Genomic DNA, 53,417 nt, shown 5'->3' with positions numbered 1-53,417 from the left:
GCTGGCCATTAAATTTGAGGGAAGGCTGAAGCTGGACATCACTACGGAAAATTAATTAATTAGTTCCCTTCCCTTGGGGTACCCCAAGGGAAGGGAAGGACAGAGTTTAGCTAACACTCCCTCGCGTACTCTCTTTTCTCTTATTCTCTTTTCTCTTATTCTCTTTTCTCTTATTCTCTTTTCTCTACTTCTCAGTCTCCGCCAGCTCCAGATTCTTTCGTTCTTCCTCCACAATTCTATTATAGATTTCACCGCGTTTTTTAACTCGATTCGTTTTTTGCCAGTCCATAAAGGCTACTACTACAAAGAGCATAAAGTACATAATCTGGGACTTCTGCCGGATGATAATGCCCAGATTGGACATCACGAAGGTCATGGAGACAGAGATAGAAAGAAATACCACTGCGGACATCTTCACCATGGCCGGTGCTACCTTGATATAGGTGATAAAATCCTTACGAATAACCTTGCTAAACATATAGATGTAGAGCGCATTCTCAAAGGAAATCGCTATACCCAATAAATTCGGAGAATCAATAAAAAGGGGTCTAAACCAAAAAGTAAATAACTTCATAGGCATACTATAGGAACCCATATCAACTCCCGAACCAGAAGATTGCAATCTCCCCCGATTTAATGCGGATTCTTCCTCAAAGCTATCCATCAGGTTATTTGGATCATAGCCTAAATAAGTAATCAAATCTTCATATACATAGATGCTCATGGCTATGGCAAAAAACACAACTAGGTATTTTTGAAAAATCGGTACTTTTTCTCTCCCTAATACAAATCCCACTCCCATGCCTATCAAAATGGCGAAGAGAATATGGGGTCTAACCATATAAGTTAAAAAACTACCGATTGCGATATGGAGAATTCGCTTGGCAGGCCAGGATAGACCATAAACCAAAAAGCCTATCCCTGCAAAAATCACAGCCCCTTTACCCAAAGAAGCTGTCCAGAAGTGCATATTTGGGAGAAACATAAACACGGTAATGGCATCCCATCCTTCGAACTTTGGGTTGAACCGAAGGTTTTCTTTAAAAAAGAGATAAAAATAGACAAAGCCCCAGAAACCCACCCAGCAGCTCAGGAACATCATCATATCATAATTAAAACCAAACCAGTTTACAAATGGAAAAGACAACCATTTAATAAAGTTGGTGCCCGCTTCAAATGCATTAAACCACTCTACATATCGTTTAGTTTCAAGAAAATATACCCAAGAATCAGAGCGATTAAACAGTCCATAGATCCAATACACCAGTCCAAAGAACATATGATACCAGAACATTTGGTTAAGCATACCAGCCTTCACCCATTTATGCTCTCGCTGTAGATTGCTGAGTATGGGTTGGCTGATGCCGAAGAGGATGAGTATGAGGATTACAGCGCTGAGCAATTTATATTAGAGATTGGAGATTGGAGATAAAGAGATTGGGAGATAAAGAGATTGGGAGATTGGGAGATAAAGAGGTTGGAGATTGGAGATTGGAGATAAAGAGATTGGAGATTGGAGATTGGAGATTGGGAGATTGGGAGATTGGAGATTGGAGATTGGAGATTAGAGATTTCACACCTTTCGGGAGTTTTTAACATGCTCTCTTTTCAGGTAGAAAATGAAGCCATTCAACACTTTTAGGGACTCTATTATCATTACTCTGATTTTCAAATAAACATCATCGGAAATGTATTCTTCATCTCTGGCCTCAATTAAATGATCTAAAACCTCAGAAATTGATCCTCTGGAATTATAGTAGAATTTATTACTATCCAAATAATGGAATCTACCCCACCCTTCAGCAATATTTGCAGTTGCCGATCTGGCAACTCTTACAAGCTGGGATCTCAACTCATATTTTTCACTTGAAGGAAAGGTACATACAACTTCCTTTTTAATACTCTTTTTTAACTCATAGGCTAATTGCCAACATTTAAGATTTTCAAAAGTCTCGGATCGTTCCATGGTTGCAGCTAATAAAAGTGAACTTAATATCCTAAAATAATAAATCTGAATTAAATAGAGTTTGGTTTTTTAGAAAATGGGGGATTGAGAGATTGGGGGATTGGTGATTGGAGATTAGGAGATTAGGAGATTGGGTGATTGGAGATTGGGTGATTAGGAGATTGGGTGATTAGGAGATTGGGTGATTGGGTGATTAGGAGATTGGAGATTGGAGATTGGAGATTGGGTGATTGGGAGATTAGGAGATTGGAGATTATTCTCTTATTCTCACAATCTCTCCTCTCTCACTCTCTAAATCTCTCCTCTCTCACTCTCTCAAAACCATCTCATAGACTTCTTCCAATTCCTTCACCATCCTTTTCATACTAAACTGCTTTACTACTCTTTCTCTGGCGGCGGCGGCCATCTGGGAATGGAGGGTTGGGTCGCCAAGCAACTGAACACAGTAAGCAGGCAATTCCTCGTATTCATCAATTTCGGATAAAAAGCCCTGTACGCCGTGTTGTACTACCTCTCCTATGCCTCCTGCACGGGTAGCTACTACAGGCACTTCGCAGGCCATGGCTTCCAACATGGCGATGGGTAAACCCTCAAACTCAGAGGTGCTCAAGTAAATATCCATGATAGATAGGTAAGGAACCACCTGCTTCTGAACTCCTACCAAATGAAAATGGGCAGCCTTGCCTGATTCCTCAATTTGCTTCTCCAGACGAGATCGCCATTCCCCATCACCTACTAATAGAAAATGGGTTTCGGGACATTTTTGTAGGATTTTCAATGCCAGATCTATCCAAATCCATAATCGCTTCTGGTCACGGAATACGGCGACGATGCCTATTATTTTTGAAGATGGGGGGAGGTTGAGATTGGAGTTTGGGAGATTGGGAGATTGAGTGATTGGGAGATTGGAGATTGGAGATTGGAGATTGGAGATTGGAGATTGGAGATTCTCTTCTCTCCCACTCTCTTCTCTCTCACTCTCTATTCCAATTGTTGAGATTGCTTCGCTCCTTTCATCCGCTCGCAATGACGTTAAACGACGAAAAACATCTGTATTCACTCCATTCTGAATGACCTTAATCTTCATTCTTCCGCCACGCTGATAGGGATCTATCATGGAATTAAGCTGCATAGAGAGTGCAACTTCATTTGAGACGGCAATGGCTACATCCTGCTTTTTAAAAGTCATTCTATTTCCCCAATAGGACACCTTATTGTACCGTTCCCAGGTATTATGCTCAGTATAGACGATGGGGATATTCAGTTCATTTCCCACAAACCTAGACATAATCCCCGCCCAGGGTAGATGTGCATGGATAATATCTATTCCCAATTTCTTAGCAAATGCCCGAACTTTATTCACATGAAAAAACAGCCCTAAGTTACTCGAAGGAATAAAATGCACCTGAATTCCAGCTGCTTCCAGCTCATCTACTATGTTGCTTTTTTGATGGTAAAAATACAGGCAATGAAACTCAAAGCGCGCCTTATCATGAACCAGGGCAGTTTCAGGTATCAACTTCTCTGCCCCTCCACGACCGAGGGATTTGATTAAGTGGAGGATTCTGATTTTGGTGGGCAAGGGGGGGGTAGAGATTAGAGATTAGAGATTGGGAGATTGGGAGATTGGAGATTAGAGATTGGAGATTGGGAGATTGGGAGATTGGGAGATTGGAGATTGGAGATTGGAGATTGGAGATTGGAAATTGGAGATTGGAAATTGGAGATTGGAAATTGGAGATTGGAGATTGGAGATTGGAGGTTGGAGATTAGAGATTGGAGATTGGAGATTGGAACCGTCATTGCTATACGCTGATTAGGTCTCAGCTATCAATTATTTTTTGTTTGAGCGTTCGCAATGATGCTACAATAAAACTCGTCGAATTCCTTCGCAATTTGATCAATTTGATAGTCTTTTAAAACCAGTTCCCTGGCAGTAATAGTTATTTTTTCTAAGGCATCCTCCGGGAGATTCAATACTTCTTCTATTGCTTTTTGAAATGCCTCTTGATCTGCTGTTTCAACACAAAAACCAGTTTTATCGGAAATTACTACTTCTGGAATACCTCCTACTCCGTAAGCTATCACCGGCACCTTGCAGTACATCGCCTCCAAAATTACGCCTGGAAGTCCCTCGATTTTTGAGGGCATGACTAATGCTTTGGCTTTGGTAAGAATGGGGAAGATATTTGGTTTGTTAGCAATTAAATTCACTAAATCTTTTAAACCATTTTCCTCTATTTCCTGCTCTAAAGCAGCCCGTAATGATCCAGATCCTATAAAAACCAAATGTAGCTCAGGGTATTTCTTAAGTAGTTGTATATAAATCTGAAGCATTCCCCGCGGGTCTTTTTCCTCTACCAAGCCTCCGATCTGTAGTAAAAATTCTTTAGGAAGTGAGACTTCCAAATTCTCTTTTAAATCTCCGTCAATCGTATTGGTATCTATTCCTATTGGGATGGTAACAGACTTTCTTTCTGGAAAAATAAAGGTGTAATGAAAATCTATCCTCGAAGCTTTCGAGACAGATACAACCCCAGATACCTGATTGATAAGAAATTGATTGAATCTTTGATGAAACCTATTGCGAATAAAATCCCCCATCTGATTGGCGTTTCTATAGATTATGGGGGATTTCCATCCAAATAGCCTTTTGGAAAAGACTGAAAACTTCAATGTATCGGCGGCATTTGCCTGAATGATATCAGGATTAAACTCTTGTACAATTTTGGCAAAGAAACTCCAACCTTTTAAATCAAAAAACCGATTGGATATCGGTCTATTCATTTTTGTAAATTCTCCTGAAAAAGGTAATTCAGCTTCTCCTGCAAATATACTTACCAGCAACACGTCATTTCCATAGAGCCTAAGTTGCTCACTCAGTTGGGCAGCGAAAATTTCTGCTCCCCGTCTCTGAGGTTTTTGAATAAGTTGAATGATTTTCATTTTGAGTTTGAACTTATTAATTAAATTTCCATACCTGAAGGTATTCTGTCATTTTGGAAGCCAATTCCCAATCCTTTTAATAACTTTTAATAATACAGTTTCATACTTCTTCGCCCCTAGTTTGTGTCTTCCCGTGGTTTGTGTCTTCCCGTTATCTGTGTTTTCCCGTGGTTTGTGTCCTCACAGACCACTTAAAACCTTTCCTCAACCGTGGCCTGTGTCCTCACAGACCACTCAAAATCTATCTCGATAATCTGTCAAAAACTCAAACTCATCCACACCAATTTCATAAAACGCAGCAGACGACCATTTATAGTCCTCAGGACGATTGGCCAAGTTCCAATGACTTTGCAATGGATTAAGATGGAGGTAGTCAATTTTTTGTTCTGCTTTCTTTTTTGTGTCCATCAAAACTGCCAAAGGATCACGCTGCCAAATCCTTAATTTCCTATCAGGTTCATCCACCAAAAAGTTTGAAAGCAGGATTGGATCTTTCGATTTCAAATCCTTTGCTATACTATGGCTGGTGAATTTATTGAAACTGGCATGAGGCATTTCCTTACCATTGGGTTCCTTCATTTCCCAAATGACGTGAAGGTGGTTTGGCATAATGACAAAGGCGTAAATCTTAACCATCTCCCTTGAGACCAACTCTCCGAAAGAGTCGAGGATGATTTGTTTGTAAAGATCATTAGTGAAAAGTTTCTTCCAACCTTTGATTGTATCGGTCCAAAAATAGACCTGATCGTATTCCATGTTGGAATTGCGAGTGTTTGTATCGTTTAGATGCATATGAAAAAATTGGTTAAAATGATTGTTAAATGGTCTGTGAGTAAAGACCATGGGGACGGTTAAAAGTATTAAATGGTCTGTGAGGACACAGACCATGGTGGACGTTTAGTTATTAGAAGAGTCTGCGAAGATCGGGACTAAGGTAAAGAACGTTAGAATTTAATGGTCTGTGAATACATAGACGTAGGTTGATATAAATGGTCTGTGGGGACACAGACCTTGGGTGATGGACACAGACTGGGTGAAATTAGTTTTTGAATGGTCTGTGGGGATACAGACCATGGAGATAGGTAAACTTCTGATTCAATCCTACCAATGACGTTAATCATGCCGTCCCAAAGCTTTCTGATACAATTGAAAGTAACTTTCAGCGTTCATTTCTGGATCGTTCTTTTCCTTTAGTCCTACCAGGGCTTTCTGTCCCTTCTGAGAAATTAAGGATGGGTTAGTTAGGATTTCCCTAACTGTCTTTTCCAATTCTTTTTCTATAATTTTTGAAAGCACTTCTCTCTCTTCTTTATTTCTATACAAACCCTCTCCAAATTCATCTTTTGGAACTTCAATTACCCAGCCTCTTTCAATGGAATTGATCTCTGATAGGGCTCGTATATTAGTGCTGATTACAGGACAGGCCATTGATTGGTACTCCAATACTGAATAGCCATAGGTGTCTGCATATGTTGGTAGCAAGCCTACATGGGTAGATTTCAATAGGGCAAGGACTTCTGTGTTTGGAATATTTTGATAATGAGAAATTTGATCTGGATATGTTGAAATTAATTTCGTTACCCAATCCTTATCAGTTTGAGAAGCCTGAGAAGCATAATCACCGAACTTGAGATTACTTATGATTCTTACCTCAACATTAGCTCCCTCTTCAAACAATCGTTCAAATACGCGTACTATCTCTGCTCCTCCCTTTCTGAAAAAATCATTCCCTATCACGGTAAAAACCAATTTCCCTTCCAAATTCAATGCTTTTTCATCCCAGTAATCAATAGCAGGATTCTGAGAAGGGTGGATAACTGTAAGCTTTGAAGAAATTTTTTCTAAGTGTTCAGGATAATCTATGGATACTTTTCTTAGCATGATCTCCCTGGCACAGTTACTCATGGCCACAATCCCTTTGCATGACTCTGAAGCAATCGCATTCAGCCCAAACTTATCCATGCCCCAGCGAGGTAATGAAGTTTCAAAAGTGGTAATCCAAGGAGTTTTTGAAAGAGATAAGGCATTGAAAAAATGGAATATATCTACTTTCCGCTGTAAGGGTGCAAAGTGAATATTCTTCATTACTGGGTGTGCCAGCAGTTTTTTTAAAATATGAGAACGCATCATCACTCTATAGGGAGAGATCAAGTCTAAAGCCTTAAAGTAGGATACTTTCTTAGGTACAAGACCATAAAAGTTCTTTCGATGATTGTAACTTAATCCGATGGTCCCTACCCTAATTTTTTTCATCCAATTTCAATACGATTTGATCAATAATGTGATTTGCACTTTTCGCCCAAGTAAAGTTGTTGATGACAAATTCCTGCCCCTGACTTGCTATTTTACTTGCCCAATCGGGATTCTCCAAAAAACCCAATATAGAATCAAATATGCTATCCACGGTGGGTAGGGTTTTTACCAAATGAACTTCATCCTGAAACTGCTCTTGGATAAATGGTATATTAGGGCCAATAGTTGGTAATCCCGCTGCCATATAATCAAAAATCTTCAATGGACAGCAATAGGAATTGGAGTGATGATGTACCGCGATATCCATTGCAAATAGATATTCCTCTATAATAGCATAATCCACCCAACCTGTAATTATTACGCTAGAAGTAATACCTAACACCTTATTTTGCTTTTCTATAGATTCCCTATCTGGTCCATCTCCGACAATAAGTAAAACCAAATTTGGAAATTTAGTTGTTAATCTAGCAAATGTCTCAATCAGTAAATACATCTTCTTATGCATATCCAAGGTGCCCATATAGCCAATGACAATTGATTCGTCAGCTATACCTACCTTTTTACGATAATTGAACTCATTCCTTCGAGTATTGAATTTATCAGGATTTGTTCCATTATGAATCACCAAATCTCTTTTGGAATCAAATTTTTCAGCCATTATGCTATTCCTAAGTTCTTTGGTCACAAAACAATTCAAATCACAAATCCTGTAGGTTTCGCGTTCTAGTTTTTTAAAAAATGACTTTAAAGGAATCGTGGAATAGCTTTCATCAAAAGAAGAGGAATTAATCTCCGCAACCAATAACAAATCCGGAAACAGTCTTCTTAATTTCTTTAGCTGTAAGAAATTATGATCAGGCCTCATGATCAATACATCTGGCTTTTCTAACTCAATGAAGGAAATCAAATTATTCAAGAAATGTCTATTTCTTCTCAAGAACCGAGGAATCAAAAAGACCCGGAATGATTTAATCCATGTCAGCTTTTTGACTTTTGCTGATGAACTTTTGTAGGGCTGATTTGGGAAAAGGTGTATTTTATCTACGCCTGGGTGAGCGGAAGCATAAGTAAGAAACTGATTAGCGTGAACACTTCCTCCATGTTCAGAGTACCTAACTAAAGAATAATATATGATATTTAATTTATTCACTAAAAATTAAATTACTTATGTTGTAATATTTTTCTAAATATGGTTGCCACTCTTGACTTTGCGAAGGATAAGTAAGAAGAATAACCTTTTCACATCTAATATTTTCATAGATAACATTATTTTTAGACCCCTGATGATTTGTTAGAAATTCAGTCCTAAGTGAAATCCGATCTGAACAATCTTTTACTAAAAAAAATTGATTTAAAAAAAAACATAAGATTAATATATTAACTACAACTAAAACTATTTTTGATAATAATAGATTAACTATTTTAGAAAATAAAACACCAATAAAAGCCCCCAATGGAAAAGATAGTAAAGGGAACATAAACAGAGTTCTTGGATAAGCTATGCCTGGGAATTTAGCAAACAATAAAATGGAAGAAAAGGCTAAAAATGTGAATAGAAAAATTAACCTATATAGTTTTTTTATCGAACATGTGACAAATTTTCCCAAATATAAAAATATTAAGAACGAAATAAAAATAGGATATTTTGCATATGCAAACATCATGACATATAATCTTGGTAAAAACTTAATTGATTCATATAAAGATTGCGCGTCTGCTTGATTTTGTATCCTTATAAAATTTCCTGGAGCTACTGTAACGATAAGTTGTCCAAGCGCTAATCCTAAAAAAAACAAATAGTCCCTAGATAGTACATTTTTATCCTCATGTAACTTATAAAAGGTTGAAATAATTAAAAAGATACCTATCGGTATAATTACATTTTGAGAATTTATAGATAATAATATAATTATCAAAAGAAGTAACCATTTATTCTTAATATAATCATACAAATATAATTCTACAATAAACAACCCTTGTAAAAGAAAAAGAACATATATCCCTCCAGTTTGCCAAAATACAATGTGCTTTAAAAATGGAAATAATGAAAATAAAAAACAAAAACATATCGTAATTAAAAATTTTATATTCAAGTCAAAAATTAGAGAAAAAAATCTATACGAAAAAAAATAAAAGAAAATCAAATAAAAAACAAAAGAGATACTTGGAACACTATACTTATGGAATACTGCTTGTATATAGCCTGGAAAGGATAGCTGTCTCCCATCCCAATTATTATAAAAATCTAGAATAAATGAAATAATTCCCGTTTTTCGGATATTTGTAATAAATAGAAAATCATCATTGATTAGCCATCCTAATGACGCAATCCAAAATGTAACAGCAATACCTAAAAGGCTTAAAATAAATATAATATAATCAAATTTAACTTTACTCATTTTCAAGTATTGAACTTAGTACACTATCTAAAACAATTCTATTTTTACTTCTGATTAAATCAACTTCTTTCTTAAATAAACAATATTCCTTTTCAATCTCATGAATCCCCATTTTATTGATAAATGTCTTTGCGTCATCTTTATCCTTGATGTGGTCACGATAACCAGCTCCAAAATCAGTTCTGTAAAAAGTGAATCCTGTAATATAAAGTTCCGAAAAATCTGCCATCAAAAGGCTCATCAATGCCATATAGCCTATCGTAGGCCTTGACTTGCCCAATGGTTTACAAATAGTCTTATGCAATCTAGAATCCAACGTAAACACATCTTGACGTAAATTATATTTTCTATAAAAAACCAAAGAAGTTTGGTAGCCTAACTTAGAATTTCTCGGATTAATCAGGTATTTTAACCCCTGTTTCTTATACATTTCAAGATCTAAGACTCCTCCTCCTGATTCATCATTCTCAAAGAAACTATGATATAAAATATCAGTTCTGCTGCCAATATCCTTCATATGCTTTCCAGAAGCAACTATGTAAGGCGCTCTATTGACCCGAACCACAAAGTCAAATCCATCTATATATTCTCCTTTATCAGTGTTGTAAGCAGAGTCAGCCGGTCCCACCAGAGCAATTCTCTTTCCTTTTAATATGGAAAAATCAAATGCCCGAAAATGCCTTACCAAAAGGTTTAACCCCTTGATATAGCTAATTGCCTTTCTCAAGAACTATGGATTAAATTGAAAAATGAATCCACATACAAATAGTCATTTGACCTAAGATTCTCATTATTATATCCAGCAAATGCAATCTCATTGGCAAATGCAGCGTCTCTGTCATTGTACGCGTCTCCTATCATCAACACGTCCATCTTGGAGTATTGCTCCGATGCTAACAGGTTTTTTATCAATTCACCTTTCGGAGTTGGTGAACCATGGATAGAAATAAAGTATTTGGAAAGACCTAACTGCTGACAAAGGAACCTAAGCTCCTCACCATCTGACCCTGATACGACATGCATCATTTGATCTTGGTAATTTGCTTCGATATATGCCAATGAGTCTTTAATCAGTAATTCTTTGGAGAGTAAAAGTTCACGCATAATTAAGCTAAATTTTTGGCTCAATGCTACAATGTGTTCATCCGTAATAGATTCTTTGCGGATTTCTTCAAAGAAGTACCTGAACTTTATATACCTAGACCAGCCACCATTCTTTCTGTGGAAATGGATTAGCAATTCTACTTCATCTTCCGGATATTTTTCAAGCACTTTTCTAAAACCATGTTCGCGCACAGGCATGGAGTCCATTATCACTCCATCAAAATCCCAAAGAAGAACTTTATAATTTTCTAAGCTTTTCATAAATCGCTTCTGCCATAGTGAAATCATCCTCCCAGTCTATGTCCCAGGATTTGATTTTATCCATTTTATACAAGGCAGGATTAGTGCCCAGCCTGTTATTCTGCTTTATATAGGTCTCTCTTGGTGCCAGAAACACGGCGTGATTCACTTCATACAATGTGGGCAAATCCTGAGTGCGAGGCCATTTAAATTCTTTGGAATCAGAATTAAACACCCTCCCTTCTGAATTCAACAGAAAGTTTTGAAAAGCAGATACTGATAATAGGGAGTCATACCCATTTTCTAGGTCATTCCAATACTGCTCCACCACCAGATCATAATCATCACCTTGTACAAAGGGAGTAGTGACGTGACCCCAAAGTATGTGCTTACTTTGAATAATGCTTGGTACATATCGGATCAAGTCAGATAAAGCGGTAGTATCCAAACATAGATGATCAGGCCTTGGCTCCACACGAAGCTTTTGCTGAGGATCCTCTATTTCTCGAGCTATTCGGATAGCTTCCTCATCATTGGTAGAAAGAACTATTTCATCCAATCGCATACTTTGAAGTAACTGTCTGATTTTAAGCTCCAAAAGCCCGCCAGGAAAATCTGCAAATTGACGAGTACTCTTATTGATTACACGTTGACTTCCCTTGCGGACAGGAAGGAAGAAGCTTACTTTTTCATTATCCATTAATTATACTTGGGTTATTTAAGATTAAGATATTACTTCCAGTCAGGGAAACACTACATACTGCCCCATTCTCCCGCTACGCTCATGGGATAATGCGAGAAATTGGGATTTAGAAAACTTAGAGCCATACTGGAAACCGTAGCGAAATGAAACTAGCATTTTCAACAAGGTTTTAGTCAATAAAAACACATAGCCGATCCATTCTCTTCTTGAACTAAGGATAAAAAGTAGGTTACGAAGACTGTAATATTGCCTATTCAATTGATCTGTCCGACCGTAAGATTTACCTTTCCAGCGGTAATCTGGATTTGTATTTCCACGTTGATTTCTGGCTTGTAAGATCCCTGCTCCATCTATCAGTACAGAAAAACCAGCATCTTTGGCTCTCAGACAAAAGTCCAATTCTTCAAAACCAAAAAACAATTCCGGATTTGGAAGTACTCCCGCCTTTACAAGCCTAGCAGAAACAATCATTTGCTTCCCACCTGTTACATAATCCGCTTCAGTAATAGGTTTGAGCTCATTATTAGAAAACACACGAGTTCGGGCACGAGATGGAATAAACCTCCCACCTACTTTTCCTATAATTCCTGCAGTAGGATTTTGAGAGGCTATTTCTAGCAATCTTTCGAAAGTCTTTGGATCAGAAGGTGGATCATCATCATCTCCCCAATAGATCCAATCAAATCCTTCATCAGTTAATTTTTCTAACCCAATTTTGGCTGCCCCAGCTGGGCCAAGATTTTTGCCAATACGACAATAATCAATTTTACTTGGTTCTAGCAAAGCGTTCATTATGCCTTTGGAAAAACTATTATCCAGAACAAGAATCTTTATAGGAACCAAGGATTGAGATAAAATCGAAGATATTGTATCGTTAATATATATTGTTCTTTCATAGGTGATCAGAAAAGCCGAAAATCTCATCCCTTAAAAACCTGACAAATAAAACCTAATCCTAACCAAAGCTTTATATAAACTTAAGTACACCGAACCTTTAGTTAAAAAAACAAGATGATAAATATTTGGCAATATTATATTATAAAATTTACTGTTATTAAATTCAATTGAACTAGATGCAGAACCATGATGTAAAACCTTTGCTTGAGGCAGAAACACGATAGTTTTACGAAGATTATTTTTAAAATAATAGCACCATTGAATATCTTCTATATACATAAAAAAATCCTCATGCAACTTATTATCTGAAAAGTGAGATAAATCATCTTTACGAAACATAAAAAAAGCACCAATAACATAGTCAGTTGAAAACTCATGAACAGGTTGAATGCGACCAAATTCCACGTTATAATTGTAAAGCGGAAAAACCCTATATAACTTTAAAATTATAACAATCTCTTTCCATATAGTAGGAAAACATTTTGAAGAAACTTGAAATGAACCATCTGTATTTACTAGGTAAGGCCCAACAACACCTATTTTTTTATCATTTTTAATCCTATCAAAACAAATAGATATTGCATCATTTAGCAATTCAGTATCACTATTTAACAATAAAATAGTATTCCCATTCGCAAAACCAATACCAAAATTATTAGCCTTTGAAAACCCAAAGTTTTCGCTTAGATGGATAACCTTTATATTTGGAAATAATTCTTCAAATTCCATAGGGACGATTTCAGAAGAATTATTATCAACAAGTATAACTTCAAAACTGCATCTTTTAGTAAATTTAAATATAGAATTAATACAATCCTTAGTATAATCAAAAGTGTTAAAATTTACTACTATTACAGAAACATCAATCACTAATTATCAATTTAAAATCCGACAAACTCTTCGTATTAAAAATTTTGACATGCTTAAAATTACCTAATAATACTCTACGATTTAAAGAAATAATAGATTTTACAACAAAAGTATTTATTGAAGGAATAAAATTACATACTATAAGAAGTAAATAAACATTTGATATCAAAAAGCATTTTTTAAAAAAAGATAGACTTAAGACGTTGATACTATCAAAATAGAAATCTTTAAACCATTTAAATCCAAAAATACTATGAGTAGACTTTATAAGTTCATAGCAGCCCTTATTTAAGTAAAATCCTCTGGTAGGATTAGACTGGCATAGACTTGAAAAATATTTTACCAAACTTTTAAATGTTGGTAAATTCTCAATATTAGCTCGTTGAGCACCAGTATTTCTTCCCGACTTATGCCACCTCCAGCACCAATCAAACTTTTCATTTAGGTGTCCTATGGAGTTTGCAGCTAGAGCTGACTTTAAATCATAATGAACATCTTGTAAAATAGTCAAAGATTCTTCCCATAAAATATTATTATCTATTAAAAAACTCCTTTTAAACATACAGGATTGAGTAAGCCAAGCTGGATCAAGGGAAATAAAAGACTCAATTTCTGTATTTTTATAAAATACATGTGAGAACACTATTTCAGAATCACCTACATAATCAAAGAATTTAATGCCTGAAGAAACTACAAAGTCCTTGTTTGGGTTACTATGAATAAAAGCTAATCTTTCCAAAACTAGAGAACTCATCATTAAATCATCACTATCAAACCATTGAATGTATTCACCTTTAGAAACTTCTAATGCATAATTCCTGCAAACATTACCTCCTTTAGGTAAATGGGCGGGTCTTTTAAATATTTTAAATCTTGCATCTTTAGCTCCATATTTTTCCATAATGGCAAAAGAGCCATCCGTACTGCGATCATCTACTATAATACATTCCCAATTAGTATAAGTCTGAGCCAAAACGGAATTCAAGGTTTCAGCCAAATAAGGCGCTTTATTATAATTGGGGATTAGGATGGACACTAAAGAACTTTCCATTTATAGAATTTCGATTAGTTCTACCCAACTCTTTCTATAAAAGTCAGTGTTGATTTGTTTAGCAAATTTTTCTTTTGAGGATTTACCTAGAGTTTCTGCCAATTTCCTGTCTTGATAAATCTTGACAAGGTTATTTGACATTCCTTCAATATCTCCTTCATCCACTAAAAATCCATTTTGACCTTCTAGCACTACATCAGGTATTCCAGCATGTCGAGTGCTAATTATAGGAAGACCTGCCGCTAGTGCTTCTAAAATTGCAACTGGAGTTCCTTCCTTATCTCCACTCGATGCTTGCTTACTATGTTGAACAAAACAAAAGGAATTGCTCATATGCACAGCAATCTCATCTGGTGTCAACACTCCTGAAAAAGAAACATCATCAATCCCTAGACTTTTTTGCAAATCTTTACAAACAGGCAGTAAATGGCCATCACCAATAAAAACAAGGCTCAGTAAAGGACAAGTTTCCTTTGCTTTTTTAAATGCGAGCAAAGTAAGGTAGGGAGCCTTTTTCTCAACAAATCTCCCAATTGCTAAAATTTGGTTACTTGCGTAATTGGGCTGAATATTGAAAAAGCGCTTATTGGGCGCGCAAGCCAACACATAAATTTTTTCCTTAGGTGCTCCCAAATTGATCAAATCATTCTCCATTTCCTTTGAAACCACTACAATTGCTTTGGCAATTTCAAACATAACTCGGTAATCCTGCTTATATCGCTTTAAAACAGTTTTGACAGAAGCATCATATCCATGAAAATGAACAATTATTGGAGTGTTTGACGCTTTAGCCAAGGGAGCTAACTCTGCTCCAGCAGTACCATAGTTCACAAGGAGTAGATCAAACCTTTCTTTTTTTAAATATTTTAGAAAATAATGTTGCTTTAGGGATCTTTTGATCAATCCTAGTTTTACCAAAGCGGAATCAAATAAGGGAGCCTTCTTATAGTTATTCAGCAATTTATCATTGGATTCATTCGGTATAAATCCTCCATAGCAATGATGGATTTGGCCCGGTAACACTTCAATTAAGTTTGTGATAAAAGTTTCAGAGTATGCACTTTGCTCTGTACTGGTAATACAAATTCTCATTTCTTCCATGCGATTGCTCCAAGGCTGGTAATAAGACTTTGATCGCTTGAGTAATTTAAAACTCTATCTTTTCTTATGAGATATTTTATGATAGGTCTTAAAAAATAGAATAAGAATTTCTGTTTTGATTTACCTATTCTACTCCTTTTCAGCCAAAGCGTTAAAACTTGGGCTAATGAGGCATTCCACCCACCAAGACTAATGACTTCAATATCTACGAAACCTGCTTTTGCTAACAGATATCTTAATCCAAATGGGGTATAACGATAAAAGTCATGTGGTGATTCGTGTGTTGGCCAAATAAAAGGAACAGTCAATAACAGCGGGGAATCCACCTTAAGTATTCTATAAATTTCTAATAAGGTAATTGATGGGTCAGGACAATGCTCTAGAACCTCTGTAGCCAATGCAGAATCATAGGATAAGTCAGGAAAAGGAAACGTAATTCCATCCCAAAAAAAATCAGGCTCTACTCCTAACTTATATTCTGTTCCTCCAATCAGATCCACTCCAACATAAGATCCAATAGTAGAATTTTGCATGATCATATCTTGATATGGTTTTTCTCCACACCCAACATCTATAAAATCACCTTTAAAATATTTGAGCTTTGATTTTATATACCGTAAAATCGAACTTTTAATATAAAAGCGGTCAATATTTTGGAATGTTATTTGATCTGGATTAAAATCGATCATATTTTCTCTAATACAACAAATATATTTCGCCCTTGAAGTAATTTATTCCTGCATAAATTAGACCAGTAAAGCTTTAACCTACCAGGAAGTATCCTATAAAAAAACTTCACAAAAGCAATTTTTTGATCTAAAATAAGTAGTTGGCTTAACTTCTTTAAATTAATCATATACTCAAATTCTGAATGAGAAAGTTTTTCTGTTTGACGATCAATTACTCTAAAGCCAAATTCCTTTCCAACTAATTTTACAGATTTGATATCCCATAGTCCCATATGATGAGGAGGAAGATTCAAAGTATGATATTTATCAAATACAAATAGATGAGGATTAGAATTAGGGACAGAAAATATTATCCTACCATTAGATTCTAATAACTCATAAGCCTTTTCAAAAAAATCGGAAATCTTATACATATGTTCCAAAACCTGAAATAATGCTATTACATTAAACTTCTTCCCAGAAGTGTGAAAGGAAAAGAAATCCTGGTTAATAATTCTCAAATTCTTCTTGTTCCCAGCTTCAACTTCATTTTTATTCAATTCTAAACCAACAGCATTTACTCCTTTATCAAATAGCTGCTTCAAAAAATAAGAATTCCCAGAGCCTACTTCTAGCCATTTTGATTTTGCTCCAGAATACTTAAGTGCTAAATTATGCTCCCACCTAGAATGATAATATTGCGTCTTATTAATACTTATCCCTTCATAAAAACTATCATCTCCTATAATAACATAAGGATAATAAAAGCGATATTTAGTTACAGTACACTCATATATAAAAACACTCTCTAATTCAGTAAAGTACTTTGAAACATCCTGATTAAATTCCTCATTATACTTTCTTATTAAAGTAGTGCATGGAATAGAATCAACTAATTCTACATCATATTCACTATTTATTGGATTTTCTATTTTATAAACCATTCTCCTTCAGTTACATATTTAGCAGCACCTAGTTGCCAATAATAGTCTCTTAATACTCCCATTACCTCAACTTTAAAATTACAAACATTTGAAACTGTGTCAATTTTAACCTTTGTAAAATTATCGGCATAATGGATTTTTAATGAATACGAACCTGGATACAATTTCAAATTATTGATTTTAGAAATTATTGTTAATTGCGTGTCTGAAAAAACAAGGTTTCTTTCTGAAGCAATAAATAATTCATGAATTATGGCATTCTCATATTCATCAAATATTTGATATGAAATCGCAGGATTCTTCACACTATTTTGTAAGTCGACAGTAATTTCAACATACAAATCTTCTCCAAACTTCTGAACTTTATTAGGTTCAGAAGTTTGGAGAATTACTTTGCAAATACCTTTACCATCTTCACCAAAATAATTTGAATCACCTATTCGACCAGATTTAAGATAGGTGGCAATTCCATCCTCAGTATCTCCTAGATATAAAGATTCCCCATTTTCCAGCACCAGTGATTTATTTGTTAAAGTTGATACAGCTTGCAAGTTATGGCTTACAAAGAGCACAGTTCGCCCATTGCCAGCAACATCCTCCATTTTCCCAAGACATTTTTTTTGGAATTCATAATCCCCCACTGCTAGTACTTCATCTATAATCAATATCTCAGGTTCTAAATGTGCTGCTACTGAAAAACCAAGACGTACTTTCATACCAGAGGAATAGAACTTGACCGCAGTATCAATAAACTTTTCTACCCCAGAAAAATCTATGATCACATCCAACTTGGAATCAATTTCTCTTCGTGTCATCCCTAGAATCGTTCCATTCATATAGATGTTTTCTCTACCTGAGAGCTCTGGATGAAAGCCTGTTCCAACTTCTAAAAGCGAAGCCACTCGACCATGGATTTCTATTTTGCCAGAAGTAGGCTCAGTGATTTGTGAGAGGATCTTTAGCAAAGTAGATTTTCCTGCTCCATTTTTCCCTATAATTCCTAATACCTCTCCTTCCTTGACTTCAAAGTTGATATCCTTGAGTGCCCAGAAAACAGAATCGTCTTCTTGGCCAAATTTATTGAGAGCTTGGAGACGCTTCAAGTTTTTCCAAGGGGATTTTATTAGGTTGCCAATTTGGCCAGCAAAGGTCTCGGCTTGCTTTTCTCTTAGACCTAGACGATAGCGTTTAGACAGGTTCTCCACCTTTATGACTGTACTAGACATTATTCCTTAAGAGATCCAAGTGTATAATTTATCAATTTTCTAATTATCAAAAGCTTATTAATAATTCCAATACGCTCATTTTTTGCCCAATCCCAAGTGACTTTCCATTGCTTCAGGCGGGAAGTATTTGTTGTGCCTTTCCAGATTCTATTCCCATCATGTCTCCGTACTTTGGATACAGGATCAGCTAAGTTCCCTGGAATTAATTTGCCATAGTATGCCAATTTAATCCAAAGATCAGAATCCTCATGGAGATCAAGTGAGTTAATAAATAATCCAGATTTGATTAATAATTCCTTTTTTACAATCAATCCATTGGTATGAAAATGTCCATAAGTACCTCTAATCAAATAATGAGATAGATCTTTTGGATTAATATTAGACTTATTAATTGTATAGAGCTGCTTGTATCCATTGAAATACTGAATGGCCTCATAAATACCATCAAATTGAATACATTCTCCCTTAAATTTCATAAAAAAATCAAACCTATTAGAAAGAAAATAATCATCGGCATCTAAAAATGCGATATACGGAAAATTAGCTTTTAGTATTCCAACATTTCTTGATGCAGCGGCTCCGAGATTTTTACGTTTCTCATGGATGAACAAAACCACATTCCTATGAATATTTTCAAGTTCTAAGCACTTGGTATAGGAGTCGTCGGAGCTCCCATCCTCTATCAAGATTACCTCCCCAACTTCCGGTAAATGAATTGCGGATAACACAGCAGATTCAACAAAATCAACAGCTTGGTACACCGGTATAATTACAGAAACTAATGGAAAGTCTTGCATTACAATCTAGCGTTCTTGAATGGTTGAATTCTGAGATTTGAAAGTGAAACCGAACGATAAAAGATATTTAAGCAGTAATGGGATAAGCTTCCAATGAAGATTAAATGCTCTAAGTTGATTAAAATAAAAAATAGCTAGTCTAATGTTTTCAAACCTGCTTGAGCCAAACTTCCTTAATTGGCCCAAAAACAAGTGAAAAGATTTTCTCTCCATGTTGGCATCGAAACCAACTTTGGACTTTAATTCTAATATAAATGGAAGTATTTTTTTGTTAGCCGAAATCGTATTGTGAAGCCAAACTCCATCGGGATAACCTTTAGAAAAGTGTTCTATTAGAATACCTGGTATAAAGTAGTTTTGGTAACTCTGACTCACCTGATAGCTCAGATCCGTGTCATAGCCATGGAATCCAGGCATGCTTTCATCAAATGGAAACTCTAGAAAAACCGACCTTCTCATGGCAAGAAACATCCCGTCCAAGGCAAATACATTTTGAGGAAATTGCTTTCCCATACTGTTCAATACTCCCAAGCCGGGAACACCATTCTTCGAATTCGAAAGAAAATTAGTATGAATATATCGCTGATTCGATATCCACCAGTCCGTGGGACTAATTGGCAGATACGATGACCCAGCTACACCCAATAAGCCGGGGTTTGCAAGAGTTTCAAAATAATTCAATAAGATTTTGCCCCAATCTTTAGTGTGAAAAATCACATCTTCATGAACAAAAACTAAAATATCATTATTTGCTTTTAGACCCCCATAGTTATAAGCTTTCGTCAAAGGCCATTTATAGATGGCGTTATTTACTTCCAAAATTTCAAAGTCCACACCACAGGATTCTCGAATATTTCGAGAAACTTGTTCAAATAAAAACCTTAACCTACTACAAACAATTATGGATATCAAAATCTAGAAAATAATTTAAACTTCAAATAGTTAATTGAATATAAGAAATTTAAAAAAGTAAAATTTTTAAACAAATTTAATCCCAATAAATAAATTTTTCCTTTTCTGAATTTTTCATCTCTAAATTTAGATGAAATCCCTCTCCCCAAGTAATCGCATAGAATAACATCCACAAACATCCCTTTAAACTTTATAGATGAAAAGAGAAAAATGTTCATGACTAAGTCAGCCTGAATAGGATATTCCAAATCATATCTGTAATAGTCAAAAATTGATTTTTTATAAAAAATTGATTGATGACAAATTCCATATCGGAAAAGATGAAAAAGATTGACTCTATTACCAATTACAGAACTCTTTTCACAATCATAAATCTTACCATAAAAATAATCATACTCGCCAAAAAAGAGAGATTTTGAAAAATTCTTAAACTTGATTATATCGCCCGATCCTAAAAAATAGACCCAGGTACCAGAAGCAAAATCCAGTCCCTTATTCATGGCATCATAAATCCCTCTATCCACTTCACTAACAAAAATAATGTGTAGGTGAGAGAAATCTTCAATAATATTAGATGGATTATCTGAAGAATTATTATCAACAATAATAATATCTAGATCAACTTTGGATGAAAGCTTGCTGATTGAAATTAAACTGTCTCTTAAAAGATCACCAGAATTAAAATTTGGAATTATAATAGATAAACGCACTTAAAGATTATTTGATATAGACACAATCAGAAAATAAAACCCTTCCATTAGTTTTAGAGTAACTTTGATTAAAATTACCTATATACTTAAAGCCCATATTATCCAAAATATTAAAAATTTCCTTGAAGGATGTCTGGCCGCTGTAAAAAGTCTCAAAACAAATCTCTATAACTAACAAAGATGCAATTGAAATAATTTTCAAACCACCTGAAATTACTTGGTTTTCAAAACCTTGAACATCAATTTTAATAAATAAAGGGACATTTAAGTCTAAATGATCATAAAAAGAATCTAAGGTTCGAATCTCAACATCAATTGTTTCAATATTTCCTGTATGGGGATAATTTTCAATATGTTTTTCCTCCATTTTCAAGAAACTAGAAGAAGCTGAAAATTCATCCTTAAAAAAAATCTTTTTCCCATTTTCAAGACCCAGAGCAACATTAAATGAGGTGAAATTATCATCATTTTCAAAAGCAGAATTGAGAATATTAAATTCTCGAAATAATGGTTCAAATGAATAGATTTTAGAATCAGGAAGCAATTTTCTTATTTGTTTCGCAAATTGACCATTATTGGCTCCTATATCTAATACCGTCCGAATTCCCATTTCCTGAATCCATTTGCCTCTTTTTAAAAAATCACGTAAATCACCATTCGTTTCTTTAATCTTAATCAGACGATATCCGAATACACCTAATAATTTATGTCCAAGTTTTTTTATTTTTAGAATCCCCATTTCAACCCGATTTAAAAAAGCATTTGGGCAAAATTATGGTAGCACCAGCAATATTATTCTTATCTAACAGGTGTGGGAATTCATCAACATAGCCAGTAAATTCACAGAAATCATTTCTAAGAAAAGTAATCTCTAGAAGAGATGGTATTCTAACACCTTTGGTAAAGGTAAGATTAGACTTATTATTTGGATGTATATGAACAACGGAATGGTTAATTAATAATTTATTAAAAACCTTTTCTACCATTCTTAAAAAATCTCTTTCAAATATTCTGTTAAAATGATGAAACTCAATTACAATTATTCGAAATTTATTAAGTAAATCATTTGACACTGCCAATAAGCATTCATATTCCGAACCTTCAATGTCCATCTGCAATAATAAATCAGAATTTGAAGCTATTCCTATTGAGTTTTTTACCCATGAATCCATAGTCATATAAATTCCATAATCCATAAAGGATAAATATTTTTTTTCAAAAGAAAATCTCCTATGTTTTACTTTCGGTTGATCTACAGAATAATCTGCCATAAAGACATTAATCCCACGGTTTGCCAAATCAAGTTCAAAGCCTGATTCTGTATCTACACCAGGAGAAAAGCAATTTGAAATCCCATCCAAACAATCTGGAATTAAATAACCGCCGTCATGATCAGGCCCTATCCTGATGAACTCATGTCCTGACTTTTTAGGATGTATTTTTTCTAAGAATTTCTCAACCTGTACAACAGGTGCTTTGGAAACAATAATTATATGAAATTTTCCAGCAATCATACTGACAATACTCTTAATTATTTTATTCATGATAACTACTTATCCTTAGCTTGAAAAGACTATATAAATATAATTAAAATGTAAAATCAATTAATTATACTATCTTAGAATATCAAAAATCATTTCAGCAACAACCATTGATCCATTTGGAGACCAGTGAGAATCATCATAATAATAAAAATCAATAACATTTAATTTATTATCTTTTTTTGCATCTAACAGATTTATAACAGTATATTCTTTTTTCAATGTTGAGTAGTTTGTGAAAAACAAAAGAGACTCAAATTCACTTTGGTATTCAAGATCATTTTTATAAAAATGATACTTATCTGGAACAGGTAAGACAATTAAGTTAACTCCATTATTTTTTAAATCCTTTCCTATAGTATTCAATATATTATTTATAAATTTAAGATCATCAATTGAATTATTCAGCATTATATTGATTACATCTAAGTAGTAAAAATACAGGATTTTACTTTCAACTGAGAATACTCTATTTTTTAATTTTCTGGCATAAACATCTGAAACCAATTTTTCTGGGTATAAATTTCGATAGAGTAAATAATATGGAAATTTAAAAATTCTATTTGAAATCACTGATGTCTTAATTGGTTCAATATGATTCTTTAAAATCGGCTTAAGTGATTGATAGTTCAAAGAAGAGTCCCTATTTAAATTAGCTGCAATTCCAATAAAGTCTCTTTCAACCACTTCCAAAACAACATTTTTTATCTTGAACTCTTCAAAGAAATTCGAATTCTGCAAACATATCAGCATTTGAAAAGGATTATTATGAAGAGAATAATCTATATGAAGAACTGATTTCCCATGTGTCAATTCTAAGTAATTTTGATATCCAGCAGGTCCTTGTTCAGAAAATGAATCACCAATTGTCAATATATCGTATTCCTTTTTTTCTGAATTATCTGTAAGCCTATTATACTTGATTTCTTTGGACAGATCTGCTTTAAATTGATTACGATAATCTGGGAAATTATCTGAGATATAGCCGATCCGGATTAAATCGCCTCTTTCAGCTTCATAATTTAAATTTGTAATTAGGAGAAGTATCGCGAACGGTAACCCCAAAAGAAATAGTTTGATTAAAAACCTCCTCAAAATTGAAAATAAATAAATTGTTGTTCATTTGCTCCAAACCAAATTAAGACAACCATTACACCAACATAAATTGGATATCTGTACCATTTCCTAGAAATAACTTCTAACCAATTAAATTGAATCCTTCCGACCCATTCCAAAATAATAAATAAGAAAAGAAGTACTCTAAGGTCATACCCAAACCATGCGAAGTTCGATGGTAGAAAGGCATTAGAAAACAATCCTCCGAAATATCCCCAAGCATCCCCTACCGTATCCGCCCTAAAAAACACCCATGCTACACAGACCAGCGAAAAGGTTAATAGCATCTGAGCTACTTCTTTGAAGGATGGCAACAAATGCTCCCCTTCGTGTAAGTAGGCTCTATTCTTACCTATTAAGAAAATCGGGATAAATAGCGCTGCATGAATCCCACCCCAAACGATAAATGTCCAGTTGGCTCCGTGCCAGAAGCCTGAAACGAGAAATACGATAAAGATATTCCTAATGGCTTTGGCTTTGGGTACGCGACTTCCCCCCAGGGGGATATAGACATAATCCCGAAACCAGGTGGAAAGGGAGATATGCCATCTACGCCAAAACTCGGCTATATCCCGGCTGAAATAAGGTGTTCGGAAGTTAGTCATCAGATCAAAACCGAATAGCTTGGCTACTCCTATGGCGATATCCGAATAGCCTGAGAAGTCTCCATAGATCTGAAAGGCAAAGAGAACCGCTCCCATGATAAGCTCCAGGCCTGAGGCAGTTTGGTAATTGTCGAAGATGGGATTGACGATCAAGGCGCAATTGTCTGCGATGACCATTTTCTTGAATAGTCCCCAGAGAATGAGTTTCATCCCATCGGAACCCTGCTGATATTCAAATTCCCGCTTTTTGAAGAACTGAGGCAGTAAGTTGGAAGCCCGCTCGATAGGTCCTGCTACCAGTTGTGGAAAGAAGGCTACGAAAGTGAAGAAGGCGATAGGGTCTTTGGTGGGTTTCAGCTTGCCACGATAGACGTCTATGGAATAGCTTAGTGTTTGGAAAGTGTAGAAACTTATACCGACTGGGAGGATTAAGTTTAGGGTGCTGATATGGGGTTGAAAACCTATTGTACTGATTAGGTCAGCCGCTGAATCGATAAAGAAGTTGAAGTACTTGAAGAAGCCTAGAAGGCCGAGGTTGAAGACGAGGGAGAGGGTGAGGTAGAGTTTGCGGCCATGAAAGAGACCGGAGACGGAAGACGGAAGACGGGAGTGTTTGATGACCGATGCGTCATTGCGAAGGTTGTCTGCTGATTCTGAATTATTACTATCGCTATCAACCTGAAGCAATCTCTTTTCTTCACGACCAGATTGCCACGGTGTCCCCGACATTCGTACGGGGCAGGCTGTTCCTCGTCCTAGCAATGACGTCTTCTCCTGATGAGATTGCTTCGTTCCCGACGAATCGGGACAGGCTGTACCTCCTTCCTCCACGGCGGACAGGCGCAATGACGTATGACCTGATGAGATTGCTTCGCTCCCTGCGTCCGCTCGCAATGACGTAGATCTCATTTTCAACCCGCAAAGATAGTCTACAGCAGAACTTGCGATAATTAGACTGAGGAATCTCCAGTCCCACCAGCCGTAGAATACATAGCTAGAAAGTAACAAAAAGGCATTCTGTAGCTTCAAGTTCCTCTGAAATACAAACCAGTATAGTAGGAATACTATGGGTAGGAAGAGAAGGAAGGTGAAGGAGTTGAATAGCAAGGTGGGGTGTTGGGTGGTTGTTGGTTGAGGAGTTAAGGGGGTAAAGGGGTTAAGGGGTTAAGGGGTTTAAGGGTTAAAGGGTTAAGGGTTAAAGGGTTAAAGGGTTAAAAGATTAAAGGGTTAAGGGGTTAAGGGTTAAAAGGTTAAAAGGTTAAAAGGTTAAAGGTTCCGCAACGGCCTGGATTGTACTAGGAGCGGGAATCGAACCCGCTAGTTTGTACCCAGAGCTGGAGTCGAACCAGCATGATGCTTCTCAGGTGTGATCCTGTCAGGACTCGAACCTATAAAGGTTTGATTATATAATAGTTTTGTGGGTGGAACTCGAGTTCTATTACAGTCAGGCCTTGATTCTTGCATCTAGAATCTAGTATCTCGATTCTTGGTTCTTAACTCTTGCTACTTGCTACTTGCTACTTGCTACTTGCTACTTGCTACTCAGAAAACACAGCTTCGCCCTTTCAGTCCCATTTCCAGGGCTTAATCGAGGGAGTAACAGCTAGAAACTTACGATCTTAGGTTCACAAATCGAGATTGCTTCGCTCTGCTTGGAATGCCGTTCATGACTGAGTAATAAATTTACTCGGTTGTTTTTGAAAAGCAAACTTTGGTGTTGGATACTTCGAATTCGCTCCGTATAGGTGTTGGGTGCTGGTTGTTGGTTGTCATTGTTGTTAAGGTTGGCATGGTCGTTACGAAGAGAGCGAGCGTAACCCAGGGTAGGTAATGATTAATGCAATTGACCTCGGAGCAGAGGGAACCTTTTGAAAAAAGGTTTAATCCGAGGAGTAGCGCTAAATTCATATAGGTTAATGAAAAATTCAGCTTCAATCCCTCTATTGACCCGTATCGATAGCGTTGAGGTCATTTTATTCGTCCTTTTGCCTTGACGCAAAAGAACCAAAAAGTCAAGACGCCAGCAAAGCTTCACCCCGCAGGCCAGCCGCCTGGCTCGCTGCTGCGTCCTCCCAGCGCGCCCTCAAACTAAACCAAGGCATTAAACCTGAATTGTCTTGTGTTGGTAATAGATACGGAAGGTCAGGTAAGCACTTTGCGCTGTAGAAACGTAGCAATGCCGTAGGCATACACTATGGGTAGCCCGGGGTTTCAACCCTGGGTAAATAAAGTTCAAAGGCCATTGTCTCCTGCTCCGAATTATTATCTGGAAATCGGAGTCAGTGCAGGAGGTGGGAAAAGGTTACGTGGTATGTATTTTATCAATCCTCAATCCCTCTATTGACCCGTATCGATAGCGTTGAGGTGTTATTTTTCTCTGGTACTTTTGAGGCCAAAAGTATCTCCTCCTGAGGCGGACGGGCAAAAGCCTTCGCCCGAAATCAGCCTTGAATTGCCTGCGGACAATTCATTTATTGGTTCATAGTCCGGCTAAAAACAAACGGATCTCGATCGCCCACTCACGAGCTAGTTTGTTTTTTTAACGCCTTCCTATTTCTCCAATAAACCGTCTGCTTCCAAGGGCACCTTCTTTTACAATTAACTAAGTGCTAAACCTGAACTGTCTTGTGTTGGTAATAGATACGGAAGGTCAGGTAAGTACTATGCGCCGTAGAAACGTAGCAATGCCGTAGGCATACACTATGGGTAGCCCGGGGTTTCAACCCTGGGTAAATAAAGTTCAAAGGCCATTGTCTCCTGCTCCGAATTATTATCTGGAAATCGGAGTCAGTGCAGGAGGTGGAAAAGGGTGCGTGGTAGGTATTTTAGCAATCCTCAATCCCTCTATTGACCTAAATCGATAGGCGTTAAGGTAATTTTATTCGTCCTTTTGCCTTGACGCAAAAGGAGGGCTGAGCATAAGGTAAATGTCCAGTGGACATTTACAGCGAAGAGCCAGGATCGTGGGACACTTGTCTTCGTACTGATCAACTAGGCCTAGATTCCATCGTACCTAAGGCATCGTCTAGCTCACTCTTTTTGATTTCTTGCTCGCTACCCTTAGTAAGTATTTCCTTGAGGTCCATTCCCTCCAGCATTTTAGCAGTACCAGTACCCATTCCCATGACCGTCCGCATGGCATCTTGAGTACTGACACTCAAAAAGGTGATCAGCTCCTTTGGTACATGGTAAATATTGCCATTAGTAGGATTTGGAGCAGTAGGCACAAAGATAGTGTAAAGCTTCTCGTCGATTTGATCTGTGATAAACCCCGTCATCATGGTACCTGATCTAAATGGATCTAGCAGTACTACTTCTGAGAACGGTAGCTTTTTCAGGCCCACAAACTGATAAACCGTTTGATGGATTAAATTATACATTGGGATTCTGGTCAGGTATTTCCTCTCGAAGCTTTTGAAATACACATTTCCAACTTTATTTCGGACTAGCAACCCTATTAAGAAAATAAAAACACATAATATAGCTAGTGATAATATATTGATGAGCCAATGTGGATCTTCGGAACTTGGTTCCAAAGCGGCGCTAAGTGGAGCCACAATCCCAAAAATAAAGTTGAAAACAATCGAAAGAAGAATTAAAATAATGGTGAGCGGCAGAAGAATCAAAAAACCCTGTATCAAGCTATCAAGAATTATCCCTCTTTCGGTTTTCTCTTCTACTACTAATGGGGATTTGGGTTCAGTATTCATGTGGATAAGAATGATTTTTCTAAAGTAGCACGAAACCTATTAGCTAGGAATCGTGCTACAGTTGGTTGATTGGTGGTGTTTGTTCTCTTTTGCAGATCAGGTTTTTCTCACTAAATGCATAATCAAAGAAATGACAAGCAGCACCAAGAAAATGTAGAAGATGATTTGAGCGATCGAAGCTGCACCAGCGGCTATTCCTCCAAATCCTAAAACGGCTGCAATCAGTGCGATTACTAAGAAAATTAAAATCCAGCGTAACATAGTTTTTATTAGTTGATGGTTCGATCAAAAAAGCTTCAAAACCATACCAACTACCTGTGCTAGCCATATTGGTCGCTTTAGTTTCAATCCTAGTGGTCAGAAATAATTATATTGGGGAATACAAGCCCCAGAATCAGCAACTTAGCTATGTGAAATTCCTCTGTAATGAATGAACAAAAAAATAAGCCATCAGAATATCCAATAGCTTATAGGTGATTAATAACAACTTTTTCTAGTTAACTTTTTCGAATACCAGCTTACCTGAGCCAGGATTAGTACTGATAGGTTCCAATATCATTCGATTGCTTTCAACCTTCACTATTTTAGCTTTTCTCGACTCTGTGCCTGTATGAATAGTCAGGACATTGTCAGTACTGATTTCTATTTTCGCTTGCTTCTGCACTACTTCCTGTCGTACATAATCTGTGTAGTTCAGGCTGTCTCCAGGCACGAATTGATATACCGTGTTTTCAAGCCTATTTTGGATTTTGTACTCTAATCCTGCACGCATGGTTGCATCAGCATTCTGATACTGCGGAGAGTTTCGCAATTGATCCATAGCATCAAAGTGTACCAATTGCCATGTACCGATAAGTTGCTGAAACTTAATTTGGCTGGTTTGCAGGACAAAAGCCACTAAAAGAGTGGGGATAATTGATAGATACATGACTAGCTTGTGGCAATTATATTGCCAGAAAAGGGGCATTTGGATATTACAAATTCCAAAGTCGATATCACTTACTACTGCACAAGCCTACTAGTTAAGAAAGGTAGCCATTCATCAGCTTGCTTTTCGGCATATTCAGACAAGAAATAGGCTAGAGAAGGTTTAAATGGCATGGATTGCATTTTGAGTCCTGCTTCTTCAGGGCTTTTATTCCCCTTCAGGACATTGCATCTATGACAGGCAGTGGTCAAATTAGTCCAGTTGGATTTCCCTCCTTTGGATCGAGGTACCACGTGGTCTATAGTCAGTTGCCGCTTACTTCCACAATATTGGCATTCTCCTCGGTCTCTTCTGAAAAGATTCACTCGATTGAGCAACACTCCCCGATAAGGAATACTCTTGTAGTGATTAAGACAGATCACTGCCGGGTATTCAAAACTCCGGCTGACTGTCCGAATCTGAAGCAAATCATATACGGATAAGCAATTTGCTTTCTGCATTAGAAGCAGGACGATGGCTTTTTGTGGCGATACTACCGCCACGGGGGAATAATCTAGATTCAATACCAATACCCGCTTTTCCATAATTTAACTTAAAATTGAGCGAGTTTCTAACTCCACCTGTTTATGCTTATTGCTCCGCAAGAAGGCATCCCATTCACTCAAGTCAGAAACTTTTATTCTATTGTCCATCCAAAATACTTCCTCAGCTCCAAGATACAAGGCAAAGTTGACTTGCTTCTTTTCCAACTCCCTGAAAATAAATAAATCACCCGGCAATACGAGTTCAGGATCAATTTTTCTGCCTGGAATTTGCCCAGACTTCCAAGAATAGCCAGCAATACTAAAGATCAATTCAAATCCTTGGCGCTCGTCCAATCCAAAAATACTCCTCCCTCCTGACTGATAGGGCGCATTGACATACTTGACAGCAATATCAATCAGCTGGGATCTATCTGCTTTTATCGCATGACTGCGTACTGAGCCGGTAAATCCTAGGTGATCTTGCCAATTAAAAAGCTCCAAATCCGAGAAATGAAGTCTGCTGCCCGGAAGCAGATAAAGATTGGTACCAAGATATTCTATAGCCGCGATGGGACTAGTGACAACCTGAAAATCTGTATTGAGTAACTTATAATAATCAGCTCCAGGAATTTCTTTCAAAGCCTGCGTGGTAATCCAACCCTGCAACCCTGTGTCTTCATGCAATATTTTGAACCATTGCTGGTCAGAGGTCATGGCTGTCGTTTGATAGCATTCGCCAAAAAGTAACTGTGTGACCAGTGATGAATCGAAAGTAGGTCTGCGGTAAAGAGGAAGGATAGTTTGCCTACAGATCCCAAAAGCATCAATCAAAGGCCATTCGCCGAATTTCTCTTTTTGCATCTTTTTCCTTCAAGTCCTGTCGTTTGTCGTGTGTTTTCTTACCGCGGCCAAGCGCAATTTCCATTTTGGCCATACCTCGATCGTTGATAAATATACGAACAGGAATGATAGTCAGCCCTTTTTCCTGGGACTTAGTTTCGAGTTTTTCGAGTTCTTTTTTACTCATCAGCAACTTCCTGTCCCGAATCGCCACATGATTATAACTTGCTGCCATAGAATAAGGTGCGATATGCATCTGTCTCACATACAGCTCTCCATCCAAAAAAATGCAAAACGCTTCAGTCAGTGATACTTTTGCTTCACGAATGGACTTGATCTCAGTACCTTTCAGCACCATGCCAGCCACATAGGTATCTACAAATTCAAACTGAAAACTTGCCTTTCTATTTTTAATGTTGATGACTTTGTCAAACTTATTATCCTTAGCCATGCTTAGATTTTCATTTTTGCGAGAGGAGTGACATCCATAGATGAAAATTCTCCTTTCAGGTATTTGTAATGTGCTGCCATGGCTATCATGGCGGCATTGTCTGTACAGTATTCGAATTTCGGGATGTACAGGTTCCATCCTTTTTCCCCTGCCAGCTTAATCAAGGTATCCCTTAATCCGGAGTTGGCAGATACTCCGCCGGCAATGGCGACTTCTTTCACACCATATTGATCTACTGCTGCTTTCAATTTAATCAAAAGCATTTCTACTAGTGAGTATTGTATGCTGGCGCAAAGATCAGCTAAATTCTCTTCGATGAAATTTGGATTTTCTTTCAATTGGTCTCGAAGAAAATACAATACAGCTGTCTTAATCCCGCTAAAGGAATAATTCAATCCCGGCATTCTGGTGATTGGCAATTGATACGCTTTGGGGTTTCCTAGCTTAGCATACTTGTCAATAAGCGGGCCACCCGGGTATGGTAGGCCTAATAACTTGGCAGTTTTGTCAAAGGCCTCTCCCACCGCATCATCTAGGGTCTCGCCTATCACTTCCATATTCAGGTGATCTTTCACCAAAACCAACTGCGTATGACCTCCACTCACTGTCAAACATATAAATGGGAAGTTCGGCTTGGGATCATCTATGAAGTGTGCCAATATATGCGCATTCATGTGATTCACTTCGATCAGCGGGATTTTCTTAGCAAAGGCAAAAGCCTTGGCAAAGCTCACGCCTACTAGTAATGACCCCATAAGACCTGGCCCTCTGGTAAATGCAACTGCCGAAAGCTGACCTTTTGAAATCCCGGAGGATACTATAGCCTCTTGAACGACCGGGATAAGATTTTCCTGGTGCGCACGCGAGGCAAGCTCAGGAACTACTCCCCCATATTTTTCGTGAACAGATTGCGTGGCGACAATATTATTAAGTACTTTGCCGTCAGCTATTACAGCTGCAGAGGTCTCGTCGCACGAGGATTCAATTGCTAGAATAAAGATATCGTTGGTACCCATTGGAAATGAACGCGAAAGTTACGGATTTTTTGCACAAAGCGTTTCGGGTGTCGCTTTGGATCGTCTTTTCACTGTTCATGCTTTTTATAGTAGTGGCTCTGAGTCTTCAAATCACCTGGATTCAGAATAAGGTAATCGACTCTGTAACAGGTGTTCTCAACAGCAACTCCGCTTTTCACACCGAGATCGGCAAGATCAAGCTTACCTGGTGGGATGCACTTGAACTAGACGACGTAGTGATCCGGGATCATCGTGATAGCCTGATGATCGGTGCCAAAAAGATCAAAGCTGACTTTGAATTTCTCTCCTTAATCCCGCCGGGAGTCACCACCATCAATGCCGTGCGCATGGAGAAGGCAAAGCTCCACCTGCTCACTCATGACGGTGATACTGCCATGAATATCAATCTCTGGATAGAAGAACTGGCGAATATTTTCAGTAGCAGCAGTAAAAGTAGCAGCCCCACTCAGTTTAAAATTAATTCGGTGGAGTTGAGAAACTCCGAAATCTTTATCGTAAATGAAATCACCGATGCGATCACCAAAGGCCTAGATTACGGTAGGCTACGCTTTTCTGATATCACCTTGAACGCAAGCGATTTCTACTTAGACGGGTCTGAGATTGGAGCTGATATAAAAATGCTGACAGGCACAGAACTCACTTCAGGTTTTGAGATTATGGAGCTCAAAACTGATTTGACTTATGGGGTAGAATTTCTGGAGTTTGATAAGCTAAGTTTAAAGTCTGCCAATAGCCATATCAAAAACTTCCTTCGGTTTGAATACGCTACCCCTGCAGCATTTACCAATTTTGTAGGAGAGGTAGTAATTATCACCAATTTAGAAGAAACCAAGCTTGACCTGGGAGATCTCAAACTTTTTGCTCCCTTGCTTCCCGATATTAAGGATGAAATCTATCTATCGGGCAAAGTAGCCGGGCCATTATCCGATATTAGGTCAGAAGAACTACTGATTAGAATTGGAGAAAAAACGGCGATTTTCGGTGCCTTCAAGCTAGATGGGCTTCCAGATATCAACGATACTTACATCAATCTTTCACTAAAAAACTCTACAATTTATTCCAAAGATCTTGCTCCCTATTTACCCCTTAACTTATCCCAGCAAATCAATAAATTCAACACAATACGTCTTACAGCAGATTTCGCTGGCTACTTGCACAGGTTCGATACCAATGGAGAGTTTAAAACATCCATAGGAGATATTGCAGGCAGAGTGAGTTTTGATATGGTCGATGGGCTCCCCACTACCGTTTCTAATATTACCACGAGGAATCTTGACTTGGGAATAATCGCAGAAGACAGAGAATTATTGCAGAAGGTAAGTCTAAAAGGTCATGTAAATACAACGGGCAATTCTATCGACAACCTATTGATCAATGTGAATGCAGATGTCACAAGATTTGGCTTCAAAAACTACATATATACCAACATTAAAACCGATGCCACTTACGGCAGGGATCTATTTAAGGGAAATCTGACTATAAATGACCCAAACTTTAAAATCAATGCAAACGGAGAGCTAAATCTCCGTGAATCCACCGATTCTGTACGGATGAGTTTGCAAATTGACACGGCATTTTTAGATCGGTTGCACCTCACAGAGAAGGCTACTTTTATCAGCGGCAATCTATACATCGATGTAAAAGGTATAGAGCTGGACGATATTCAGGGGATAGCGCGATTCCGCAATATTGAAGTAGGCTATGAGGATAGGTTTTTGGAGGTGGGTAATTTCAATTTCCAATCGCTTTTTGCCGGTGGTACTCGTACTATGTCAATTAATTCTGACTACCTAGTTGCAGCTGCTTCAGGTCAATTTAACCTAGAGCAAATGGGGAGAGATTTGGATATACTTCTCCAGCAGTATATCGCCATTATCCTAAATGAAGAGCAACCCATCGCAGATCTCGAGAGGAATTTCTCTGAGATATACAGTCTTGATCTCAACCTTCGGCTGATCAATATCAATCCGATCGTTCAACTTGTGGAGCCTGATCTCAGTTTCTCACAAAATATGGTATTGGAAGGCGCCTTCTATCAAACAAAGGAAAATACTGTCTTTAACTTTTTCACCAGTATAGATACGCTTAAATTTAAAAACCACTCAGCCCAAAATATCAATATTGATTTCAACACTTCCAAGCTCATCAATAGCCCAGATATCTTGGCCTCTTTCTACGTTTATTCTAAATCTCAGGAAATAGGAAAATCCCTTCAGTTTACCAATTTTGGTTTTGAGGCGATTTGGGATAAAGATCAGATGGATATGGACTTCACGCTAGATCAAGACTCGACACAAAGCGCTGCCAGAGTCAAAGCCACGGCTCGCTTTTCCTCCCAAAATACCCAACTCGCTTTTGATCCATCTTCATTAAAAGTACTGGATCGCGAATGGAAATTTGACTCTCTCAACCTGATCACTATCACCCCAGGGTTAATTCAGGTGGACAGCTTGAAACTTTTCAATGAAAATCAATTCATCTCTCTCCAAGGAAAAGCCAGCAGCGAGCCAGATGACCAGCTGAACCTGACGGTCAACAATGTAAATATTGATCTTCTCAACACACTTTTTCCTCAAGACTTTGACGGCACGGCCAATGGCTTCATTTCTGTTGATCATCTGTTTGACAATTCATTGATGCGGGGAGAATTCACCCTAAGCAAGCTAGCCATCAATCGGTTTCCTATAGGGGATATGAGCGCCAGCGCCACCCTGGACTTGGACAGATTGCAAGTCTCACTTACTAATGTCAGTCAAGGCAAGGAGACAATTAATCTTAACGGATATATGCTAGTGGAAAACCAAGAATTGACTATGCAGGCCTCTCTAAACGACGCAAGCTTAGTAATTCTTGAACCGTTTTTATCCAATTACTTGTCTGATATGGGAGGTACCGTTTCCGGTAAAATGGACTTGAGAGGCACGATGGCTGATCCTCGTATCGAAGGCACAGGAAGGCTGAAGGATGGGAGATTGACTGTAAACTACCTTAAAACCACCTATTTTCTCAATGGAAACATTCTTTTCAGACCTTCTCAAGTCAGTTTTCAGCAGATAGAAATGAAGGATCTTTTTGGCAATCAAGCTACACTCACCGGCGGTATCTATCATCAGGGATTTAAAAATATCCGATTGAATATCAGAGCCAACCTCAATAATCTTCAAGTAATGAATACCACGGATGAGGACAATGAGACCTTCTATGGAACGGCCTTCGTGACTGGGACGGCTGAGGTAATAGGCACTACCAAAAACCTGGATATCAATGCCAGAGCAACCAGTCAGCCCAACACAAGAATCTATATCCCTTTGAGCAGTAATAATACCCAAGCTCAGGAGGATTTCATTCACATGATTAACATCCAGGACACCGTACGCATCCAGCAAATTGCAGAAGAAATCAATCGACTGGAAATAGAAAATGTACGGATGAATTTCGTGCTGGACATCACACCCGATGCCTATGCAGAGATCATCATAGATCCTCGCACAGAGGAAGGAATATCCGGGCGAGGCCGAGGTATCTTGACAATGAACATAGATACTCAGGGGAATTTCACCCTAAACGGCACCTACGAAATCACCGAAGGCATGTACAATTTCTCGCTTTATAATGTGGTGAAAAAACAATTCAGCATCAAGCCGGGTGGTCGAATCACCTGGTATGGAGACCCATATACCGGAATAATGGACATTTCGGCAGAATATACAGAAAGCGTATCCTTACAGCCACTGCTAGCATCTACTGTGTCCACCGACAATCAAAGCTCTACCTCCAGCCGCAGATACCCTGTCAAAGTGCTATTAAACCTAGATGGTGAGCTACTCTCTCCAGACATTACTTTTGGATTTGACTTTACCGAATTCCCGTCCAGCGGAAATACCCAGACGACCATTTCCTCTTTCCAAAATAAAATCGCGAATGATGAACAGGAGATGAATCGGCAGGTTTTCTCCGTGATTATGACTCGATCATTTTCACCGGAAGGTCAATTCTCGGGCGTGTCCAATATTTCATCCAGCTTGGGTCAGTTGCTATCTTCTCAGCTGAATAGCTTCCTTGGTCAGGTAGATAAAAATCTGGAAGTAGATCTGGATGTAGCCAGCTTGGATCAAAATGCATTGGAAACTTTCCAGCTCAGTGTGGCATATACGTTCCTAGATGGTCGTCTTCGTGTATCTAGAGATGGTGGATTTACGAATAATCAAGGTAATGCTAGCGCCTCCTCCATCATCGGTGATTGGCAGGCAGAATACATGCTTACTGAAGACGGGGTTTATAGAATCCGGATTTTCAATCGCAACAATTTCAATACGTTTACCTCGCTTTCTCTTTCCAAAAACGTATCAACATACGGTGTTGCAGTATCTCAAAGTGTTTCATTCAATTCTTTTTCTGAGCTTTTCAACAAAATAACTAGGAAGAAAAAAGAGAAATCAATCCTCAACGATCAAGATGATTTCTTGCGCTATCAATTTGAAAATAAGGAGGAATGGAAACCAATCCCACTGGACAATATTGAAGAAAAGCTGGACTCTTTGGATAAAGAACGAAGAGTACGATTATTGAATGACGGAGGTTTTTAAAACAATTATAAACACATGAAAAAAGTAAGCATTTTTTGGTTTCGGAGAGACCTCAGATTGGAAGATAATCACGGCCTTTACCAGGCGCTTAACCAAAATGAAAACATCTTACCTCTTTTCATTTTTGACAAAAACATACTCGATAAGCTAGATAATAAGAAGGATGCCAGAGTGGAATTTATCCACGATCAAATCAGCCAGATTCATCAGGAATTAGACAAAAAAGGAGCATCGGTTTTGGTCAAATACGGAGATCCTGAAGCCATTTATAAGCAGCTTCTAAGTGATTATTCTATTCAAACGGTATATACCAATCGGGACTATGAGCCCTACGCCAAAAGCCGTGACGAAAAGATTAAATTACTCTTGGCAGGCGAGCAAATCCCATTTCACACCTATAAAGATCAACTAATCTTCGAGCCAGGAGAAATCCTGAATGGCTCGGGGGAATTCTACAAGGTCTATACTCCGTTTAGTAAGGTTTGGCTGAGCAAATTTGACCCCGAAAAACTCGAAGTGTTTAAACCCATCCAATGGAAAAATTTGCTTCAGACATCTGCTCTGGAACTTCCTACTTTAAAGGATATTGGCTTTGCAAAAAGTAACATACCAATTCCATCCAAAACCACAGATGAGAAAATCATTTCACACTACAGTGAAACTCGTGATTTCCCTGCTGAAAATGCCACTTCAAGACTGGGGATTCATTTGCGCTTTGGAACCATCTCCATCCGAAAACTTGCCCTAAAAGCATCAGAACTCAATGCTACTTTCCTGAATGAATTGATCTGGCGGGAGTTTTATATGATGATTTTGGCCTTCAATCCAGGCGTGGTTGATAAGGCTTTCAAGCCTGCTTATGATCGAATTCCGTGGAGAAATAACGAAGAAGAATTTGCCGCATGGTGTGAAGGCAACACGGGCTACCCTATCGTAGATGCGGGTATGAGAGAACTGAATGCCACTGGCTACATGCACAACCGTGTGCGGATGGTGGTAGCATCTTTTCTCACCAAACACCTACTGATCGATTGGCGATGGGGCGAAGCTTATTTTGCAGAGAAGCTGCTAGACTACGAATTGGCTTCAAATAATGGTGGCTGGCAATGGGCAGCAGGCACTGGGACAGATGCCCAGCCTTACTTTCGCGTGTTCAATCCTACTTCTCAGCAAGAGAAATTTGACAAGGACTGGAAGTACATCAAAAAATGGATTCCTGAAATAAACTCAGATAAGTACCCAAAACCGATAGTAGATCATAAATTTGCAAGGCAACGTGCAATCGACACCTACAAATCAGCCCTGAATCAATGAATATCGGAGACCGAGTAAGACTACTTCACGGAAAGGAAGAAGGAATCATCCGCAAAATTTCCTCTAGTGGTAGAATACAGATAGAAATCGAGGATGGATTTATTATCCCTGCTTTGAAATCAGAATTGGTGCTAATTCACGAATCTGAAAAGAAGCACTTTGGCGAAAAGCCAGTAGATGAGACGGAAATCGACACCCCCCTTCCTATTTCTGGACCAAAAGACCAGGGGCTTTACCTCGCTTTTGTTCCCATCAATGATCAAAGTCTCAGCCTTTATATCATCAACGACAGCCGTCAGGCTTATCTGGCACATGCTTCGGAAGTGTTTGGTGACAATCATCGTACCTTGCTCGCTGATACTCTAAAGCCTGGTGATGCCAAGAAATTTGATGATCGACTGCTGAAGGAAATGGACGAATGGCCAGCATTTTTGCTGCGCTTTATCCCAATTCACAATCAATTGGAAAAGGCAATTCCAGCTTTTGAGCGTCAGCTTAAGATGAAGCCCACGCAGTTTTTCAAACATCTCAGCAAGGCCCCACGGCTGGATAAAACGGCATACATTTTCGGCTTAGAACAAACTACCAAAGAGCTGGACATTCGGGCACTGAATCAGGATCTGGATGAAATCAGGCCAAAATCTGAAACTCCAAAAACTCCAAAACCTGCCAGATCTATAGACTTACACATCGAGAAATTGGTAACTGATTCCAAAGGAATGAGCAATTCGGAAATGCTCCGAGTGCAATTGGATACTTTTGATAGAAATCTGGATCAGGCTATCGCTTCGGGAATGGATGAGATCACTTTTATCCACGGCATCGGCAACGGCGTGCTTCGCAAAGAAATTCACAAGCGCCTCAGTCAACTCCAAAATATTAAGTACTTTCAGGATACTCAAAAAGATCAGTGGGGCTACGGTGCTACCTTGGTCAGAATCTCCTAATCTATGCAGGCAAAGGTATCCCCTGTCTTTCAGCTTTTTGAATCGCAGCACCAAGAAGCTAAGGCACTTTTCTTGGTTTTGGGTAAGCAGATCAAGTCAAAGAAGGCCATAGAGCTTCTTGGTAAAATGCACTTTCTGGAGCTTTATGCTGATTTAATGGCAAAGGTTCACTTTGAAATTGAAGGCTTAAATTTCAATATTTTCTCAGATTTCAAACTGATGAAGAGTAGCCTGCGCAATATCCATCACTTCAAACTCGCTGAAAAAAGCCTAAATCATCGCGAACTAGAATTAGACATCAAATACAACGGCTATCGTATTCATCTGGACAAATACAAAAAGAAACTCTACACAGAAGCTTTTGACCTGATCGTGAGTACCACCCTGAAAAGTTGGGATGAATTTCATCAGAAAGCCATGAATGCAAGTCGTGGCATAAAAGCACTGACGATTAATACAGCAGTAAATCAGATTGTGCAGGAAGAGCTGGAGTTTTTCACTCTTGACCACAAAGGTAGCATGGACAGCAAAGCCTTGAAAGATACTTTTGAAGGCTTACGCACGATTATCATGTTGGAAAACACCCTTATCCACATGGGATTCAACTCTATATTTGTGACAGGGATACACGAGGAAATCGAAGCTTTGAAAAACAATCTGAAACCATGGTATTCCAATCACCTGTCGCTCCAGTCGTTGACACATTTCCTGGGTACCAAGCAGGAAGTTTCCAAAAAGTACCTGGATTGGGCCAAAGAGCTCAAAATAGAAAAGAAACTCCTCTCAGCCCAAGCAGAGAAACAAGCACATCAGTTATTTGATAAGATTTTGGGTTAAGTTTCTGACCCTAAGAATTAATCTAATCACCACTAGACAAGAAGCTTGAAAAGAGGTCGAACAAAATTCGGGGAAATACTTTGCCAACAAGAAGATCGCAAAACCGAGTATGAAATTTTATTCACCGGAAAATGAAAAAGCAGTGTGGGAGTACTGTAAACTAATAACTCAACCCTATTTGGACTAAAAGTGTGGAAAGGACAGCCCTTCACCCAAAGCCCAGCAGCAAGTACATCATTCGTTTGATAAGATAAGCTCAAAAATCAATTCTAATTTTTTTAGAACACGTATAAGAGACTTATATTATACACGTGTGGTATTTTTTATTAAATTTGAAAAAAAGGCTTATGAATACTAAACTCACATTAACCATTGAACGAGATGTAATTCAAAAAGCTAAGGAATACGCAAAAGAGAAAAACCGTAGCCTTTCTGATATCATTGAAAATTACTTGAAAAGTCTTACTCAAGAAAACAGGGAGGAGAACAAATCTAAACTTACACCTATTGTCAAATCTCTGAAGGGCTCTTTTAAAATACCCGAAGACTTTGATTACAAAGAAGAGTTGAAAAAAATCCTTCAAGAAAAGCACCTATAAATGGACAAGATACTCATTGACTCAGATGTTATTTTGGATTTTTTCTTTGATCGCCAACCATTCGTTGACTTTGCAACACAGATTTTTCTTCGCTGCGAAACAAAGGAAATATTAGGTTTCACCACCCCAGTCATCATTTGCAATGTCTATTACCTACTAAGCAAAACTGCCAAACATGAGGTAATTATTGAAAAGCTAAAACAGCTTTTAAGCATTATCGGGATTGCCACGATGAACAAGGATGTCGTGATAGCCGCTTTAAACTCAAAGTTTAAAGATTTCGAAGATGCATTGCAAAGTTGCGCAGCGCAAAATCAGGGAGATATTTCGATCATACTGACTAGAAATATAAAAGATTATAAGAAAAGTGAATTAGCGATATTATCACCGGAGATGTATCTAAATAGGTAAAGGAGTAAATAATCATTAATTTTTCTCAGTCAACTAAAAATTAATTACTGATATAGCATTTCCGAAATTGCATATAGGTTTTCTTAACTCATATTTTAACATTAATATTTAAACACCGTTTTTTACAAATATAAAAACTTATTAATAGCTGCTCTTTTTTTCAAATCGACTTAGTACAACCTACTCCTAATCCAGTAAAAACCCCAAAATATCTCTTAGCTTAGCATTCTTCACAAACTTCTCAAACCTATGGAAACAGCGCACAAAACCACTTTTCAGTTTATCAGCGAACCTTCAGACATCAATTTCGGCGGTAAGGTACACGGCGGAGTGGTGATGAAGTGGATTGACCAGGCAGCTTATACTTGTGCGCGTACCTGGTCTGAAACTTATTGCGTGACCGTCTATGTGGGTGGTATCCGTTTCTATAAGCCAATCAATATCGGCGAAGTGATCAAAGTTGATTCCACGGTGATCTACACAGGAAGCTCCAGCATCCACATCATGGTGGAAGTTTACTCCCGTGATTTTTCCCAAAGAGAATTTGAGAAAAAGACTCATTGCATCATCATTTTCGTGTCAGTAGATGAAAACGGATCTCCTAAAAAAGTGAAGCCTTGGATCCCCCAAACCGATCAGGAGAAAAAACTAGAGGAATACGCTACCAAATTAAAAGCCCTCCGAGAAAATATCCATAACGAGATGAAACCATTTTTCAATGAGTAATTGGAAAGCCGTGAATTGCGAGTAGAAAAAGTGTAAGGTAAAAGGTGGTAAGCAGTGAGTTTGCATGAAAATAAAACTCGCGCACGCTGCGCCTACCTCCGCGTTCATTTTGCTTCGACTGAGCCCACCTGCCTACCTTCGGACAGTCACATTAACGGCGTGGTATAAATCACAAAACCTGACGAAAGTCAGTCCAGATACTGAGCACTTGCAGACTATAGGGAGACCGATTAACCTACTTTTACTTTTTCAAATAAGCAGTACATTTTCCCTAGACATCTATGAATTCTCTATCACCAGCACATACTTTCCATATCCCAGTGATGGGACTTGGATATACGGTAGATACTCCGATCAAAGTGGCCAAATATGGTATTTCAAGCGTGATTTCTATCATGGATGACCATCTAATGGAAGCCATGCGCAGAATCTACTCGAAAAAATACGTGCGAGAATTCATCCCAATCTTGGATACTGAGGAGGATTATCGGGCAAAGCGAATCACTGCTTACCTTGATTTGACCCAATCCATCGTAGAAGAGCAATTTAATAAACTGATCAATGAAGATTGGGCTACAAATACAGAATTTCAAAAATATCTTAGCCTTCTCCCTGAAAATACAGTTGTTCGGGAGCTTTTTGAAAAGCTCGAAACTGCCTCAGAATCCGAGAAATTTCAACTCAAAGAGGAATTCAAATCCATGATGGATATAGGTGCTGTTGACGTGAACATCATGACAAAAGTGGACAAAATTAACAGTGATAAATCTGGCAATGAATTACCCCGGGAATATTCGGATGCCTTATCGGCATTGCGAGGCTTCGCCAAAAGTATGGTCAAGGGTTCTGTGGTATTTTCGGCCGGAATGAATCCGGCATTGTACAGCTATGCCGAGCAGTTCTCAGAATTTTTCCCAAATCAATTCGGTGAATTCCCGAAGGGAATTATCCTAAAAGTGAGCGATTATAGGTCAGCTTTAATACAAGGAAAATTCTTGGCGAAGAAAGGACTTTGGGTTTCAGAATTCAGAATTGAGTCTGGTCTGAACTGCGGTGGACATGCTTTTGCCACCGATGGATTTCTGATAGGACCAATTTTGGAAGAGTTCAAAAACAACAGAAACGAGCTTTTTCAAACACTCTTTGAAACTTGCCAAAATGCACTGCAACAGAAAGGTATTTTCACACTTTCCAAAAGCCCTACTTTCAAGATAACTTACCAAGGTGGGATAGGTACGGCGAGCGAAGACAGCTTCTTACGTGAGTACTATGAGCTCGATGGGACTGGCTGGGGAAGTCCTTTTCTTCTCGTACCAGAAGCCACTTCAGTAGATGATGACACATTGGATCGCTTGCTGAAAGCAAAGAAATCCGACTTCTATCTCAGCCATGCTTCCCCACTGGGCGTGCCTTTCAATAACCTACGCACTTCCTCTGGTGAAGAGCAGCGCTTAGCCAGAATAGAGAAAAATCGCCCTGGAAGTCCCTGCTACAAGAAGTTCCTTTCCAACAATACCGAGTTTACAGACAAGCCGATTTGCACCGCTTCCAGACAATACCAAGACCTCAAAGCAAAACAACTGGTGGCAGGGGAAATTGACGCTGAGGAAATGGAAAAAGTTAGGGCTAAAGACTGTCTTTGTGAAGGTCTAAGTGCTCCGGCGATTTTGGCAGCAGGAGAAACGCCAAGACGAAACCTCACTGCGGTCACCATTTGCCCTGGCCCGAATTTAGCTTATTTCAAAGGTACATTTTCCCTCAAAGAAATGGCAGATCATATCTATGGCAAGTTCTCTCTAAAAGTGGATATTGAGAGACCGCACGTATTTGTGAAGGAATTACAGCTGTATGTGACATATTTGAAGAAGGAATTTGAAACTAAGGTCACTGAGAAAGTAGCTAAACAAGAGGCGTATTTAGAGAAATTTAGAGTTAACCTGATCCAAGGAGTAGAATACTACCAGGAGTTAATCGATAAAGTGGAGGTAGATTCAAGCGTAATTCTTGAAAAAATGGCAGAGCAGTTTTCAAAGATTAAAAGTGAAATAGAACACTTATGTAAGCCTCTAGAAGCTAGCATGACCTAAGTGATCAAACTAGTTCTAGAACATTTGTAACCCAAGAAACCAAAAAGAGCTGAGTACTATTCCAGCCAATTATCTCCTAGTCTGCGATCACAGAAGGAAAACGCGTTCAGCTTACTTTTTGGCAAAAAATGGTTCAAAATCAACACTACAATGCAGTCTAAAAACTACGACATTCATTTCAGATAGCGGAAGAGTTTATCCTTAGCTACTAGATTTTCCTTATTTTCGGAAGGCTCATTTGCATCAAGTAACTCTTGTTTTTGATCTGTAGTAAGGTCGCTCCACATATCCACAGACGTATCATCCTTTCTTCTGGAAAGAAATTCAAATAATGATTCCAGAAGTTTCTAATTCTGTATGTCCTCCACTAGTTTGGTGATATGTGATTTTAATCCGACCGTTGACATAGCTGTATGTATAGAAAAGTAGTAGAAATGTTAATCTAACTAAGACAGAAAGATTCCAAGTTCTACGCTACTCTGATTTAAGAATGGCAGCAGGATTAGCCTTCAGTATTTTCCAAATCTGAGAACCGACTGTTCCAGCGATTACCAGTAGTAAAATCATTAACCCTAAGCCAATTGGAACTATACCTACTCCTGAATGGAAAGCAAAGAAGCTGTCTAAGAATTTGGAAATAATCAGCATAGAAAATGCCCCTCCTAGCACCGAAGCAATCCCCCAAATTATCAGATATCGCTTTAGCAACTTCACAGACAAATCCCCCATATTGGCTCCAAAAACCTTCCTTACACAGAAATCCTTCAGACGTGAGCTCATATTCAGCGACACCAAGCCAAACAACCCCAATGCAGCCAGAACCACAGCAAGTATAGCTGAGAACAGGATAATAGTACTTACTCCTTGTGCATCTTTTGCCTCTCGGTTAAATACTTCTGTCTGCAACCCCCCTGTAAACAATCCTCTTGGGACAGTTTCATGCCAGATTTTTTTGACGGCTTCCATAGATGAGGAAGCTGTCCCCGCACTCATTTTTAAGGTAAGGTAGTTGAAAGTAGTGTCCTGAGAAGCCCTAATCACCATAGGATCAATTGCTTGTTGGAAGAAAAGGGTGTGAAAATCCTCCACCACTCCTACTACAGTATAGCTCGAACTATCCAATACGATCTTTTTCTGTACAGGAAACTCCAAGCCAAGCCTATCCAGAAAAGTCTGATTTACAATGACTGCCTCTTGCGTATCCGAAATCAGTGCTGGATTAAACATTCGGCCTTCTTTCAGTTGCAAATCCATCATCTCTGGGTAAGTAGCTTCTGCATTTAGCAGCATGATTTCATACTTTTCCTCTTCATAAACCAACTCTTCTTCGCGGACCCAACTGCCTATGTAATCCTGACTTCCACTGATTTCATTGACAGATGCAAGCGCTGAAAGTTTGTTTTTGAGAGGCAAGTAATCCTCCGAGCTAGGTACATTCACAAAAATCTTATCCCCATTGTCATATCCCCAGTCCCTATTTGCATTGACGTAATTGGTCTGGACAAAAGCAACTCCAGCAACGATACTGATGATCGCAAGGGTAAACTGGAAAGTCAGCAATACGCTGGTGAAGACACTTTTGCTACCGATCTTTTGATTGCCTTTAAGGATATTGATTGGCCTGAACGAGGATACATAAATCGCAGGATACAATCCGGAAATTAGGGTGATAAATACCAGCATTGATCCCAAAAACATCCAGACATACTTATCATTAAGTAAATCAATTTTGAGGTTTTTAGAAGCAATATCGTTGAATCCCGGAAGGAAAATAAAACCGGCTAAAAGACATCCCAGCAAAATGGCAAAAAAACAAACTATCAGGTTTTCGCTCAGAAATTGAAACACAAGCTGGCTTCTCCTACTCCCGATTACCTTACGCACCCCAATTTCTTTCAGCCTTCTCGAAGCCATCAAGACAGATATATTGATGTAGTTAAATATTGCCAAAACCAGAATAAACAGTCCTATAGCCCCCAGAAGAATTTGTGGCGCCAATCCCAAAAAATCTCTAACTCCATTTTCAATTTCACCTATTTTATAAACTAAATCCGTGTAGGCTACTACTTCCAACTTTTGGTAAGGCTTCTCAGGATTGATCTGGTTTTGTTGCTTTTTCAGTGCGGCTAAGCCGGAGTTCAGTACGCTTGGATTGGTTCCTTTTTCCAATTGGACAAACGTCCACAACTCTGAATTCCAAGCATCTTTAAGAGGCAGATCAGCAGTAGAATTTGGATGTGTAGAAATATTAGCCAAAAGATCAAAGTTGAACATATCCATATCTTTCAGATCGGCCAAGACACCACCTACTTTATAGAGTTTTTCTTGCCCATTGACCACCAAAGAAAGTTCCTGACCTATAGGATGCGTATCTCCAAAAAGCTTGTCAGATAGCCCTTTCGTCAAAATCACCTGATTTGGCTCCCTCAATGCGCCCGGATAGCCGTAATCCATCCGGTAAACAAACATGTCCATAAATGCAGGATCTACAAATAAGGAACGCTGCCTGTAGCTCTCATTATTTTGGATCAAAATGGGGAACTCCCTAGAGACTCGTGTATGCTTTTTCACCTGACTTAATTCCTCAGGGATAAGCTCAGAAATCGGTTCTGCAACAGATCCATACGTTACCAAACCATTTTCTCCTTCGGCAGTATAGGTCAGCTGATAGATCTCATTCTTATTCGGTTGAAGCATACCCTTGAACCAAATCTGAGCAATAAACAAGTAGGCCACCATACAACAACCCACAGCACAGGCCAATCCAAACATAGAAATGAACGTCGTACCTTTTTGCTTAACGAGATTTCTCCAGCCGATTTTAAAATAGTTCTTTACCATAGCTCCTTGATTAAATGACTGATAAGTGGCTCTTGTACGTCTGATATTGCCCCATCTGAAAAAACTGAGCACATGGATAAAAAATCGGAACTTCGCATATCCTAATCCCCGCTCGGCTAAATTGAGGTGGAAAAGCTCATAGGCATCACCCTGTATCTGCTCCAATCGATCTGGATTGCAGTAGAATTCCAGGAAGCGATCCGGCCATTTGGGAGGGTAATGTTTGAATTTAGTATCCATGGGAAAAATCCAAAGCCAATGGAGGAAGCTGGTCGAAAAGCTTATTTCTCAGGTTTTTGACTTCTTCGATAGCCGATCTGCCTGTAGCCGAAAGTGTAAATAGCCTTTTTCGCCTTCCACCCCTCTCTTCGGTAGCACCGCCCATATAAGACTTCAAATATCCCTTTTCTTCCAGTCGGTTCAAAACCGTATGTATCGCCGAGATATTGACTTTTCTGCCCGTTTGATTTTTGATCTCTTCCAGTACAGCGACTCCATAGGCTTCCTGATCCAAGATCCCTACTGTCAGCAAAACCAATTCTTCCAATTCACCCAAATGGTAGCCTTTCATATGATTATAATTTGTTTTTTAAAGGTCATAACCTGTCCCGTGACGAAGGAAACGGGATAGCCTGTCCCGTCCGCCGCGGCGGATCGGGAGAATCTCGCACGGTGCATAATCATCCCTCTGTGTGTGACTCTTGAATCATGCCTACCTGTATTCTAAGGACCGGAGGCAGGCTCGATTTCATAAATGCCTCCTATTTTATTTACAAAAGTAAATGTAATACATTACTTTCATATTTGTAGAATAAATTTGGGTAAAAAATTTCGGGCGATTTTCACTCAATAATTAACTATATACTAGGACATCACAAACTAGAATGGCGATGATTTGGACTTACAGTTTTTTTTCAAAAGGTTAAATCATAAGCCGTGCTCTCCGTGAAAAGCTCTATGACCTTTGTGGTAAAAAAGACTATTCAATCCTCGTAAGAATCTGGTTTTCCTGATCTAACACTACTTTCAAATCGGCATAGCTCAGATCTTGAACAGCAATTTCCTGATCGATCGCCAAAGAAGCCGCAGCAGCTGCGGATTGACCCAAAATCATAAACACGGGTTCCATACGAATAGAACCAAAAGCGGTATGAGAACTGGACACGCATACTGGCACAAGCAGATTGGTGCATTCTTCTTCTTTGGGTAAAAGCGTTCCGAGGGAAATTGAATAGGGATTTTCTGGGTGAACGCCTATGTCACCTTCATTCTGCACAAAGCCATCTTCTGTCACGAATCGCTGGGTATTGTGAGAATCCAAAGAATATGACCCCATCCCGACAGGCTCAGGAACTGTTTTGGCTCCAAGCACATCGTGCTCCGTCATCACGTAAGCGCCTATCATCCGTCTGGCTTCACGCACATAGATTTGATGAGGCCAGTTTCCATTATCTACAAACTCATCCTTTGCCAGTCCCCATTGTGCCATCTCATCATGAACTTCTTGAGGCACTTTTGCATCATTTGCCAAATAGTACAGCAGACCTTGCTGATAGTCCATGTGTTCTTGTAAGATGTGCTTTCGCTCTTCATAGCTGGCTTCTGGATAAGTATAATTCTTCCCGATGTAATCCGTAGAAAAAGGCCCGTGATTATTAGTGTCTGTTTTCAGATTTGGGATCGGGTCAAACTTCTCAAATGTTTCATCCCAGCCAGCAGCATACACTCTTGCAAGCAGTTCATAGCGAGCTGGGTTGTAGTTTTGTGGCTTCGCAAAAGGAACGCGATTGTCAGGATGGCGGCTAAGTGCCATTCTATAGTTATAAGCCTGAATCCTGCTATCTCCATCTCCATTCTCACCTGAAGGATCAGCCGAAATCTCTTGCAACAATCCGCTGGTGGAATCACCGGCAATTACATAAGGGCTAATATCATTTTGGAAATAATGCCTGTGCTGATAAACACCAATTTGCACACCGTTCCACTTTTCTCCATAAACGGAATTTGCTTCTCGTCCCACATGATAGCTCACACCCGCAGCAGCCATGAGATCTCCTTCGTAGGTAGCATCAATAAATACTTTGCCGCTGTAGGTTTTGCCTGATAGCGTCTTAATCTGCGTGATTTGACTATTCTCTTTAGTCACCCCAGCTTCCCGATCCAGCCATTCATCCCGGTGGATTACTAATTCATTCTCTCGGGCAAAATCTTCAAACACCTGCTCCGCCACATGCGGTTCAAAAATCCACATGGTTCTATTCTCCCCGTCCATTGCCGGTGTACCTTGACCCTTATTGCCATATTCCTCTTTCTTTTGCCACTTCCAGGCAGAATCAGTCTGATAATGCATGAACACGCGATGATAAAACTCACGTGCCAAACCACCGATTACAGACTTATTCCCTGTATCGGTATAACCCAATCCACCGGAAGACAATCCTCCCAAATGGGTATCCGGCGAAACGACAATAACTGATTTCCCCATCTTTTTGGCCTGAACGGCCGCAGTGATGGCTGCAGAAGTCCCTCCATAGATAATCAGATCTGCTTGGTAGTCGGAAGTGCTTTTGGGCTCACAGCCAAAGATTAATAGAAGGATAATTAGACTTGAGAAAAATTTCATAGTGAATAACTTATCTTGGTAGCTGATTTATTGATAGAATGATAACTACTTTCAAAATAAACTATTTTATCCAAGTCTGCTAACTAACCCACTTTCTCATGTCAATTCATACCATCCTTGGTGCCAATGGCAACATAGCCAAAATCGTCTCTGCAGAACTCGCCCGGTCAGGGATATCAGTCCGGCAGTTCAGCAGAACCCCCAAAAAAGTAAATACATCAGATGAGCTGGTATCTGGCGACTTGTTGGATGCTACTGCTGTGTCTCAGGCAGTAAAAGGATCAGAAGTAGTATTTCTATTGGCTGGGATTCAATACAAATCTACTGTCTGGGAGAGAGACTGGCCTATCATCATGAAAAATACATTGGACGCTTGCATTGCCCATGGAGCCAAGTTGGTGTTCTTCGACAACATGTACGCTTGTGATCCATCCCAAGTCAGCCATATCACCGAAGAAACCCCGCTCAACCCCCAAAGCCGAAAAGGGAAAGTCAGAAAGCAGATTTTGGATATGCTATGGGCAGAGGTGAAAAGTAGAAAAATTTCCGCTATTGTAGCCAGAGCCCCTGATTTCTATGGACCAGACGCAAACAATTCCGTGTTGGATGAACTGGTAATCAAAAAAATGAAAGCAGGGAAAAACGCTCAATGGCTCTATTCCGGAGATAAAAAGCATTCCTTCATCTATATTCCCGATGCAGGAAAAGCGACGGCTTTTTTAGCCTTGCAGGAAGATGCATGGAATCAAACCTGGAATCTCCCTACAGATCCTTCATACCCTAAGGGAAAAGAAATCGTGGAAATGATTAATCAACAACTAGGTACTAAACATAAACTGCAAGTGATGCCGGCTTGGTTGGTTAGTTTCCTTGGACTTTTCATGCCTGTGATGAAAGAAATCGCAGAACTTCGCTATCAGTCGGATTCAGACTATTGTTTTGATTCTTCCAAGATTGAAAAAGCCTACGGACTAAAGCCTACAAAAATGAATGTAGGGTTAGGCGTTTGTTTGAAAGCATAAGTCTACTTTTCAGTCAATTTCAACTTATAAAGTATAATCCCATCATCTTCTGTCTCGGATAAACCGGCGACTTTGGACACGACCAATTCTCCCTCGTTATTGACCACCATCGGGTAATTGCTTGTGCTGGGAAATGGAATATTTGTAGCCAATTGGTTGAAGTCCTTGTCGAAAATAGCCCCGTAGTTCGGATTCTTTTTCCGCCGTGCGAGCCCACCGTCTGTTGGTGGACCAAGCTCAGTCACCTCTTCTTCTGTGAGCCCCTTGTTATAAACAGCGATGTAGTAATCTCCGGCCACCAAAATATTGGTTAAGTTTCCTGGCCTTTTTTTCTGGTTTTCAGTAAAAAACTGCTCTGCTTTATCTAATGGAACCGGCGTGTAGGACACCCAATCTGGAATAGTCACATCTACAGTTTTCTCATATTCAAACTGATCCCCGACCTTATTGTACACATAGACTTTTGGTTCAAACCACATACTCAGCAGCAACTTATCCTGATCTTTAGTATAAACCGGAATTGGGAATCCGTGAATCTGATCATCCAACAAAGTGGACGTTTCAGGCAGTCTTATCACACCTAATGTGTCCTGAGTCGTTTCATCCAACCAACTGACAATGGGAAGCCTATATAATTTTCCATAAAAGTCCCCTTCATTCATATTCACTGCAAATGTCTCAGGCCAAAGTGCTGGAAAATATGTTTTACCCTGATCTCTAAAAACTCCCAACTTGGGGTAAAACATGAAGATTTGATAATTGTACGGAATAGTGATTTCATTGACCTTAGAAGAATCTTCAAATTGATAGTATCCATTGGTTGGGGTCAAAACTGTGACTTTGCCATCTACATACCCTAATCCCAATGATGTCTCAACGGCGTCTATTCCATCAGGATTGAATTTATTGTGATTCAAAATTTTCCCGGAATCATCCACCTCAAGGTATTCATAATAGGAGTCCGTCGCCATCAAATACTTTTCAGCTTTCGGATTATAATCAAGCAGCATCATTTCACCGAGAAAATCTATCTGCACCGAGTCGGTAATCTCTAGCGTGAATGTTTTCTGAGATGAACTGTTATCAGAATTTCTAGAACAGGAAGAAAACCCAAATGCTGTTGCTGCGAGTAGAATTAAAGTGGTGATGAGCTTCATGGGGAAAATTTAGAATTGAAAATTTAAAAGGGTAATTACATGATTTTCAGAATCATATGTAAAAAAACAAATCAAAGGAGAAATTACAACTGTATAAGATTTTTTAACTAACTCTCCGCATCAAGAAGACCATAAACTCGCTGGTGTAGTGTCGGCACCACCTCCTCTTCAAACCAAGGATTTCTCCTCCTCCACATAAGATTGCGGGGTGAGGGATGGACAAGCGGCATAAACTCGGGCAGGTAAATTTCATAATTCCTTACTGTCTCAGTCAGGGTTTTCTTCCGCCTATTTCCCAAGTAATAATTCTGGGCATATTGGCCTATCAATAAGGTCAATTTTACCTCCGGCATCTCAGCCCTCATTCGCTTATGCCAAGTAGGTGCGCATTCTGGTCGGGGTGGTATATCCCCACCGTTCCCCCTACCTGGATAGCAAAATCCCATCGGCATTATTCCAAAAATCCGCGAGTCATAAAATTGCTCTCGGTCTACTCCCAGCCACCGTCGTAGTTCGTTGCCACTGGCATCATTCCAGGGAATTCCTGTGGCATGGACTTTCGTCCCGGGTGCTTGGCCAACGATCAGAATTTTGCTTTTAGGATGGATAGAAAAAACCGGAAGAGGGCCTAGAGGTAAAAAAATTCTGCACATAGTGCAAGCCTTTGCTTCAACAACTAACCTTTGAAAATTATCCATCCGTTGTCATTTTGTTCATTTGAATACTCATTTTTAATGAAAAAAAAAGGAATGTATTAGTAGGTTGATTATTGTGCTTAATTTAAGTTAAATTAAGAGGCTACTCACCTGAAATACAACAGCTTATTCAAAACAAATCAATGTTAAATTTGGTTAAATCCAATTGACGGCCTTAGTTCGTACTTAGAAGTCTATCTATCACCAATCATTCTCAAATGCCATGAAAAATACACACTTCCTATTTGCCCTCCTCATTTTTATTTGTGCAGGATGCTTTTCCTCCAAAGATTACGTGACAGACTACGACTATAATTATCAGGCTTCTTTCAAAAAGTATAAAACCTTCGCTTTTGTAGTCCCTACAGAAAAAGACACCAGTATGATTTCGCCCGTATTAAGCGCTACTATTGGAGCTAGATTAGGTTCACAAGGATTCAGAGAGCAAGAAAACAAGCCAGACCTCTTGGTGAGTTATAAAATTTTCATGGACTCCATTAGATACCGGGGCTACGTTCAGCCTGAGTTTGACTACTGGCTAAAGCGAGTAGGAACTGTACCTGAAACTGAAGAAGGCGAACTCGACAAAGAGCAGGAAAAAGACGAGACGTATAATCAGGTAAGGTATAGCCAAAACCAGGGAATGCTGGTAATCTATGTGATTGATAGCAAAAGGGGAAACACGATATGGCAGGGATATACCGCAGCCAACTTTGATTCTGACTCTCCAAACTTCCAATCAGATATCACCAGAGCTGCCTATCGAGTCATGAATGAATTCAAAGTTATCAATCGCCTGATGGAATGACAAAGGCAAATTTCTGAGTAAATAGTTAAGCAACTTGTGTAGGCATTCCACAGTTTTTTCAAGCGGCTCCAAAATCTATTTGGAGCCGCTTTTTTTTATAATACATGGCTCACAGGCATTCATTCATTCCTTTAGAGGGTATTCAAGCGAAATCTAAATGAATTCCCAGTTGTGGCAATTGCTTTGAAATGATTGATTCAAATACAAAGAAATTAACTATGAAAAAATCACTAATTGTTACAGGACTTTTGAGCGCCACTGTGATGGTCTCATGTGTTTCTAAGAAAAAATACACCGAGCTAGAAAGCAATCTTTTTAGAACCCAAACTGAACTGGCTACCACGGCGCAAGAAAAAGCTGAATTGGAAGAGAAAATGCAAATCATCGAGAATAGAGTTGCTGAGTACAACTCAAGAATCAATTCTCTTCGTGACACCAATGATGCATTGACCATACAAAATGATGGTATGCTCAGCATTGAAGGTGGTACAGTGATGTCCAAAAATTCTAAGGAGAAAATGAAGCAAACGCTTGCGAATGTAGATCAGGCCAAACTTGCTCAAGCAAAAACTTTGGAAGATTCAGTTAATCTTGCGGTAGAATATAACCTGAAGAAAAACATCACTGAAACTACCTTAGATGGTGAAGAAGATGATGTCAATATTAGCATAGACCAGACAGTAGTGATGATCTCTGTTTCAGACAAACTACTTTTCAATACAGGTAGCTACAGAGTAAATACAAAAGCTGATCCTTTGCTACAGAAATTAGCTGAACTGATCAATGCAGAACCTAGCCTTCAAGTGATGATAGAAGGTCATACTGATCCTAGAACTATATCTACTGGAGTAATTCAGGATAACTGGGATCTATCGGTGAAAAGAGCTACAAGTATTGTAAGAAAACTACAAGAGCAATACAACGTGGCACCAGAAAAAATGATCGCTGCAGGTAGAGCTAGCTATATGCCACTTGTGGAAAATGATACTCCTGAAAACATGGCGATCAATAGAAGAACTAGAATCGTTTTGATCCCAGATCTGGACATGTTCTTTGCGATGCTATAATTAAAAAAACCAACAATTTTCTTTAACCACCACAACCTAAAAGTGGCTGTCTCATATTGATTTTCATTATTGGAGACAGCCTTTTTTATTCAATAGAGGCCGATTTCCTGAAATCGGTCTCTATTTTTTTGACTACTGTTTAACTCTTTAGCAATAGG

Annotated in this window: 50 protein-coding genes; 13 read left to right on the top strand and 37 right to left on the bottom strand. The window is 38.7% G+C overall.

What is annotated here, in order from left to right:
* Window positions 1-184 precede the first annotated feature (184 nt).
* On the bottom strand, window positions 185-1,402 hold the full coding sequence (locus U3A58_RS18790) for a hypothetical protein (RefSeq protein ID WP_323825940.1): 1,218 nt from the start codon (window positions 1,400-1,402) through the stop codon (window positions 185-187).
* 20 nt (window positions 1,403-1,422) lie between these two features.
* Here U3A58_RS18790 and U3A58_RS18785 point away from each other — a divergent pair, with 20 nt between their 5' ends.
* Window positions 1,423-1,596, top strand: a complete 174-nt coding sequence (locus tag U3A58_RS18785) for a hypothetical protein (RefSeq protein WP_323825939.1) — start codon at window positions 1,423-1,425, stop codon at window positions 1,594-1,596.
* Here U3A58_RS18785 and U3A58_RS18780 read toward each other — a convergent pair.
* Together U3A58_RS18780 and U3A58_RS18775 are read right to left on the bottom strand one after the other, a co-directional pair.
* Window positions 1,574-1,966 carry a four helix bundle protein gene (locus tag U3A58_RS18780; protein ID WP_323825938.1) on the bottom strand — a complete coding sequence of 131 codons (393 nt, stop codon included), beginning with the start codon at window positions 1,964-1,966 and terminating at the stop codon, window positions 1,574-1,576. The genes U3A58_RS18785 and U3A58_RS18780 overlap by 23 nt on opposite strands.
* 307 nt (window positions 1,967-2,273) lie before the next feature.
* Window positions 2,274-3,548, bottom strand: a complete 1,275-nt coding sequence (locus U3A58_RS18775; protein WP_323825937.1) for a glycosyltransferase — start codon at window positions 3,546-3,548, stop codon at window positions 2,274-2,276.
* 36 nt (window positions 3,549-3,584) lie between these two features.
* On the opposite strand from U3A58_RS18775, the gene U3A58_RS18770 reads away from it, so the two are divergent.
* Complete coding sequence (locus tag U3A58_RS18770; RefSeq protein ID WP_323825936.1) at window positions 3,585-3,782, top strand: hypothetical protein; 198 nt, start codon at window positions 3,585-3,587, stop codon at window positions 3,780-3,782.
* Window positions 3,783-3,796: 14 nt separating this feature from the next.
* On the opposite strand, the gene U3A58_RS18765 is transcribed toward U3A58_RS18770, so the two are convergent.
* The 29 genes from U3A58_RS18765 to tsaD form a co-directional block, all read right to left on the bottom strand.
* On the bottom strand, window positions 3,797-4,912 hold the full coding sequence (locus U3A58_RS18765; protein ID WP_323825935.1) for a glycosyltransferase family 4 protein: 1,116 nt from the start codon (window positions 4,910-4,912) through the stop codon (window positions 3,797-3,799).
* A gap of 234 nt (window positions 4,913-5,146) precedes the next feature.
* Window positions 5,147-5,704, bottom strand: a complete 558-nt coding sequence (locus U3A58_RS18760; RefSeq protein ID WP_323825934.1) for a transposase — start codon at window positions 5,702-5,704, stop codon at window positions 5,147-5,149.
* A gap of 321 nt (window positions 5,705-6,025) precedes the next feature.
* Entirely contained in the window at window positions 6,026-7,165 is a 1,140-nt protein-coding gene (locus tag U3A58_RS18755) for a glycosyltransferase family 4 protein (protein ID WP_323825933.1), read from the bottom strand.
* Window positions 7,152-8,315, bottom strand: a complete 1,164-nt coding sequence (locus U3A58_RS18750; RefSeq protein WP_323825932.1) for a glycosyltransferase family 4 protein — start codon at window positions 8,313-8,315, stop codon at window positions 7,152-7,154. The genes U3A58_RS18755 and U3A58_RS18750 overlap by 14 nt, the downstream gene beginning before the upstream one ends.
* Entirely contained in the window at window positions 8,308-9,564 is a 1,257-nt protein-coding gene (locus U3A58_RS18745; RefSeq protein WP_323825931.1) for a DUF6056 family protein, read from the bottom strand. The genes U3A58_RS18750 and U3A58_RS18745 overlap by 8 nt, the downstream gene beginning before the upstream one ends.
* Entirely contained in the window at window positions 9,557-10,291 is a 735-nt protein-coding gene (locus U3A58_RS18740; protein WP_323825930.1) for a glycosyltransferase family 29 protein, read from the bottom strand. The genes U3A58_RS18745 and U3A58_RS18740 overlap by 8 nt, the downstream gene beginning before the upstream one ends.
* Window positions 10,288-10,929, bottom strand: coding sequence for an HAD family hydrolase (locus tag U3A58_RS18735; protein WP_323825929.1), 642 nt, complete (start codon window positions 10,927-10,929; stop codon window positions 10,288-10,290). Before U3A58_RS18735 ends, U3A58_RS18740 begins: the two co-directional genes overlap by 4 nt.
* Window positions 10,907-11,608, bottom strand: coding sequence for an acylneuraminate cytidylyltransferase family protein (locus tag U3A58_RS18730; protein WP_323825928.1), 702 nt, complete (start codon window positions 11,606-11,608; stop codon window positions 10,907-10,909). The genes U3A58_RS18735 and U3A58_RS18730 overlap by 23 nt, the downstream gene beginning before the upstream one ends.
* A gap of 42 nt (window positions 11,609-11,650) precedes the next feature.
* Window positions 11,651-12,535: a glycosyltransferase gene (locus U3A58_RS18725; protein ID WP_323825927.1), complete on the bottom strand. Its 885-nt coding sequence runs from the start codon at window positions 12,533-12,535 to the stop codon at window positions 11,651-11,653.
* Window positions 12,536-12,538: 3 nt separating this feature from the next.
* Window positions 12,539-13,378: a glycosyltransferase family 2 protein gene (locus U3A58_RS18720; protein ID WP_323825926.1), complete on the bottom strand. Its 840-nt coding sequence runs from the start codon at window positions 13,376-13,378 to the stop codon at window positions 12,539-12,541.
* Window positions 13,371-14,429, bottom strand: a complete 1,059-nt coding sequence (locus U3A58_RS18715; RefSeq protein WP_323825925.1) for a glycosyltransferase family 2 protein — start codon at window positions 14,427-14,429, stop codon at window positions 13,371-13,373. Before U3A58_RS18715 ends, U3A58_RS18720 begins: the two co-directional genes overlap by 8 nt.
* The gene (locus U3A58_RS18710) at window positions 14,430-15,530 is read right to left on the bottom strand and encodes a glycosyltransferase (protein ID WP_323825924.1); all 1,101 of its coding nucleotides are present in this window, start codon (window positions 15,528-15,530) and stop codon (window positions 14,430-14,432) included.
* A complete protein-coding gene (locus U3A58_RS18705; protein WP_323825923.1) occupies window positions 15,518-16,219 on the bottom strand; it encodes a methyltransferase domain-containing protein in 702 nt (233 codons plus the stop codon). The genes U3A58_RS18710 and U3A58_RS18705 overlap by 13 nt, the downstream gene beginning before the upstream one ends.
* On the bottom strand, window positions 16,216-17,142 hold the full coding sequence (locus tag U3A58_RS18700; RefSeq protein WP_323825922.1) for a class I SAM-dependent methyltransferase: 927 nt from the start codon (window positions 17,140-17,142) through the stop codon (window positions 16,216-16,218). The genes U3A58_RS18705 and U3A58_RS18700 overlap by 4 nt, the downstream gene beginning before the upstream one ends.
* Window positions 17,127-18,368, bottom strand: coding sequence for an ABC transporter ATP-binding protein (locus tag U3A58_RS18695; RefSeq protein ID WP_323825921.1), 1,242 nt, complete (start codon window positions 18,366-18,368; stop codon window positions 17,127-17,129). Before U3A58_RS18695 ends, U3A58_RS18700 begins: the two co-directional genes overlap by 16 nt.
* On the bottom strand, window positions 18,368-19,165 hold the full coding sequence (locus tag U3A58_RS18690; RefSeq protein WP_323825920.1) for a glycosyltransferase family 2 protein: 798 nt from the start codon (window positions 19,163-19,165) through the stop codon (window positions 18,368-18,370). Before U3A58_RS18690 ends, U3A58_RS18695 begins: the two co-directional genes overlap by 1 nt.
* Before the next feature lie 6 nt (window positions 19,166-19,171).
* Window positions 19,172-20,077 (bottom strand): glycosyltransferase, encoded by a 906-nt coding sequence (locus U3A58_RS18685; RefSeq protein ID WP_323825919.1) that lies wholly within the window; start codon window positions 20,075-20,077, stop codon window positions 19,172-19,174.
* A complete protein-coding gene (locus U3A58_RS18680; RefSeq protein WP_323825918.1) occupies window positions 20,074-20,787 on the bottom strand; it encodes a glycosyltransferase in 714 nt (237 codons plus the stop codon). The genes U3A58_RS18685 and U3A58_RS18680 overlap by 4 nt, the downstream gene beginning before the upstream one ends.
* A gap of 7 nt (window positions 20,788-20,794) precedes the next feature.
* A complete protein-coding gene (locus U3A58_RS18675) occupies window positions 20,795-21,526 on the bottom strand; it encodes an FkbM family methyltransferase (RefSeq protein WP_323825917.1) in 732 nt (243 codons plus the stop codon).
* 1 nt (window position 21,527) lies between these two features.
* Entirely contained in the window at window positions 21,528-22,331 is an 804-nt protein-coding gene (locus tag U3A58_RS18670; protein WP_323825916.1) for an FkbM family methyltransferase, read from the bottom strand.
* Between the two features lie 69 nt (window positions 22,332-22,400).
* Entirely contained in the window at window positions 22,401-23,393 is a 993-nt protein-coding gene (locus U3A58_RS18665) for an alginate O-acetyltransferase AlgX-related protein (RefSeq protein ID WP_323825915.1), read from the bottom strand.
* 26 nt (window positions 23,394-23,419) lie between these two features.
* Complete coding sequence (locus U3A58_RS18660) at window positions 23,420-25,078, bottom strand: MBOAT family O-acyltransferase (protein WP_416377311.1); 1,659 nt, start codon at window positions 25,076-25,078, stop codon at window positions 23,420-23,422.
* Between the two features lie 1,958 nt (window positions 25,079-27,036).
* Window positions 27,037-27,759 (bottom strand): DUF502 domain-containing protein, encoded by a 723-nt coding sequence (locus tag U3A58_RS18655; protein WP_323825913.1) that lies wholly within the window; start codon window positions 27,757-27,759, stop codon window positions 27,037-27,039.
* Between the two features lie 96 nt (window positions 27,760-27,855).
* A complete protein-coding gene (locus U3A58_RS18650; protein ID WP_092895095.1) occupies window positions 27,856-28,020 on the bottom strand; it encodes a DUF1328 domain-containing protein in 165 nt (54 codons plus the stop codon).
* Between the two features lie 232 nt (window positions 28,021-28,252).
* Window positions 28,253-28,687 carry a hypothetical protein gene (locus U3A58_RS18645; protein ID WP_323825912.1) on the bottom strand — a complete coding sequence of 145 codons (435 nt, stop codon included), beginning with the start codon at window positions 28,685-28,687 and terminating at the stop codon, window positions 28,253-28,255.
* Between the two features lie 74 nt (window positions 28,688-28,761).
* Complete coding sequence (locus tag U3A58_RS18640) at window positions 28,762-29,271, bottom strand: HNH endonuclease (RefSeq protein ID WP_323825911.1); 510 nt, start codon at window positions 29,269-29,271, stop codon at window positions 28,762-28,764.
* Between the two features lie 3 nt (window positions 29,272-29,274).
* A complete protein-coding gene (locus tag U3A58_RS18635; protein WP_323825910.1) occupies window positions 29,275-30,072 on the bottom strand; it encodes a hypothetical protein in 798 nt (265 codons plus the stop codon).
* On the bottom strand, window positions 30,035-30,502 hold the full coding sequence (gene smpB / locus U3A58_RS18630) for an SsrA-binding protein SmpB (protein WP_323825909.1): 468 nt from the start codon (window positions 30,500-30,502) through the stop codon (window positions 30,035-30,037). The genes U3A58_RS18635 and smpB overlap by 38 nt, the downstream gene beginning before the upstream one ends.
* A 2-nt stretch (window positions 30,503-30,504) precedes the next feature.
* On the bottom strand, window positions 30,505-31,518 hold the full coding sequence (gene tsaD / locus U3A58_RS18625; RefSeq protein ID WP_323825908.1) for a tRNA (adenosine(37)-N6)-threonylcarbamoyltransferase complex transferase subunit TsaD: 1,014 nt from the start codon (window positions 31,516-31,518) through the stop codon (window positions 30,505-30,507).
* Between the two features lie 5 nt (window positions 31,519-31,523).
* On the opposite strand from tsaD, the gene U3A58_RS18620 reads away from it, so the two are divergent.
* The 8 genes from U3A58_RS18620 to U3A58_RS18585 all read left to right on the top strand — a co-directional run bounded on the left by U3A58_RS18620 (window position 31,524) and on the right by U3A58_RS18585 (window position 43,046).
* Entirely contained in the window at window positions 31,524-36,125 is a 4,602-nt protein-coding gene (locus U3A58_RS18620) for a translocation/assembly module TamB domain-containing protein (RefSeq protein WP_323825907.1), read from the top strand.
* A gap of 15 nt (window positions 36,126-36,140) precedes the next feature.
* Window positions 36,141-37,439 (top strand): cryptochrome/photolyase family protein, encoded by a 1,299-nt coding sequence (locus U3A58_RS18615; RefSeq protein ID WP_323825906.1) that lies wholly within the window; start codon window positions 36,141-36,143, stop codon window positions 37,437-37,439.
* Window positions 37,436-38,386, top strand: a complete 951-nt coding sequence (locus tag U3A58_RS18610; RefSeq protein ID WP_323825905.1) for a Smr/MutS family protein — start codon at window positions 37,436-37,438, stop codon at window positions 38,384-38,386. Before U3A58_RS18615 ends, U3A58_RS18610 begins: the two co-directional genes overlap by 4 nt.
* 3 nt (window positions 38,387-38,389) lie before the next feature.
* The gene (locus tag U3A58_RS18605; RefSeq protein ID WP_323825904.1) at window positions 38,390-39,223 is read left to right on the top strand and encodes a hypothetical protein; all 834 of its coding nucleotides are present in this window, start codon (window positions 38,390-38,392) and stop codon (window positions 39,221-39,223) included.
* 347 nt (window positions 39,224-39,570) lie between these two features.
* Window positions 39,571-39,822 carry a DUF6364 family protein gene (locus U3A58_RS18600; protein WP_323825903.1) on the top strand — a complete coding sequence of 84 codons (252 nt, stop codon included), beginning with the start codon at window positions 39,571-39,573 and terminating at the stop codon, window positions 39,820-39,822.
* Window positions 39,823-40,233 carry a type II toxin-antitoxin system VapC family toxin gene (locus U3A58_RS18595; protein ID WP_323825902.1) on the top strand — a complete coding sequence of 137 codons (411 nt, stop codon included), beginning with the start codon at window positions 39,823-39,825 and terminating at the stop codon, window positions 40,231-40,233.
* 249 nt (window positions 40,234-40,482) lie between these two features.
* Complete coding sequence (locus U3A58_RS18590; RefSeq protein ID WP_323825901.1) at window positions 40,483-40,959, top strand: acyl-CoA thioesterase; 477 nt, start codon at window positions 40,483-40,485, stop codon at window positions 40,957-40,959.
* A gap of 281 nt (window positions 40,960-41,240) precedes the next feature.
* On the top strand, window positions 41,241-43,046 hold the full coding sequence (locus tag U3A58_RS18585) for a hypothetical protein (protein ID WP_323825900.1): 1,806 nt from the start codon (window positions 41,241-41,243) through the stop codon (window positions 43,044-43,046).
* A 474-nt stretch (window positions 43,047-43,520) separates the two neighbouring features.
* Here U3A58_RS18585 and U3A58_RS18580 read toward each other — a convergent pair whose 3' ends face one another.
* The 3 genes from U3A58_RS18580 to U3A58_RS18570 form a co-directional block, all read right to left on the bottom strand.
* Entirely contained in the window at window positions 43,521-46,127 is a 2,607-nt protein-coding gene (locus U3A58_RS18580; RefSeq protein ID WP_323825899.1) for an ABC transporter permease, read from the bottom strand.
* A complete protein-coding gene (locus U3A58_RS18575; protein ID WP_323825898.1) occupies window positions 46,117-46,458 on the bottom strand; it encodes a PadR family transcriptional regulator in 342 nt (113 codons plus the stop codon). Before U3A58_RS18575 ends, U3A58_RS18580 begins: the two co-directional genes overlap by 11 nt.
* Before the next feature lie 408 nt (window positions 46,459-46,866).
* Window positions 46,867-48,510, bottom strand: a complete 1,644-nt coding sequence (locus U3A58_RS18570) for an FAD-dependent oxidoreductase (RefSeq protein WP_323825897.1) — start codon at window positions 48,508-48,510, stop codon at window positions 46,867-46,869.
* 98 nt (window positions 48,511-48,608) lie between these two features.
* Here U3A58_RS18570 and U3A58_RS18565 point away from each other — a divergent pair, with 98 nt between their 5' ends.
* The gene (locus U3A58_RS18565; RefSeq protein ID WP_323825896.1) at window positions 48,609-49,532 is read left to right on the top strand and encodes an NAD-dependent epimerase/dehydratase family protein; all 924 of its coding nucleotides are present in this window, start codon (window positions 48,609-48,611) and stop codon (window positions 49,530-49,532) included.
* Window positions 49,533-49,534: 2 nt separating this feature from the next.
* Here U3A58_RS18565 and U3A58_RS18560 read toward each other — a convergent pair whose 3' ends face one another.
* Together U3A58_RS18560 and U3A58_RS18555 are read right to left on the bottom strand one after the other, a co-directional pair.
* On the bottom strand, window positions 49,535-50,689 hold the full coding sequence (locus U3A58_RS18560) for a hypothetical protein (protein WP_323825895.1): 1,155 nt from the start codon (window positions 50,687-50,689) through the stop codon (window positions 49,535-49,537).
* 107 nt (window positions 50,690-50,796) lie between these two features.
* On the bottom strand, window positions 50,797-51,387 hold the full coding sequence (locus U3A58_RS18555) for a uracil-DNA glycosylase family protein (RefSeq protein ID WP_323825894.1): 591 nt from the start codon (window positions 51,385-51,387) through the stop codon (window positions 50,797-50,799).
* Between the two features lie 220 nt (window positions 51,388-51,607).
* On the opposite strand from U3A58_RS18555, the gene U3A58_RS18550 reads away from it, so the two are divergent.
* On the top strand, window positions 51,608-52,192 hold the full coding sequence (locus U3A58_RS18550) for a DUF4136 domain-containing protein (RefSeq protein WP_323825893.1): 585 nt from the start codon (window positions 51,608-51,610) through the stop codon (window positions 52,190-52,192).
* Window positions 52,193-52,410: 218 nt separating this feature from the next.
* Window positions 52,411-53,259 carry an OmpA/MotB family protein gene (locus U3A58_RS18545; RefSeq protein ID WP_323825892.1) on the top strand — a complete coding sequence of 283 codons (849 nt, stop codon included), beginning with the start codon at window positions 52,411-52,413 and terminating at the stop codon, window positions 53,257-53,259.
* The last annotated feature ends 158 nt before the right edge of the window (window positions 53,260-53,417 follow it).

Source organism: Algoriphagus persicinus, assembly GCF_035156415.1.
GTDB lineage: Bacteria > Bacteroidota > Bacteroidia > Cytophagales > Cyclobacteriaceae > Algoriphagus > Algoriphagus persicinus.
Note: the sequence above shows the minus strand (reverse complement) of the source record. Positions and strands in the feature narration are given on the sequence as shown.

Excerpts from the sequence above, each read along its gene's own strand:
- U3A58_RS18780 (WP_323825938.1), bottom strand. The coding sequence starts at position 1,966 with ATGGAACGATCCGAGACTTTTGAAAATCTTAAATGTTGGCAATTAGCC.
- U3A58_RS18765 (WP_323825935.1), bottom strand. The coding sequence starts at position 4,912 with ATGAAAATCATTCAACTTATTCAAAAACCTCAGAGACGGGGAGCAGAA.
- U3A58_RS18760 (WP_323825934.1), bottom strand. The coding sequence starts at position 5,704 with ATGCATCTAAACGATACAAACACTCGCAATTCCAACATGGAATACGAT.
- U3A58_RS18755 (WP_323825933.1), bottom strand. The coding sequence starts at position 7,165 with ATGAAAAAAATTAGGGTAGGGACCATCGGATTAAGTTACAATCATCGA.
- U3A58_RS18745 (WP_323825931.1), bottom strand. The coding sequence starts at position 9,564 with ATGAGTAAAGTTAAATTTGATTATATTATATTTATTTTAAGCCTTTTA.
- U3A58_RS18735 (WP_323825929.1), bottom strand. The coding sequence starts at position 10,929 with ATGAAAAGCTTAGAAAATTATAAAGTTCTTCTTTGGGATTTTGATGGA.
- U3A58_RS18730 (WP_323825928.1), bottom strand. The coding sequence starts at position 11,608 with ATGGATAATGAAAAAGTAAGCTTCTTCCTTCCTGTCCGCAAGGGAAGT.
- U3A58_RS18725 (WP_323825927.1), bottom strand. The coding sequence starts at position 12,535 with ATGAGATTTTCGGCTTTTCTGATCACCTATGAAAGAACAATATATATT.
- U3A58_RS18715 (WP_323825925.1), bottom strand. The coding sequence starts at position 14,429 with ATGGAAAGTTCTTTAGTGTCCATCCTAATCCCCAATTATAATAAAGCG.
- U3A58_RS18710 (WP_323825924.1), bottom strand. The coding sequence starts at position 15,530 with ATGGAAGAAATGAGAATTTGTATTACCAGTACAGAGCAAAGTGCATAC.
- U3A58_RS18705 (WP_323825923.1), bottom strand. The coding sequence starts at position 16,219 with ATGATCGATTTTAATCCAGATCAAATAACATTCCAAAATATTGACCGC.
- U3A58_RS18700 (WP_323825922.1), bottom strand. The coding sequence starts at position 17,142 with ATGGTTTATAAAATAGAAAATCCAATAAATAGTGAATATGATGTAGAA.
- U3A58_RS18695 (WP_323825921.1), bottom strand. The coding sequence starts at position 18,368 with ATGTCTAGTACAGTCATAAAGGTGGAGAACCTGTCTAAACGCTATCGT.
- U3A58_RS18690 (WP_323825920.1), bottom strand. The coding sequence starts at position 19,165 with ATGCAAGACTTTCCATTAGTTTCTGTAATTATACCGGTGTACCAAGCT.
- U3A58_RS18675 (WP_323825917.1), bottom strand. The coding sequence starts at position 21,526 with ATGGGGATTCTAAAAATAAAAAAACTTGGACATAAATTATTAGGTGTA.
- U3A58_RS18670 (WP_323825916.1), bottom strand. The coding sequence starts at position 22,331 with ATGAATAAAATAATTAAGAGTATTGTCAGTATGATTGCTGGAAAATTT.
- U3A58_RS18655 (WP_323825913.1), bottom strand. The coding sequence starts at position 27,759 with ATGAATACTGAACCCAAATCCCCATTAGTAGTAGAAGAGAAAACCGAA.
- U3A58_RS18650 (WP_092895095.1), bottom strand. The coding sequence starts at position 28,020 with ATGTTACGCTGGATTTTAATTTTCTTAGTAATCGCACTGATTGCAGCC.
- U3A58_RS18645 (WP_323825912.1), bottom strand. The coding sequence starts at position 28,687 with ATGTATCTATCAATTATCCCCACTCTTTTAGTGGCTTTTGTCCTGCAA.
- U3A58_RS18640 (WP_323825911.1), bottom strand. The coding sequence starts at position 29,271 with ATGGAAAAGCGGGTATTGGTATTGAATCTAGATTATTCCCCCGTGGCG.
- U3A58_RS18635 (WP_323825910.1), bottom strand. The coding sequence starts at position 30,072 with ATGCAAAAAGAGAAATTCGGCGAATGGCCTTTGATTGATGCTTTTGGG.
- smpB (WP_323825909.1), bottom strand. The coding sequence starts at position 30,502 with ATGGCTAAGGATAATAAGTTTGACAAAGTCATCAACATTAAAAATAGA.
- tsaD (WP_323825908.1), bottom strand. The coding sequence starts at position 31,518 with ATGGGTACCAACGATATCTTTATTCTAGCAATTGAATCCTCGTGCGAC.
- U3A58_RS18620 (WP_323825907.1), top strand. The coding sequence starts at position 31,524 with ATGAACGCGAAAGTTACGGATTTTTTGCACAAAGCGTTTCGGGTGTCG.
- U3A58_RS18615 (WP_323825906.1), top strand. The coding sequence starts at position 36,141 with ATGAAAAAAGTAAGCATTTTTTGGTTTCGGAGAGACCTCAGATTGGAA.
- U3A58_RS18610 (WP_323825905.1), top strand. The coding sequence starts at position 37,436 with ATGAATATCGGAGACCGAGTAAGACTACTTCACGGAAAGGAAGAAGGA.
- U3A58_RS18605 (WP_323825904.1), top strand. The coding sequence starts at position 38,390 with ATGCAGGCAAAGGTATCCCCTGTCTTTCAGCTTTTTGAATCGCAGCAC.
- U3A58_RS18600 (WP_323825903.1), top strand. The coding sequence starts at position 39,571 with ATGAATACTAAACTCACATTAACCATTGAACGAGATGTAATTCAAAAA.
- U3A58_RS18595 (WP_323825902.1), top strand. The coding sequence starts at position 39,823 with ATGGACAAGATACTCATTGACTCAGATGTTATTTTGGATTTTTTCTTT.
- U3A58_RS18590 (WP_323825901.1), top strand. The coding sequence starts at position 40,483 with ATGGAAACAGCGCACAAAACCACTTTTCAGTTTATCAGCGAACCTTCA.
- U3A58_RS18585 (WP_323825900.1), top strand. The coding sequence starts at position 41,241 with ATGAATTCTCTATCACCAGCACATACTTTCCATATCCCAGTGATGGGA.
- U3A58_RS18580 (WP_323825899.1), bottom strand. The coding sequence starts at position 46,127 with ATGGATACTAAATTCAAACATTACCCTCCCAAATGGCCGGATCGCTTC.
- U3A58_RS18575 (WP_323825898.1), bottom strand. The coding sequence starts at position 46,458 with ATGAAAGGCTACCATTTGGGTGAATTGGAAGAATTGGTTTTGCTGACA.
- U3A58_RS18570 (WP_323825897.1), bottom strand. The coding sequence starts at position 48,510 with ATGAAATTTTTCTCAAGTCTAATTATCCTTCTATTAATCTTTGGCTGT.
- U3A58_RS18565 (WP_323825896.1), top strand. The coding sequence starts at position 48,609 with ATGTCAATTCATACCATCCTTGGTGCCAATGGCAACATAGCCAAAATC.
- U3A58_RS18560 (WP_323825895.1), bottom strand. The coding sequence starts at position 50,689 with ATGAAGCTCATCACCACTTTAATTCTACTCGCAGCAACAGCATTTGGG.
- U3A58_RS18555 (WP_323825894.1), bottom strand. The coding sequence starts at position 51,387 with ATGGATAATTTTCAAAGGTTAGTTGTTGAAGCAAAGGCTTGCACTATG.
- U3A58_RS18550 (WP_323825893.1), top strand. The coding sequence starts at position 51,608 with ATGAAAAATACACACTTCCTATTTGCCCTCCTCATTTTTATTTGTGCA.
- U3A58_RS18545 (WP_323825892.1), top strand. The coding sequence starts at position 52,411 with ATGAAAAAATCACTAATTGTTACAGGACTTTTGAGCGCCACTGTGATG.